This is a genomic window from Leeia oryzae DSM 17879 (assembly GCF_000376945.1).
GTDB classification, from domain to species: Bacteria; Pseudomonadota; Gammaproteobacteria; order Burkholderiales; family Leeiaceae; genus Leeia; species Leeia oryzae.
The window spans coordinates 1-57,141 of the sequence record NZ_AQXU01000022.1; the positions used below are offsets into that span (position 1 = coordinate 1).

The 57,141-nt window shown below is 54.0% G+C and carries 55 protein-coding genes (1 of these 55 only partly in view); 36 read left to right on the forward strand and 19 right to left on the reverse strand.

Translation table 11 applies throughout. The features are described 5' to 3' along the window. The 4 genes from pstS to F552_RS20040 all read left to right on the forward strand — a co-directional run. A partial coding sequence (pstS, locus tag F552_RS0108725) for a phosphate ABC transporter substrate-binding protein PstS (RefSeq protein ID WP_018149754.1) occupies positions 1–841 on the forward strand: 841 nt, incomplete at its 5' end. Between the two features lie 271 nt (positions 842–1,112). After that, positions 1,113–1,334, forward strand: coding sequence for a hypothetical protein (locus F552_RS0108730; protein WP_026182542.1), 222 nt, complete (start codon positions 1,113–1,115; stop codon positions 1,332–1,334). A gap of 60 nt (positions 1,335–1,394) precedes the next feature. After that, complete coding sequence (locus F552_RS0108735; protein ID WP_018151356.1) at positions 1,395–1,697, forward strand: hypothetical protein; 303 nt, start codon at positions 1,395–1,397, stop codon at positions 1,695–1,697. Between the two features lie 235 nt (positions 1,698–1,932). After that, positions 1,933–4,071 (forward strand): sensor domain-containing diguanylate cyclase, encoded by a 2,139-nt coding sequence (locus F552_RS20040; protein WP_051078285.1) that lies wholly within the window; start codon positions 1,933–1,935, stop codon positions 4,069–4,071. Positions 4,072–4,151: 80 nt separating this feature from the next. On the opposite strand, the gene F552_RS0108745 is transcribed toward F552_RS20040, so the two are convergent. The 3 genes from F552_RS0108745 to F552_RS0108755 all read right to left on the reverse strand — a co-directional run bounded on the left by F552_RS0108745 (position 4,152) and on the right by F552_RS0108755 (position 6,840). Next, positions 4,152–4,760 (reverse strand): glutathione S-transferase family protein, encoded by a 609-nt coding sequence (locus tag F552_RS0108745; protein WP_018151358.1) that lies wholly within the window; start codon positions 4,758–4,760, stop codon positions 4,152–4,154. A gap of 41 nt (positions 4,761–4,801) precedes the next feature. Next, positions 4,802–5,908, reverse strand: a complete 1,107-nt coding sequence (locus F552_RS0108750) for an S-(hydroxymethyl)glutathione dehydrogenase/class III alcohol dehydrogenase (protein WP_018151359.1) — start codon at positions 5,906–5,908, stop codon at positions 4,802–4,804. 140 nt (positions 5,909–6,048) lie between these two features. Then, positions 6,049–6,840 (reverse strand): HalD/BesD family halogenase, encoded by a 792-nt coding sequence (locus F552_RS0108755; RefSeq protein WP_018151360.1) that lies wholly within the window; start codon positions 6,838–6,840, stop codon positions 6,049–6,051. A gap of 14 nt (positions 6,841–6,854) precedes the next feature. On the opposite strand from F552_RS0108755, the gene F552_RS0108760 reads away from it, so the two are divergent. Further along, entirely contained in the window at positions 6,855–7,061 is a 207-nt protein-coding gene (locus F552_RS0108760; RefSeq protein ID WP_018151361.1) for a hypothetical protein, read from the forward strand. Positions 7,062–7,332: 271 nt separating this feature from the next. Here F552_RS0108760 and F552_RS0108770 read toward each other — a convergent pair whose 3' ends face one another. Next, positions 7,333–8,241 (reverse strand): LysR substrate-binding domain-containing protein, encoded by a 909-nt coding sequence (locus F552_RS0108770; RefSeq protein WP_018151363.1) that lies wholly within the window; start codon positions 8,239–8,241, stop codon positions 7,333–7,335. A gap of 47 nt (positions 8,242–8,288) precedes the next feature. Here F552_RS0108770 and F552_RS20725 point away from each other — a divergent pair, with 47 nt between their 5' ends. The 6 genes from F552_RS20725 to F552_RS0108800 all read left to right on the forward strand — a co-directional run bounded on the left by F552_RS20725 (position 8,289) and on the right by F552_RS0108800 (position 13,467). Next, a complete protein-coding gene (locus F552_RS20725) occupies positions 8,289–8,510 on the forward strand; it encodes a hypothetical protein (RefSeq protein WP_018151364.1) in 222 nt (73 codons plus the stop codon). A 136-nt stretch (positions 8,511–8,646) separates the two neighbouring features. Continuing rightward, complete coding sequence (locus F552_RS0108780; protein ID WP_018151365.1) at positions 8,647–9,504, forward strand: transporter substrate-binding domain-containing protein; 858 nt, start codon at positions 8,647–8,649, stop codon at positions 9,502–9,504. 95 nt (positions 9,505–9,599) lie between these two features. Continuing rightward, positions 9,600–10,316 (forward strand): ABC transporter permease, encoded by a 717-nt coding sequence (locus tag F552_RS0108785; RefSeq protein ID WP_018151366.1) that lies wholly within the window; start codon positions 9,600–9,602, stop codon positions 10,314–10,316. An 8-nt stretch (positions 10,317–10,324) separates the two neighbouring features. Then, positions 10,325–11,047, forward strand: coding sequence for an ABC transporter permease (locus F552_RS0108790; RefSeq protein WP_211208253.1), 723 nt, complete (start codon positions 10,325–10,327; stop codon positions 11,045–11,047). 9 nt (positions 11,048–11,056) lie between these two features. Continuing rightward, positions 11,057–11,848 (forward strand): ABC transporter ATP-binding protein, encoded by a 792-nt coding sequence (locus tag F552_RS0108795; protein ID WP_018151368.1) that lies wholly within the window; start codon positions 11,057–11,059, stop codon positions 11,846–11,848. Between the two features lie 95 nt (positions 11,849–11,943). Further along, positions 11,944–13,467, forward strand: coding sequence for an HAL/PAL/TAL family ammonia-lyase (locus tag F552_RS0108800; RefSeq protein ID WP_018151369.1), 1,524 nt, complete (start codon positions 11,944–11,946; stop codon positions 13,465–13,467). 49 nt (positions 13,468–13,516) lie between these two features. Here F552_RS0108800 and F552_RS0108805 read toward each other — a convergent pair whose 3' ends face one another. Beyond that, positions 13,517–14,173, reverse strand: a complete 657-nt coding sequence (locus F552_RS0108805; protein WP_018151370.1) for a cupin domain-containing protein — start codon at positions 14,171–14,173, stop codon at positions 13,517–13,519. A 30-nt stretch (positions 14,174–14,203) separates the two neighbouring features. Then, positions 14,204–15,118: a LysR family transcriptional regulator gene (locus F552_RS0108810; RefSeq protein WP_018151371.1), complete on the reverse strand. Its 915-nt coding sequence runs from the start codon at positions 15,116–15,118 to the stop codon at positions 14,204–14,206. A gap of 144 nt (positions 15,119–15,262) precedes the next feature. Here F552_RS0108810 and F552_RS0108815 point away from each other — a divergent pair, with 144 nt between their 5' ends. The 3 genes from F552_RS0108815 to ygiD all read left to right on the forward strand — a co-directional run bounded on the left by F552_RS0108815 (position 15,263) and on the right by ygiD (position 17,589). Continuing rightward, positions 15,263–15,901, forward strand: a complete 639-nt coding sequence (locus F552_RS0108815) for an NAD(P)-dependent oxidoreductase (protein ID WP_018151372.1) — start codon at positions 15,263–15,265, stop codon at positions 15,899–15,901. Between the two features lie 82 nt (positions 15,902–15,983). After that, a complete protein-coding gene (locus F552_RS0108820; RefSeq protein WP_018151373.1) occupies positions 15,984–16,700 on the forward strand; it encodes a DsbA family protein in 717 nt (238 codons plus the stop codon). 7 nt (positions 16,701–16,707) lie between these two features. Beyond that, entirely contained in the window at positions 16,708–17,589 is an 882-nt protein-coding gene (gene ygiD / locus F552_RS0108825; RefSeq protein ID WP_018151374.1) for a 4,5-DOPA-extradiol-dioxygenase, read from the forward strand. A gap of 23 nt (positions 17,590–17,612) precedes the next feature. Here the strand turns inward: ygiD and F552_RS0108830 are convergent, their stop codons facing one another. The 4 genes from F552_RS0108830 to F552_RS21100 form a co-directional block, all read right to left on the reverse strand. Continuing rightward, positions 17,613–18,377 carry a substrate-binding periplasmic protein gene (locus F552_RS0108830; protein ID WP_018151375.1) on the reverse strand — a complete coding sequence of 255 codons (765 nt, stop codon included), beginning with the start codon at positions 18,375–18,377 and terminating at the stop codon, positions 17,613–17,615. A 369-nt stretch (positions 18,378–18,746) separates the two neighbouring features. Continuing rightward, positions 18,747–20,084, reverse strand: coding sequence for an argininosuccinate synthase (gene argG / locus F552_RS0108835; RefSeq protein ID WP_018151376.1), 1,338 nt, complete (start codon positions 20,082–20,084; stop codon positions 18,747–18,749). A gap of 569 nt (positions 20,085–20,653) precedes the next feature. Then, positions 20,654–21,409 carry a hypothetical protein gene (locus tag F552_RS0108840; protein WP_051078286.1) on the reverse strand — a complete coding sequence of 252 codons (756 nt, stop codon included), beginning with the start codon at positions 21,407–21,409 and terminating at the stop codon, positions 20,654–20,656. Positions 21,410–21,616: 207 nt separating this feature from the next. Then, positions 21,617–21,901: a GNAT family N-acetyltransferase gene (locus tag F552_RS21100; protein ID WP_018151378.1), complete on the reverse strand. Its 285-nt coding sequence runs from the start codon at positions 21,899–21,901 to the stop codon at positions 21,617–21,619. A 720-nt stretch (positions 21,902–22,621) separates the two neighbouring features. Here F552_RS21100 and F552_RS20045 point away from each other — a divergent pair. Then, positions 22,622–26,812, forward strand: a complete 4,191-nt coding sequence (locus tag F552_RS20045; RefSeq protein WP_083917460.1) for an ATP-binding protein — start codon at positions 22,622–22,624, stop codon at positions 26,810–26,812. Continuing rightward, positions 26,799–27,932, forward strand: coding sequence for a response regulator (locus F552_RS18915; RefSeq protein ID WP_018151380.1), 1,134 nt, complete (start codon positions 26,799–26,801; stop codon positions 27,930–27,932). Before F552_RS20045 ends, F552_RS18915 begins: the two co-directional genes overlap by 14 nt. A 156-nt stretch (positions 27,933–28,088) precedes the next feature. On the opposite strand, the gene F552_RS0108860 is transcribed toward F552_RS18915, so the two are convergent. From F552_RS0108860 to F552_RS0108885, 6 genes are all read right to left on the reverse strand, one after another. Continuing rightward, on the reverse strand, positions 28,089–29,150 hold the full coding sequence (locus F552_RS0108860; protein ID WP_018151381.1) for an NADH:ubiquinone reductase (Na(+)-transporting) subunit F: 1,062 nt from the start codon (positions 29,148–29,150) through the stop codon (positions 28,089–28,091). A gap of 61 nt (positions 29,151–29,211) precedes the next feature. After that, positions 29,212–29,571, reverse strand: a complete 360-nt coding sequence (locus F552_RS0108865) for a phenol hydroxylase subunit P4 (protein ID WP_018151382.1) — start codon at positions 29,569–29,571, stop codon at positions 29,212–29,214. A gap of 10 nt (positions 29,572–29,581) precedes the next feature. Further along, a complete protein-coding gene (locus F552_RS0108870) occupies positions 29,582–31,126 on the reverse strand; it encodes a YHS domain-containing protein (protein WP_018151383.1) in 1,545 nt (514 codons plus the stop codon). Between the two features lie 26 nt (positions 31,127–31,152). Beyond that, complete coding sequence (locus F552_RS0108875; protein WP_018151384.1) at positions 31,153–31,425, reverse strand: MmoB/DmpM family protein; 273 nt, start codon at positions 31,423–31,425, stop codon at positions 31,153–31,155. Between the two features lie 10 nt (positions 31,426–31,435). Continuing rightward, positions 31,436–32,428, reverse strand: a complete 993-nt coding sequence (locus tag F552_RS0108880; RefSeq protein ID WP_018151385.1) for a ferritin family protein — start codon at positions 32,426–32,428, stop codon at positions 31,436–31,438. Between the two features lie 87 nt (positions 32,429–32,515). Then, positions 32,516–32,782: a phenol hydroxylase subunit gene (locus tag F552_RS0108885; RefSeq protein ID WP_018151386.1), complete on the reverse strand. Its 267-nt coding sequence runs from the start codon at positions 32,780–32,782 to the stop codon at positions 32,516–32,518. A 402-nt stretch (positions 32,783–33,184) separates the two neighbouring features. Here F552_RS0108885 and F552_RS0108895 point away from each other — a divergent pair, with 402 nt between their 5' ends. The 8 genes from F552_RS0108895 (at position 33,185) to F552_RS0108930 (ending at position 41,221) form a co-directional block, all read left to right on the forward strand. Then, positions 33,185–34,324, forward strand: a complete 1,140-nt coding sequence (locus tag F552_RS0108895; protein WP_018151387.1) for a succinylglutamate desuccinylase/aspartoacylase domain-containing protein — start codon at positions 33,185–33,187, stop codon at positions 34,322–34,324. A gap of 51 nt (positions 34,325–34,375) precedes the next feature. After that, on the forward strand, positions 34,376–35,146 hold the full coding sequence (locus tag F552_RS0108900; RefSeq protein WP_026182546.1) for an ABC transporter substrate-binding protein: 771 nt from the start codon (positions 34,376–34,378) through the stop codon (positions 35,144–35,146). A 110-nt stretch (positions 35,147–35,256) separates the two neighbouring features. Next, a complete protein-coding gene (locus F552_RS0108905) occupies positions 35,257–36,222 on the forward strand; it encodes an ornithine cyclodeaminase family protein (RefSeq protein WP_018151389.1) in 966 nt (321 codons plus the stop codon). 52 nt (positions 36,223–36,274) lie between these two features. Further along, a complete protein-coding gene (locus F552_RS0108910) occupies positions 36,275–37,402 on the forward strand; it encodes an aminotransferase (RefSeq protein ID WP_018151390.1) in 1,128 nt (375 codons plus the stop codon). 46 nt (positions 37,403–37,448) lie between these two features. Next, entirely contained in the window at positions 37,449–38,066 is a 618-nt protein-coding gene (locus F552_RS0108915; RefSeq protein ID WP_018151391.1) for a helix-turn-helix transcriptional regulator, read from the forward strand. 292 nt (positions 38,067–38,358) lie between these two features. Next, positions 38,359–38,823 (forward strand): MarR family winged helix-turn-helix transcriptional regulator, encoded by a 465-nt coding sequence (locus F552_RS18920; protein ID WP_083917461.1) that lies wholly within the window; start codon positions 38,359–38,361, stop codon positions 38,821–38,823. 122 nt (positions 38,824–38,945) lie between these two features. Beyond that, entirely contained in the window at positions 38,946–40,349 is a 1,404-nt protein-coding gene (locus tag F552_RS20050; RefSeq protein WP_018151393.1) for an HAD-IB family phosphatase, read from the forward strand. Positions 40,350–40,372: 23 nt separating this feature from the next. Continuing rightward, a complete protein-coding gene (locus F552_RS0108930; RefSeq protein ID WP_051078295.1) occupies positions 40,373–41,221 on the forward strand; it encodes a mechanosensitive ion channel family protein in 849 nt (282 codons plus the stop codon). Positions 41,222–41,243: 22 nt separating this feature from the next. Here F552_RS0108930 and F552_RS0108935 read toward each other — a convergent pair whose 3' ends face one another. Next, complete coding sequence (locus F552_RS0108935; RefSeq protein WP_018151395.1) at positions 41,244–42,569, reverse strand: chloride channel protein; 1,326 nt, start codon at positions 42,567–42,569, stop codon at positions 41,244–41,246. A gap of 244 nt (positions 42,570–42,813) precedes the next feature. On the opposite strand from F552_RS0108935, the gene F552_RS0108940 reads away from it, so the two are divergent. The 4 genes from F552_RS0108940 to F552_RS0108955 all read left to right on the forward strand — a co-directional run bounded on the left by F552_RS0108940 (position 42,814) and on the right by F552_RS0108955 (position 46,596). Next, a complete protein-coding gene (locus tag F552_RS0108940; RefSeq protein ID WP_018151396.1) occupies positions 42,814–43,242 on the forward strand; it encodes an ACT domain-containing protein in 429 nt (142 codons plus the stop codon). 453 nt (positions 43,243–43,695) lie between these two features. Further along, positions 43,696–44,289 carry a DUF4360 domain-containing protein gene (locus tag F552_RS0108945; RefSeq protein ID WP_018151397.1) on the forward strand — a complete coding sequence of 198 codons (594 nt, stop codon included), beginning with the start codon at positions 43,696–43,698 and terminating at the stop codon, positions 44,287–44,289. Positions 44,290–44,345: 56 nt separating this feature from the next. Continuing rightward, the gene (locus F552_RS20055) at positions 44,346–44,933 is read left to right on the forward strand and encodes a DUF4360 domain-containing protein (RefSeq protein WP_018151398.1); all 588 of its coding nucleotides are present in this window, start codon (positions 44,346–44,348) and stop codon (positions 44,931–44,933) included. 265 nt (positions 44,934–45,198) lie between these two features. Continuing rightward, positions 45,199–46,596: an MFS transporter gene (locus F552_RS0108955; protein ID WP_018151399.1), complete on the forward strand. Its 1,398-nt coding sequence runs from the start codon at positions 45,199–45,201 to the stop codon at positions 46,594–46,596. A 4-nt stretch (positions 46,597–46,600) separates the two neighbouring features. On the opposite strand, the gene F552_RS0108960 is transcribed toward F552_RS0108955, so the two are convergent. After that, entirely contained in the window at positions 46,601–47,512 is a 912-nt protein-coding gene (locus tag F552_RS0108960) for a LysR family transcriptional regulator (protein WP_018151400.1), read from the reverse strand. A gap of 150 nt (positions 47,513–47,662) precedes the next feature. On the opposite strand from F552_RS0108960, the gene F552_RS0108965 reads away from it, so the two are divergent. From F552_RS0108965 to rarD, 6 genes are all read left to right on the forward strand, one after another. Beyond that, a complete protein-coding gene (locus tag F552_RS0108965) occupies positions 47,663–48,421 on the forward strand; it encodes an SDR family NAD(P)-dependent oxidoreductase (RefSeq protein ID WP_018151401.1) in 759 nt (252 codons plus the stop codon). Positions 48,422–48,565: 144 nt separating this feature from the next. Further along, complete coding sequence (locus F552_RS0108970; protein ID WP_018151402.1) at positions 48,566–49,360, forward strand: SDR family NAD(P)-dependent oxidoreductase; 795 nt, start codon at positions 48,566–48,568, stop codon at positions 49,358–49,360. A gap of 66 nt (positions 49,361–49,426) precedes the next feature. After that, on the forward strand, positions 49,427–50,266 hold the full coding sequence (locus F552_RS0108975; RefSeq protein WP_018151403.1) for a molybdenum cofactor biosynthesis F family protein: 840 nt from the start codon (positions 49,427–49,429) through the stop codon (positions 50,264–50,266). Positions 50,267–50,290: 24 nt separating this feature from the next. Next, the gene (locus F552_RS0108980; RefSeq protein WP_018151404.1) at positions 50,291–51,061 is read left to right on the forward strand and encodes an SDR family oxidoreductase; all 771 of its coding nucleotides are present in this window, start codon (positions 50,291–50,293) and stop codon (positions 51,059–51,061) included. 203 nt (positions 51,062–51,264) lie between these two features. After that, complete coding sequence (locus tag F552_RS0108985; protein ID WP_018151405.1) at positions 51,265–52,020, forward strand: gamma-glutamyl-gamma-aminobutyrate hydrolase family protein; 756 nt, start codon at positions 51,265–51,267, stop codon at positions 52,018–52,020. 201 nt (positions 52,021–52,221) lie between these two features. Then, positions 52,222–53,136 carry an EamA family transporter RarD gene (gene rarD / locus F552_RS18935; RefSeq protein WP_051078289.1) on the forward strand — a complete coding sequence of 305 codons (915 nt, stop codon included), beginning with the start codon at positions 52,222–52,224 and terminating at the stop codon, positions 53,134–53,136. Positions 53,137–53,191: 55 nt separating this feature from the next. On the opposite strand, the gene F552_RS0108995 is transcribed toward rarD, so the two are convergent. Further along, entirely contained in the window at positions 53,192–54,358 is a 1,167-nt protein-coding gene (locus F552_RS0108995; RefSeq protein ID WP_018151407.1) for a phytanoyl-CoA dioxygenase family protein, read from the reverse strand. A gap of 155 nt (positions 54,359–54,513) precedes the next feature. On the opposite strand from F552_RS0108995, the gene F552_RS0109000 reads away from it, so the two are divergent. Beyond that, complete coding sequence (locus F552_RS0109000) at positions 54,514–55,539, forward strand: LacI family DNA-binding transcriptional regulator (RefSeq protein ID WP_018151408.1); 1,026 nt, start codon at positions 54,514–54,516, stop codon at positions 55,537–55,539. A gap of 22 nt (positions 55,540–55,561) precedes the next feature. Further along, positions 55,562–57,141, forward strand: the 5' portion of a protein-coding gene (locus tag F552_RS18940; RefSeq protein WP_018151409.1) for a CHASE domain-containing hybrid sensor histidine kinase/response regulator. 3,352 nt of this gene lie beyond the right edge of the window; only the first 1,580 of its 4,932 coding nucleotides appear in the window; the start codon lies at positions 55,562–55,564; its stop codon lies off the right edge, out of view.

Here is a 57,141-nt window from a genome sequence, read left to right on the forward strand (position 1 = left end):
TACGGCTAAAACCGTGGACTTTGGCGCATCCGACATGCCAATGACCCTGGAAGAACAAACCAAGAACGGCCTGACCCAGTTCCCGGCCATCATCGGTGGCGTGGTACCGGTTGCAAACCTGGACGGCGTGGTCGGTGGTCAATTGAGACTGTCTGGCGCTGTACTGGCTGATATCTACCTGGGCAAGATCAAGACCTGGAACGACAAAGCGATTGTGGCCCTGAACCCGGGCGTGAAACTGCCAGACAGCAATATCGTCGTGGTACGCCGTTCAGATGGTTCTGGTACCTCTTTCATCTTCACGAACTACCTGTCCAAAGTCAGCGAAGAATGGAAAACCAAGGTAGGTGCCGGTACTGCCGTGGCCTGGCCGGAAGGTGTAGGCGGCAAGGGTAACGAAGGCGTTGCCTCTTACGTGCAGCGTATCAAGGGTGCCATTGGCTACGTGGAATACGCTTATGCCAAGAAGACCAAGATGGATTACGTGTCCATGCAGAACAAGGAAGGCCAGTTTGTGCAGCCGGATGACACCACATTCCAGGCCGCTGCTTCTTACGCCGACTGGTCTAAAGCCCCAGGTTTCTATGAAATCCTGACCAACGAGCCAGGCAAGAACAGCTGGCCAATCACGGGTGCCAGTTTCATCCTGATGCAGAAAGTGCAAGCCAACCCTGAAAACGGCCTGCAAGTGCTGAAGTTCTATGACTGGGCACTGAAAAACGGTGGTGCAGCAGCTCGCGAGCTGGACTATGTACCGCTGCCAGCTGCACTGGTGACCCAGTTGCAAGAAAGCTGGAAAGCCAACATCAAGGATGCCGCTGGCAAGCCAATCTGGAAGTAATTTTTCCGGGGTGTTGACCACTACGAAAAAGGCCGCAACGGATGTTGTGGCCTTTTTTTCTGCCCGCACAAGCAACCTCTGGGGTGAACCTGGCGATACCAAAGGTGTTTTGCAACGATTAAGAAATGTTTACACAAATGACTTGCCATCACGCCGGCGGTCAGTATGATCTTTCCATCCCCCAATACAATCATCATGACCAAGCGCAGGTTTGGTTACCCGTTTTTACCGCATGGCAAACCGGCCAAGGTTTTCCAGGGGAAAGTGATTCATGTTAGTGAAAGTGTTTGAACAGGCAAATAACTCGCAGATTGTCCTGTTAATGAGAGAAGAGTTCGAGTTCCGGGATGTCGGTTTGCAGGATATTCCGCCACCGGAAGACTGGGTGCTTCAAGGTACCTATCCGGAAGAGTCGCTCTTTTATGCTGGCGTAGATGTCAGCCTGGCCTTGCCTGACTTGATACAGTTCGGCTATCACTTGTGCCAAGGCTGATCCATCAGGGATATGCACTTTTTGAGTGCCAGTTTGTAAACCCTCACCAGGGAGTTTGCCATGCTGAGCTGGGTGCTGTTGATTGGCGGTTTACTGATACTGGCAAAAATTGTCCATGGCCTGTCTCGCATGTGGCGTTATGCCCGTTTGCTTGAAGCCCGCCGTTTAAGGCAAATGAAACACGCCGGGGATGACGAAGAAAATCTGGCCGCACTTTTGCACGAGACACACAGCCATTTGATCAGCGAAGTCCTGATTGCCGAAGAACTCCGCCACAAACCGTACCTGACCCGTACACAGGCTACCCGATTGGCCGTCTACCACCTGCATCATCCCAACCACCACCATTTCCATCATTTCTGAGGCATGCCATCTGACGGTAAAGGCATAACAGACTTCAGGCTATACGATTGCACGCGCTTAAGTGTGCTCGACTGGTGTGGCGGCGTTATATTCCGTTCAAGCAGTGGTGTCCGCTTATGCCTATACTCAGGAGACACCAAAGCCGGTTTGTCTTTTCAAAGCCTGCATGCTGTGTTTAACTGCAAAACATGCTTGTTTATCAGATGGTACCCGTGCGGACATTGTTTAGAAGATCATGAAACTAGCCAGACTTTTCGCGATATCCCTGTTCTTTCTGATGGTGCTGATTGCGCTGTTGCTCTCGCACATCATGATTGGCGACTGGCATCGCTATGCCACCGCGCGTGAAGGGCTGGATGCGATGCAGCTGGTTACCAAAGCCATGGTAGCAGCAGAGAAGGTGTCGTTTGAGCGCGGACCTTCCAACGGGCTGATGGGGGATGATATTCCCCATAATCCGGAAAGAAGCCGGCGTTTGTTCAGCGCCCGCCGCGCCAGTGACCAGGCGCTGGCCGATTTGCTGGCGACAGTATCACATTCTGCCAACCCGCGCGTGCGTGCGACCGCTGGCCTGATCCAGCAGGCACAACGCCAGTTGGCTATTGGCCGCAACGCCGTAGAAAAGGTCGCAACCTTGCCGCGGGATCAACGGCAGCCGGGTGCGATCCATGCCGCCATCCAGCAAATGTTTGACGTGGTGCCCCCGGTACTGACATCGGTTAACACACTCACCCATAATGCCGTAGACATATATCCGGAGTTTGCTGATGTACTTAATAGTGCGCAGTTTTCTGTGTATTTGCGCGAGTACGCCGGCCGGCTTGGCTCCCAGTTTACAGTTGCACTCACACGCAACGTTGCGCTTAGCAAAATGGAGCTGACCAATATCAACCAGCTCCGGGGCCGCATTGAACAAATCCGCCAATTGATCGAGTTGCCAACCACCAAGCCGGATATGGACAAACGGGTGCGCGATGCCGTGCAAAACATGGAGCAGCACTACTTTGGCAAAGGGCTGGCCTTTGTCAATTCCGTAGAGGACAACAGCGAAGCGCATCGGCCCTATGGCATGGATGCGGCGATCTTTGCCCAGCACTACGTTCCAGAAATGGCATCAATTGTCCGCTTGCGTAATACCTTGTTGGCGGTGGCGGTAGAAGGTGCCCGCCATACGCATACGCTGGCCAAGCGGGATTTGATCATCAGCTGCATTGTGGGGACGGGGGTGTTGCTGACCCTGATCCTGTTGCTGATCCTGCTGCGCCAGCGCATTGTGCAACCCGTGCTGTACGCCACCCAGGCCCTGATCGACATTGCCAACGGCAAGCCGGGTGACAAAGTACCGTACTCGCCGCGTCGTGATGAAGTCGGCAAGATGCTGAATGCGGTTGAGGTGGTGCGGGTTAATAGCATCGAAAAATTGCGGCTGGAAGCAGAGCGGAATCGTCTGACCGAAGCGTTGCACCAAAGCCATGAGCTGTACCGGCTAGTGGCAGAGAACACGAATGACGTGATCTGGCTGATGGACCTGACAACGCAGCGGCTGAAATTTGTCAGCCCGTCGGTCAAGCACCTGCGCGGCTGGACGGCAGAAGAGATGCTAAATCTGCCAGCCGAACAATATTACACGCCAGACGTTCGCAGCAAGCTCGATGCCATCTTGCACGATGCGATAGACCGCTACAACCATGGCGAACTGCCGGCCCGCTTTCTGACCATGGAGGTCGAAGTCCCCCATAAGGATGGCCATCTGGTGCCGGTAGAAATAACCGGCACACTGATGTTTGATGAGCCGGACCACCCGCAATTGCTGGGCGTGACGCGCAACATCAGTGAGCGGAAAGCAGCCGAGCAAGAAATCAAGCACATGGCTTTCTACGACAAGCTCACCAGCCTGCCCAACCGGCGCCTGCTGGAAGACCGCCTGAACCGGGCCATTGCCAGTGCAAAGCGCAATCGCCACCTGCTGGCATTGATGTTTATCGATCTGGACAAATTCAAGCCCATCAACGATGAAATGGGTCATGACACCGGCGACTGGTTGCTTCAGCGCGTGGCAGAGCGTATGCAGCAATGCTTGCGTAACAACGATACCGTTGCCCGTGTGGGCGGGGATGAGTTTGTGGTGCTGTTGCCTGATATCAACGATATTGAAAGTGCCGCCAATGTGGGGAACAAGATTCTGGAGGCGATGAATACACCCTTTGTGACCGAGCTTGGCAAATCCTTGCACATTTCATCCAGCATCGGCATCGTGCTGTACCCGGAACACGCAGACAATGCCCGTGATCTGCTACGGCAGGGGGATGTGGCCATGTACCGCGCCAAACAAAATGGCCGGAACGCGGTGTGCATTTTTTCCCCGGATGACTAGCCACAGAGGTGGCAAGCCATCTGCAGACAGGAGGAGAAGTCACTGTCTGGCGAGATGACTTGCCGTGAAGCGTACGACTATCAGGCTAGCGCCGGGATGCCCGGCATCGGGATAAAGCCTTGCAACTGCTTGATGCGGTCAATCCATGTGAGAATGTTCGGATACGCAGACAGATCAATCCCGCCTTCACCGGCCATGGCGGTATACGGGAAGCAGGCGATGTCGGCAATGGTGGGATGATCCAGCTCCAGCCAGTTACGGTTGGCCAGATGCGCATCCATGATCTTGAACACGCGATGGGCACCTGCCTGCAGTTTGTCCAGATCCAGCGGGTAGTTCAGAATCTTGACCAGCCGTGCACCGGCAGAATTCATGATCTCGCCACCGCCGGTGGCCAGCCACTGGCTGACCTTGGCAGCGGACACGGCATCGGTCGGGTACCATTGGTGGGTCTGGTCATATTGCCGGGCCAGATACACCAGAATCGCCTGGGCATCGCGCAGGCGCAGCGTACCGTCTTCAAACACCGGAATCTCGCCAAACGGATTCAGGGCCAGAAAAGCCTCGGTTTTGTGCTCCTTGTTGATAAAGTCAACGCTGACCTTTTCGTAAGGCAGGCCGAGGATGTTCAGCAGCAGACGGATTTTGTAGCAGCTGCCAGAGAGTTCAAAGTCATACAGTTTCAACATGGGGGGATTCCTTGAGTAGGGGTGTGCCATGTGGCACAGGGTTAATACACAACCACAGAGCGGATCGATTCGCCCCGTTTCATCAGGTCAAAACCATCGTTGATCTGATCCAGGGTCAGCCGATGGGTAATCATGTCATCGATGCTGATCCGGTTTTCCATATACCAGTCGACAATCCGCGGGACATCGGTACGGCCGCGCGCGCCACCAAAGGCAGAGCCTTTCCAGACGCGTCCGGTCACCAGCTGGAAAGGACGGGTGCTGATTTCCTGACCGGCGGCGGCCACCCCGATCAGGATGGATTGTCCCCAGCCTTTGTGGCAGCATTCTAGCGACTGACGCATGGTGTGGACGTTGCCAATGCACTCGAAGGCATAGTCGGCCCCGCCATCGGTCAGCTGGATAATGGCATCCACCACATTGTCGACTTCGTTCGGGTTGATGAAGTCGGTCATGCCGTATTGGCGGGCCATGGCTTCGCGGGCCGGGTTGATATCTACGCCGATGATTTTGCCGGCACCGACCAGCCGGGCGCCCTGAATCACGTTCAGGCCTATCCCGCCCAGACCGAACACCACCACAGTGGCGCCAGCCTCGACCTTGGCGGTGAAGATCACGGCACCCAGGCCGGTGGTCACCCCGCAGCCGATGTAGCACACCGTATCAAAGGGGGCATCTTCACGGATTTTGGCCAACGCAATTTCCGGTACCACGGTGTAATTGGAGAAGGTGGACGTCCCCATGTAATGAAACAGGGGTTGGCCATCCAGGCTAAAGCGGCTGGAGCCATCCGGCATCAGCCCTTTGCCCTGGGTGGTACGGATGGCCTGGCACAGGTTGGTTTTGCGCGACAGGCAGAACTTGCACTCCCGGCATTCCGGGGTATACAGCGGGATAACGTGGTCGCCCTTTTTGAGGGATTTGACCCCCGGTCCGACATCGACCACCACGCCAGCGCCTTCATGGCCGAGAATGGCGGGGAAGATGCCTTCCGGATCCGCACCCGACAGGGTGTAGTAATCGGTGTGGCAAATGCCGGTCGCTTTCAGTTCGACCAGTACTTCGCCGGCCTTGGGACCGGCCAGGTCGACCGTTTCGATGGTGAGCGGAGCACCCGCTTTCCATGCGATGGCTGCTTTGGTTTTCATGCGGTATTTCTTTCTGATGGGAACAAGACAAGATGTTTGGCCGGCTACATGAACGACGTCATGGAATGGCTACCGCAGGTACCCGGGGAGGTACCTGCAGCAGTCACGCATCACATGGCGCGATTCAAGCCTGGGCAAAACTATGCTGCTGTACGTCCATAAAAGCCGAGCTGTTCCTCGGCGCTGAACATGACGCCGGGTTTTTCGTAGTAGGAGAACACCGCAATCATGCGATCCAGCTTTCCTTCTACCGGGGTTACCCGGTGTGCGGTGTTTTTGCCACGGAAAACGTTCAGGTTGCCCGGTCTCACATTCAATTGCTGGACTTCTGGGTCCTGACCTTCCAGCACTTTGGCGACCCCGTCATAGTTCGGGTTGTCATCCGATCTGAGGTTGGTCCGATATTCAAAGACACCGCCTTGTTCCGGGGCTTGCAGTAGCAAGGTGGTCGTGAATTCCGAGCGGTCGAAATGCCAGTTAAGGGCTTCGCCATCCCGATAAGACATGACGTTGACCCGTGCCAGCGGGTCTTGCATGACATGCAGTGCCGCTTTGTTCATGGTGGCTGCCAGAAAGCGGATCAGCGGTTCGTATTCATAGATTTGCCGTACGATGCTGTCTTGTAGCTGGTCGGCGCACACCGTATGGTTGATGGTTTCTACCTTGCGCAGCGCAGGATGTCCGGCACCCAGTTCAGGGATGTCCGGTTTGAAGTAAATATTATGTACCCGCTTGTGGGTATAGGAGTTGGTATCCATGATGGGACGAATTTCTGCCACGGCTTGCTGGACAAACGCCGGCCGCAAGAAACCCTCCAGATTGTACATGCCGTTTTTTTCCAGTTCTGCTACGGACTGGTCAACAAGTGCATGCCATTCGGCACTGCCTTCCCGGTCCAACGGATAACGGTCCAGATCAAGAATATTACGCATGGTGGTCGCCTCACATGATGGTGATTAAAAATTGGGGTATCGTCTTTGTTGCCGCATCTGTTGGGGATGGACAGATCAACGGGTCTTTTCAGCAAAGCAATCCTGAAGGCCATCCAGGCAAGGCTTTGACGACGATAACTGCGTTGAACCAGTGGTTGCTGGTCATCGTTTTTGTCGTAGGCAAACGATACATAAAGAAAAATTTAATATCAACGGCATAAAATCTTGCTCTTGCCATATAAAATCTTTCGGAATGACAAATGAGGGAGCGAGCACTTCAAATACGTGGATGACGAAAGATCGGAGAAGGCCTCAAGACGGCGCTTGCAGGGGGGCGAAGACGCAGACAGCGACGAACGCACACGGGGGGGTACTATCGGACAAAGAAAGTGGCGGAAAGCCAAAAGGGACTAACAAAAGGGAAGCGCCCCCGACCAAACACGGTGGCATGGCGGATCGTGGGGCGGGGATACTGGAGGGGGTATGCTACGGTTAACCCGGTGATTCACCCTCGGCAAGAATGCTGATCAGCCGTTTGATTTCTGGACGGTTGGCTTTGGCAGGCAATGAAAACGCACAATATGGGTGCCCAAGTTTCACCGAGGTGGCAGACAGGGAGATTAACCGGCCGGCATCCAGCTCTGCTTTGGCCATGATTTTCTGACCCAATGCAATGCCAAGTCCCATACGCGCCATGGTAATGCTTAAACTGGACAAACCGGAACGCCGCCCTAGAGATGGATCGGGGTGCCGGTGATAGTCGGTCAAGGCAAACCAGTCCCGCCAGGCAGGGTGGGACGCATAGTTTGGTCCCCAGTTGGTATGGATAAACATGCTTTCATGGATTTCAGACAGGCTAAAGTCATTGTTTCCGTAGCGGTTCCAGAAATCCGGTGCGCAAACCGGAATCACTTCATCATGCACCAGTGGCACGATATTGAGCGCCGGATAATGATAATCCCCATAACTGATGCGCAAATCAATGTTCTGGCGTAGCAAATCGACCGGGTCATCTTCTACGCGGATATCAATGGCCATCTGGGGATAGACCTCCAGCAACTCTGCCAGTTTGGGCGCCAACCATTTCTCTGCCAGCGAGAAAGGGACGCTCACCACCAGGCGAGTTTGTAACTCGCCCTCCAGAATGCGTTCTGTCATAGCCGCAATATCGCCCAAGGCTCTGGATGTCTGCGGATAAATCACCAGCCCTGCATCCGTCAGGGTGATCCGGTTGCCATTACGCACAAACAGTTGCTTGCCCAGATAGGCTTCCAGATTACGTACCTGCTGGCTCACAGCCGCCGAAGATACGCCCAGTTCTGACGCTGCAAGCACAAAACTGCCGGTTCTGGCTGCAACTTCAAATGCCCTGACAGCATTTAATGGCGGGAGTTCTTGCATCTCGTCCATACCTTTCAAAAGATTTTCTAATGAAAGGGTAACAATTTATGTCGTTGATGCAAAGGTTTTTTTTCTGTATCGTCGTTGACATAAATCAACAAACAGCGATGCCAGCTGTTGTTTCGATCAATGTTTGTGGTTTTGACGAGTTGCAAGAATTGTACATGCATGAGGGTTTTGGGAGGAGATTGCAGGTTAATCGCCTTCGTGAGCAAAAACCGGCTGCAGGCGCATTTCCAGTTGTTGAATGTACTAAAGACACCCATTAGCACGCACTGGTACAACTGATACCAGGTTTAAAAAAGCATCCAGCCCGATACCGGACACCGCGTCGGAAAAGGTTAATAGTCGTCAGGCCCCTGTGTCTGGCGATCATAGCGTAATAGCCAAAGGAGAGTACTTAGCATGAAAGCATTCAAACTATCCGTAAAACCAATGGTGCTATCAAGCACCATTGCCCTCGCAGCGCTCTCTGGTCTTGCAGAAGCAAAAGACTGGCAGAATGTCACCATTGCACTGGAAGGTGCTTATGAACCCTGGAACCTGACCAACGCAGACGGGTCTCTCGGTGGCTTCGAACCCGAGCTGGCCGCCAATCTCTGCTCACGCATGAAGGTAAAGTGCAAGCTGATTGCCCAAGACTGGGATGGCATGATTGCCGGGCTTAAAGTCGGCAAGTTTGACGTGATCATGGATGGCCTGGCGATTACCGAAGACCGCAAAAAAGAAATCGCGTTTTCTGTCCCTTATGCCAGTACACCGGCCTCTTTTGCCGCCATCAAAACCAGCCCGATGGGCAAACTGCCCGGTACCGGCAAATCTGCCAGCCTGACAGGCAACGCCGCAACAGATAAGCCAACGCTTGATATGTTGCGTAAAGCCCTGAAAGGCAAAACGATTGGTATCCAGACAGGCACCGCGTTTACCGCTTTCATCTATAAGAACTTCAAGGATGTCTCGGAGATCCGTGAATACAAAACCGCCGCGGAGCATGATCTGGATCTGAGCTCTGGCCGTATTGATGTTGCCTTTGATGATGCGACGTACTTTACCTCTGCGTTTTCCAAGCCGGACAACAGTAATCTGGGCTTTACCGGCCCCAAAATTGGCGGCCCTATCTGGGGTGCCGGAGAAGCGCTTGGCTTGCGGCTGGAAGACAAAGACCTGAAAGCCAAATTTGATGTGGCCATCAAGGCGGCACTGGCAGACGGCACCGTCAAGAAGCTCAGCATGAAATGGTTCAAAATGAATGTTGCGCCTTAAACCCGCAATCATGTCATTTCTTGATTTTATCTAAGCAGCCTGGCTGGCAGACGGGGTAATCCGCTGCCAGCCGCTAAAGACAAAAAGGCATTGCGATGGACGTGTTTGAACTGTTTGGCTTTGGGGCCAAAGGCTGGGGCGGGGCGCTTTTAGAAGCCGCCTTGATGACCCTGCTGGTGACATTGAGTGCATTACTGATCGGTGCGGTTTTTGGCTCGCTGGTCGCATGGGGGAAACTCTCCAAGAGCGTCCCTGCAAAAGTGGCTGGCGACTTGTACACCACCTTGTTCAGGTGCATCCCCGAATTGCTGGTGATTTACCTGATCTACTTTGGTGGCTCCAGCCTGATGACTGCGATGCACCATTCTCTGGGGGGAGAAGGCTTTTTCGGCATGCCCCCCTTCTTGTCCGGCGCTTTTGCGGTGGGTGTGATTTCCGGCTCTTATCAGGCAGAAGTCTATCGAGGGGCATTTCACGCGGTTTCGCGTGGGGAGATAGAAGCTGCGCGTGCCATGGGCATGCCGCGCCTGAAACTGTTTTTCCGCATCATCATGCCACAGGTCATGCGTTTTGCTTTGCCTGGTCTGGGCAATGTATGGCAGATGACGCTGAAAGACTCTGCCCTGATCTCCGTGACAGGGCTGGCCGAGATCTTGCGAACCAGCCAGGTGGGTGCAAGTTCAACCCATCAGTATTTCCAGTTTTTCATCATTGGCGGGGTGCTCTACCTGGTGATGACAAGTATTTCTAACCGGTTTTTCAACGCAGCCGAAGCACGGGTAGGTAAGAGCTTCCGGCGAGCGATCGGCTAAAGGGGATCATGATGGATTTTGCTTTCCTGATGGATACCATCAAGCAGCTGCTGGCTGCACTTCCGACAACCCTGGGCCTGTTTTCTGCCTCTATTGCACTGGGCGGCCTGATGGCCATGGGGCTGACCTGGATGCGGTTTAGCCGTATCCGCGTGCTGGTGCAATTCTCAAAGGCATATGTCTTTGTGTTCCGCGGTACCCCGTTGTTGATCCAGCTGTTTCTGATCTATTACGGCGTGAGCCAGTTCAAGATCGTGCAACAGGGGTTTATGTGGCCCTTGCTGCGTGACCCGTATTATTGCGCGGTCATTACCCTTGCCTTGTGTACCGCGGGCTATTCTACCGAGATATTCCGTGGTGGCGTGCTGGCAGTGCCGGTGCAGCAACTGGAAGCCGGGCGCTCATTGGGTTTGTCGGGGTTCATGCTGTTTCGCCGGGTGATTGCCCCGATTGCACTCCGTCAGGCACTGCCTGCGTATTCCACCGAGATTGTTCTCATGATGAAAGCAACATCGCTGGCCAGCCTGGTCACGGTGTGGGAAATCACTGGTGTGGCGCAGCGCATCATTGCGCATACCTACCGGACCATGGAGGTGTTTCTGTGCGCCACACTGATTTACCTTGTGCTGAATTTTCTGATTGTGCGCATGATTGCTTTACTGGAGCACCGGTTATCTCCGCATCTTCGCCCTGTCAAAGTACCCGCTAATCTTCGTATCCGTACACAGTGAGACATGATCATGAAACCTGTTGATATTCCTGCTCCCCTGGCGTTGTCCGTCAAAGACCTGCACAAGAAATTTGGCGAGAACGAGATTCTAAAAGGCATTTCTCTGGATGCACATGTAGGGGATGTCATCTCCATTCTGGGGGCCAGCGGATCGGGTAAAAGCACCTTCCTGCGCTGTATCAATTTGCTGGAAACACCTGATGCCGGAGAAGTAACGGTGGCTGGCGAGAAAATCCTCATGCGGCGCAACCGCGCAGGCCACCCGGAGCCGGCTGACCGCCGGCAGGTGGACCGGATACGCTCAGAGCTGGGCATGGTTTTCCAGAGCTTTAACCTGTTCTCGCACATGACCATTCTGGATAATCTGCTGGAAGGCCCGGTACATGTCCAGAAGCGCTCACGCGGCGAATGTATTGATGAAGCAGAGGCCCTGCTCGAAAAAGTAGGCATTGCCGACAAGCGAAACCACTATCCGGCCCATTTGTCTGGCGGGCAGCAGCAGCGTGCTGCCATAGCGCGTGCGCTGGCCATGAAGCCGAAAGTCATGCTGTTTGACGAGCCGACATCGGCATTAGACCCGGAGCTGGTAGGGGAAGTCCTGAAAGTGATGCGTGCACTGGCCGAAGAGGGCCGTACCATGCTGGTCGTCACGCATGAAATGGGTTTTGCTCGCAATGTGTCTAATCGGGTGGTGTTTATGCACAAAGGCCTGATCGAGGCACAAGGGTCGCCATTGGACATGTTCAAGCAGGAAAAATCCGAACGGTTCCGCCAGTTCATTTCCAGCCACGCCCATGCGTGATCCCGAAACAGGCAAGCCGCTGACGGATTGCCTGTTTATCCCCCGCCACCGCCCAATGTGTCGGGGCGGGGTGTTACCAAGTAGCGGAGTCTGACATGTCTGATGTAGTTATTCTGGATAGCGAGCCGCTAGGCTGGCATGCGCTGGCACAAGTTGCGTATGGCAGCCCGCTGCAATTGGGTAAAACGGCCAACAAGCGCATACACGATGCCCGGCAGATCGTCGATTTGATCGTAGAACGGAAAGAGCGGGCTTACGGCATCAATACCGGTCTTGGGGCGTTATGCAATGTGGTACTGGCCGGAGACCAGCTTTCTGCATTGTCTCGCAATACCTTGCAAAGTCATGCGTGTGGCGTGGGCGACCCGTTGAGCATTCCGCAAACGCGCGCCATTCTGGCTGCCCAGCTGCAGAATTATGCCCATGGGCACGCCGGCATTTCCCCCGCGGTGGTGGATGGTCTGCTGGCCATGCTCAACCTTGGGATAACGCCCGTGGTGCCTGCGGGCGGCTCCGTCGGTTATCTGACCCATATGGCACATGCGGCCTTGCCGTTGATTGGCCTGGGAGAAGCCTGGGTAGATGGAGAGCGCCTGCCGGGCGCCAGTGCGCTGGCGCGTAGAGGGTTGTCTCCCCTGGTGCTCAATGCCAAAGACGGCCTGTCTTTGGTGAACGGGCTACCGTGCGCGACTGGCCTGCTAAGCGTTGCCATGGCGCGCGCAACGCGCTTGGCAAAATGGGCCGACATCATTGCCGCCATGAGTTTTGAGGCATTGAAAGGGCAGATCACGGCGTTTGATGAAGAAGCCTTGCGTGCCAAGCCGCATCCGGGTGCCCAGCAAGTTGGTAAAAATCTGCGTGCGCTGCTGTCAGACAGCGCCATTCTGGCGGTATCCAGAGGAATCCGCACTCAGGACGCACTCAGTATCCGTTCCATTCCGCAGATTCATGGCAGCACGCGGGACCAGTTGACGCACATCGGTGACCAGCTGAACATCGAGCTCGCCTCGTCAAACGATAACCCGCAAGTGTTCGGCACGCCTGAAGACTACCGGGTTATTTCCCAGGCAAACCCGCACGGGCAATCCATGGCCATGGCGGCGGATCTGCTGGCTATTGCGCTGGCTGAACTGGCCGGCGTTGCCGAGCGCCGGGTAGATCGGCTGGTGAATCCGCTGGTCAGCGGGCTGCCGCCGTTTCTGGTCGAAAGCAGTGGTGTCAATTCCGGCTTGATGATCATCCAGTATGTTGCAGTGTCTCTGGTGGCGGAAAACAAGGTGCTGGCCCACCCGATGGTGGTGGATAACTTTGTGACATCTGCCCTGCAGGAAGATCACCTGAGCCTGGCCACGCCATCGGTACTGAAAGCGTTCAAGGTGCTGGATAATGTCGAAACCGTACTGGCCATTGAATACCTGGTCGCCGCCCAGGCGCTGCATTTTTATAATGCACGTGATCTGGCACAGGGTACGCGCACGGCATTGACCCTCTTGCGCGAGCATGTGCCGCCATATATAGAAGACCGGATTGTCTCGACGGATATCACGACCGTTCTTGGCTTGCTGCGCGACCCGGGTACCTTGGCCCGGATAGAAACCGGTATCGGCTTGACGCTTTGAGAAGACGGCAAGTACATGCAACGTGTGCTTGCCGCCACCAGTGTCAGGGTCACTCCGGCAAATGCCCCACCTTCACCAGAATCGTACAGCCTTCGCGGCTAAAGGGTTGATGCTGGCTGAGGTGCGGGCTTCTCAGCCAGGTGCCAGCCGGGTAATCGCCAAATTCATCTGAAAATACCCCGTCAATCACCAGTATTTCTTCTCCGCCATAGTGGCGGTGCGGGGAGAAGTGTGTACCGGGGGCCCAGCGCACCAGTGCGGTGTGCTCGGTTTTGTATGTAGAGAGCGGCAATACAGATAATCCCGGCACCAGACCCGGCAGCCAGCTGGCTGTGGTGGTATCGATGACCACTTGCTCGGTATCGTCCGGCTGCATATGGCGCAGTTTCACAAAAATGGTGCAGCCGTTTTCTGAATAAGGGGCGTGGGTCGAGCCGGGCGGGTTTTTAAGGTAAGTACCCGGTCCATAATGGCCCGTCTCGTCAGAGAAAATGCCTTGCAGCACAAAAATCTCTTCCCCCAGATCATGCACGTGTGCCGGAAAACCCGCACCCGGACCGTAACGGACGATAGACGTGGCCCGTGCTTTTTCTTCACCATCGCGTTCGATCATTTTCCGGTCTACCAGCCTGGCAGGCGACGCTACCCATGGCAGGGTGCTGGTATCTACAACAACACGTTCGGCAAAATCGGCATTCAGTTGCATGTGGCATCCAAGAAGGGAGTCGGGGCGGCGTTAGCGGATGTGCGGCACAACCGTTTTTTCCAGATGTTCATCAAAATAACTGGCCAGAAAATCCAGCAGGGTTCTCATCGAGGCCGGCATGAACTGTCTGGACGTGTACACGCCATAGATACCCATTTCATACGGTCTGTAGTCCGGCAATAGTTGCACCAGTGTACCGTTTTTAAGATACGGCGCAACCAGATACAACGGCTGCATGGCAATGCCCAAGCCCTGCAGGCTGGCCTCCATGAGTACGGCGGCTTCGTTGGCACTCAGATTACCGCTAACCTGTACGCTGTGCATGTCATCGCTACGCTTGAAGCGCCACTCGCTTTTCCCGACAAACGAATGCGTCAGACAATTATGGCCGGACAGGTCTTGCAGTTGCGCAGGTGTACCAGCGCGTTGCAGGTAGGCGGGGGAGGCGCAGATCACGGATTCGCAAACGCCCAGTTTCCTGGCAATCAGACTGGGATCCAGATCATTGGTGATGCGGATGGCCAGATCAATGCGCTCTTCTACCAGGTTGACGCGCCTATCCACCAGCAGCAAGTCGATCTTTACACTCGGATAACGCTGCAGATAGGCCGCCACGGCCGCGGCCAGATGCTTTTGGCCGAACGACATGGCGGTGGTGATACGGATCAGCCCGCTGGGTTCGGTTTCATCCTTGCGGGTGTCGGCCTCCAGCGACTCGATTTGTTGCAGTACCTGCTGGCAGTGCTGCAAACAGGCTTCTCCGGCCGGTGTCAGGCTAAAGCGACGGGTGGAACGGTGCATCAACCGGGCGCCTAGCCAGGTTTCCAGCTCGGCCAGATAACGGGTGACCATGGCGCGCGACATATCCAGCCGGTCTGCGGCAGCCGTCTGGCTTTTGTGTGTGACCACTTCCACAAACACCTTCATGGCGGTAATTCTGTCCATATGCTCAGCCTATATGATCGATTTATGCAACAAACAAGCTATTTATATGATGTTTTTCCGATCAATACAAGCGGGTAGACTGCCATTCATCCGCTGCAGACATCAACAGAGGCAGCATCTGACAACTTAGATAAAGGAAACATCATGAAAATCGCACTTGTTGCCCCTACCGGTAAAATCGGTTCAGAAATTGCAAAAGAAGCCCTGCGCCAAGGTCACGAAGTTATCGGCATTGTTCGTTCAGACCGTGCTGCACCAGAAGGGCTGGAAAGCGTAAACTTCAAGGCAGTGGATATTGCCGACACCGCTGCGTTTGCAGACGCAATCAAAGGCGCTGATGTTCTGGCTAGCGCGTATGGCCCGCAACATGACAATATTGATACCGTTGCCGCCGCTGCAGAAGCCATTGTGGCTGCCGCACGCGCTGCCGGCATCAAGCGGGTGGTGGTGATTGGCGGCGCGGGCAGCCTGGAAGTGGCCCCCGGCCTGCAACTGGTAGATGTACCGGATTTTCCGGAAGCCTACAAAGCGTATGCCCTGGCGCACCGCAAAGCGTTTAATGTATTCAAGACCGTGGACGACCTCGACTGGACCTTTTTCTCGCCAGCCGCAGAAATCGGCCCGGGCGACAAGGTAGGTAACTACAAGGTGGTGGCCAAGACATTCCTGGCAAATGCCGACGGCCACAGCAAGATTTCTTACCCGGATTACGCCGAAGCTTTTGTGGCAGAGATCGAGCAGGGCAAATTTTTGAAAGACATCATCACCGTTGCGTATCAGTAATCGGATGATGCAGTGATGCCAGCAGGAGAGTCGGTGGCAAGCCGTCTCTCCTGCCGGCTTTGGAAACAGACAGGACACATCCATGGCTAACGTTAAGCTGATTTATGTTCATGACCCCGTGTGCGGCTGGTGTTATGCCGCTGCGCCTTTGTTGCAAGCCGCCTCCACGGTGCCAAATCTGCAGATAGAGCTGCATGCGGGCGGCCTCTTTGTGGGCGACAACCGTCAGAAAGTCACCCCCCAGCTGCGGGACTATGTCATGCCGCATGACCGGCGCATAGCAGAAATGACCGGGCAACCCTTCAGTGAAGACGCCTATTTCAACGGTCTGCTGAAAGACAGTAGCGTGGTGTTCGATTCTGCACCGCCGATAGCGGCTGTGGTGGTGGCCGGGCAACTGCAAGACAAGGCGCTGGCCATGCATCAGCGCATCCAGCACGCCCACTATGCCGAAGGTCGCAAGGTGGCCGACCCTGAGGTACTACTATCTCTGGCGATTGAACTTGGCTTGCCGGAAGAAGCCTTCAAGACAGCCTTTGCCGCCTTTGGGCATGCCGAGCTTAAGGCAGAAATGCAGCATGCCAGAGAGTGGCTGCAGCGCTTGGGCGGGCGTGGGTATCCCACCATTGGGCTTGTTAGTGGTGACGAAGTACAGACAGTGAATATCAGCCAGTTTCTGGGACAAACCGAGGCTTGGCGCGAGGCACTGCAAGCGTATGTAGATTCGCGACAGGTGGCCCCGGCTACTGCCGCAAACGATGGCCCAGTATGTACACCAGACGGCTGTGACCCGGTTTAAGGACTGTATGCAACGTCGTAATTTTATAACCGCCAGCCTGGCCAGTGCACTTGCTGTACTGCTGGGCGATGCGGAAGCCAAAGAGATCGTGAACCCGGTAAAGGGTAGCGTGAATGCCCGCATGCCGGTACTGTTTGTCGGGCACGGGTCACCCATGAATGCGATTCAGGACAACCCCTTTACCCGCCATTTGCAGCAGCTGGGGCAAACCCTGCCAAAACCGCGCGCCATTGTGGTGGTTTCTGCCCATTGGGTGCGGGACAGCACGCTGGTGATGGCCTCTCCCAAGCCGCAAACCATTCATGACTTTGGCGGGTTCCCCAAAGCCTTGTCAGACATGCAATATCCTTGCCCGGGTCACCCTGCGCTGGCAGCCCAGATCAAGCAGCAACTGGTGCCTTTGCAGGTAGGGGCGGATATGCAATGGGGGCTGGACCATGGGGCATGGACGGTGCTGCATCACCTGTACCCCAAAGCGGATATTCCGGTCATCCAGCTGAGCATGAATGGCCACATGACGCTAACACAGCATATGCAGGTGGGTATCATGCTACGGTCTTTGCGCCAGAATGGCGTGCTGATACTGGGCAGCGGCAATATCGTGCATAGCCTGCCCATGTCGGCAGATGACATCAATGCCAAACCCTATGACTGGGCTGTCGAGTTTGATGCGCTGACCAAAGCGGCTTTACTGCAGCGGAATCTGGACCATTTACTGGCTAAAGACAAGCGGCAGTACCCGCTTTGGCAACAGGCGCACCCGACCATTGAGCATTATCTGCCCTTGCTGTACACGCTGGGCGCCAGCGATGAACTCGACAAGATCAGTTTCCCGTTTGAAGGCTTCCAGGAAGCCGCCTTTTCGATGCGGTCGGTGCGGTTTGGCTAACAAGCTGTGGATTAGCGGCAGGGTTAGTACAAATCCCGGTAGCTAAGCAGGGTGGGCTTCTTGCCCGGATGCTTGGCTTTGTACTTTTGTTCCAGTTTCAGTTTTTGCAGGCCTTCGTTAAAGGCTTTTTGCAGCTGGAGATGCTTCGGGTTGGCTTTGGGGAACGCAACCCCGCGAGACAAAGTACTCAGGGTGATATCGGTCTGGTACACCTTGTCGAAGAAAGACTGGCCACTATAACCGGCCAGATAATTGGTGGTTTCAATGGTGCTGATCACGTAATCAACCCGCCCCATGACCAGTTTCTGGAAGTTGTTGGTATCTGCCAGCGAGGCATCCAGCTGGTTTTTCAGCGGCTGCATTTCTTGCGGGTAGGCGTAACCGTTGACGATGCCGATGCGTTTGCCGCGCAGGTCATTTAGCGAGCGCGGCCGCTCCTTGCTGGAAAGCCGCCCGTAAATGGCAAAATGCATGTCAGATACCGGTTTAGACCCCACAAAATATGCGGCACGTTCGGGAGTCATCCAGAAGTCGTAAATACCGTCTACGCGGCCGGTTTTGGCCAGCTCGTAAGCGCGCGCCCAAGGGTAATAGGTGACATTGACCTTGTAGCCGGCCAACTCAAAGGCACGCTTGACCTGACGGTCCATGACGCCACCGCCGGGCATGCTCTCAGAAGTATCGGGCGGGTATTCAGAGGCAACAAGGTTAACAACCGGTTGCACGGTGGCAGAACTATACATGGCCGTACAGGCCAGTAATAGCCCGCATGCGAACCGACGTTTCATAAAGCGTTTTAACACGTGATGCCTTTGATGCGATTGCCAAACTGACAGTGAATGAGTGTTTAAAGATATCACATCATTGTCATAAAAGGGGTGTGGCATGAATGCCCAAATGTCATAAATTAAATATTTTCGTGTTAAAAAGTGTTACATCCGCCTAAACAGGGGGCTGCACCCCTGTTGCGCATCTGTTGAAGAAACGCATGCCCCGTGACGATGCTCACTTTCAAACAGCCATACCCGCTGCCAGACAAATAGCGCTTGCCAGTATCCGCCATCCAGGATGCCCATTCGCGAGTATAGGCCAATAAAAAACCCGCTTCAGAGAAGCGGGTTTTTTACGTTCTGCTAACGGCGGATAACCACCAAGGCTTATTTGCCTTCGTCGTTTTTCAGGTTAGGCAGGGACGATGCGCTAGAAGCCGACAACAGACCCGCGTTGGTGTAGGTGATCAGCTTTTCACGGGTATCTGCAATATCGTGGTTACGCATGGTCAGCTGGCCGATACGATCTAGCGGCGTGAACGAAGACTCGTTCTTCTCCATGGTCAGACGCTCTGGCTTGTAAGTCAGGTTGTCTGAGCGGGTATCCAGAATCGAGTAATCATTGCCGCGGCGCAGTTCCAGTGTCACTTCACCGGTAATGGCACGGGCAACCCAGCGCTGTGCGGTTTCGCGCAGCATCAGGGCTTGAGAATCAAACCAGCGCCCCTGGTACAGTAAACGACCCAAGCGACGGCCGTTTTCACGGTATTGCTCGATGGTGTCTTCGTTGTGGATACCGGTGACCAGACGCTCGTAAGCGATAAACAGCAGCGCCATGCCAGGGGCTTCGTAAATGCCGCGGCTCTTGGCTTCGATAATACGGTTTTCAATCTGGTCGCTCATGCCCAGACCGTGACGGCCACCAATGCGGTTGGCTTCCAGCATCAGTTCAACCGGGTCGCTGTATTCCACGCCGTTCAGGGCAACCGGACGGCCTTCTACAAAGCGCACGGTTACTTCTTCTGCCTTGATCGCAACATCATCACGCCAGAAAGCCACACCCATGATCGGTTTTACGATCTTCAGGCTGGTGCTCAAAAACTCCAGGTCTTTGGCTTCGTGGGTTGCGCCCAGCAGGTTAGAGTCAGTTGAGTACGCTTTCTCTGCACTCATCTTGTACTCAAAACCATACTGCGCCATGTACTGAGACATCTCGGAACGGCCACCCAGTTCGTCGATGAACGTCTGGTCAAGCCAAGGCTTGTAGATTTTCAGTTCAGGGTTGGTCAACAGGCCGTAACGGTAGAAACGCTCGATGTCGTTACCTTTGTAAGTACTACCATCACCCCAGATGTTGACGTCGTCTTCCTTCATGGCAGCCACCAGCATGGTGCCGGTGACGGCGCGGCCGATTGGCGTGGTGTTGAAGTAAGTAGAGCCAGCGGTGGTGATATGGAAAGCACCAGCTTGCAGGGCAGCAATGCCTTCTGCCACCAGTTGTGCACGGCAGTCGATCAGACGGGCATTCTCTGCACCGTATTCTTTGGCACGGCGCGGGATAGAGTCGTAATCGGTCTCGTCCGGCTGGCCAAGGTTTGCTGTGTAGGCGTAAGGAATCGCGCCTTTGTTGCGCATCCACAATAGGGCTGCGCTGGTATCTAGACCGCCAGAAAATGCGATGCCGACTTTCTGACCTGAAGGAATATTCTGAAGAATGGTTGCCATGTCGTGATGTCTGGCCACTTGCGTGGCACGAAATTAAGTGAACAGAAAACCGGTAGCTACCGGGGCGCCTTGCTGCCGATTTACCCGCTGGCAGTCATGCGAAGGTGCAGGCGAGTTGCTTGCACCTATAACCTTGCAAGTATCGGGCTTTACCCTAGGCTAGGTCAAGTATCCGGTTGTTATTTCAGCGCTTTTTCTGGGGTATGGTGGTTACCACTGAGCAATAAATTGCCTGTTATGGGTGTGAGGTGGGAATGCTTGCTTTATGGTGAGTCAACATGAGGGTAAAACGTGCCATTTGATTTGAGATATTGGATATGCAATAACGCTGGCATTTTTACCCGCAGCTGTGTCGAGAGGACGGATAGTGAAAAGAACGACCATCTATGTGGTCAGCGTGTTCGACAGCAAATCGGCCAAAGCCGACGCTCATGTGTGACAGTCGGCCTTCCAATGATTGACTATTTTGTCTTGTCCGTCGACGGATTGCTTTAGATACCATCTATTCTCAGAAGAATAGAGCAGGCGGTCGGCGCTGCCACCTATTTAGCAGCGCCTCAATGAATTGCCTAAGACAAGCACTTGGCATTCTTGGGCAAATTCTCCGGCTTGCCCCAGTCGTTACTCGGCACGGCCTCGTAGGGTGACGAAAACACCTGTTTCTGTTGGGTGAATTTGGTCGGGATAGCCGAGCCCGGATTGCCGTAATCGACGATCCAGAAATAATCGTAATTGCTGCCAGGCCAGTCCTTCGGCACTTCTGCTAGCTGGTCGAGATTGAGCAGCTGGCGCAATGTCACTTTCTCATTCGGAAACTGCGCTTCCAATTTTTTCTTAGCGATATGGTCGTGCTCCCACACCATCACCACGGTCTTGCCGTCCCAGCGGGGATCGCTGAATAAGGCATTCACTGCCTGCTGCGTGCGCTGGTTCAGTTGCAGCGCGGTGGCCTTCTTGCTCATGCCATGTAGCGGTACCACAGAATAGAGCTGCAACGGCAGGCCCCAGCTTTGCGCCATCGGGCTCGCCAGTTCCAGCGTGTGCAAGGTGATAGCAAAGATGCCGTCTGGGCCTGTGCCGTTGGGGAATAGGCTGTCGGCAGCTCCCTTACCGAGGTATTTCGTCTGCAAAGCCAGCGAGCGCTGCTGGCCGACAGTACAGAGCTTATAGGCATCCTGTTTCTCGCCATGGCGCAGGATGATGATCTGCTTTGGCACCGCTTCGGCCGCTGGCGCAACAGCTAGGCTGAGCAGAGATGCACTCAACAGGGGCGCTCCTAGCTGACGCATGATGCCGCGCCGCCCGGTTTTATGCTTTGTGCTCATGGCTCCCGCCCCCAAGAATCGAGGTGTAATCATACGCATTGCTTACTCCTTTTCTATTATTTCTTGTGCGAACGCTCTAACGCCAAGTTCAGTGGGCCGGAATGGCGCAAAAAAGAGCGGAGTGTCGGACCCCACTGCAAAGCCTTGTTATGTTTTGAACTCAGATTTGAGTAAACCAAAGCATTTAAGATCGTGAAACTGACCTTTCTAAAAGCCAGCCTCACACCGCAAACTCTCGTCTTTGAAGGCTAATCTTCGAAGTACTGCTTCAGAGGTTTTATTGCCCGGGACTGTGTCTGCTTGAATTCTATTTAGCGCACCACAAGCCAGTTGACCTTCAAATGCAGCCAAGATGATTTTCGCTACCGCTTCGACGGCATACCCTTTACCCCAAAATGCAGGTGTTAGGTCGTAGCCAATTACTGCGTTCTGCATCTTATAGGGAAAGTCTGAACAAGTCACTACGACAGACCATCCCGCTAAAAAATGCATCAGTAACCGGTAAATAGGGCCTTTTCAGGTCGATATTGGCCTTTTTTCACCAGCATGCACCAGTATCTCCATTTTATGGGCGGATGGTTTTACCCCGATTTGACAGACAGTCAGTTAAGAGCAGCGGACTGTCCCGATATTCAAGAGAATGATTTCGTCTCTAAGTTTGCAAAGCGCGCAGGAAGTAACTGGCTGCATCGTTCATTTTTTTCAATGAGTTGGAGTTGGTTCGCTGAGCTGCAACTAAGCTGTAAGTGAATTGTGTTCGCATGATTTGCCATTACTATGAATAGCTTTGTGAATAGAATAAATGAATAGATATTGGTAACTTACCAAGCCTAGGCACACGCGTTCGTGTACGGTGAATGGGCTTTTGTTGAGGCAGAAACAGCTGGGTATTGAACCCTTGCATCTATGCAAGTGCACACCTGCACGGGGTTTTCATGACAAAGGCTAACGGCCTACACCCGCTTCCTCATGGTATTGATGCTGTGCCGTCAGGGATGGCATTTAATGCAACGTGGTATTTGAAAACGGGGGCGGGGGCTTTAAGCATGGGTGCATTTGTTATTTTTTTTTAAATATAAAAGATAAATACTCAGAGAAAACAAAAGCATCTGGCGTAATGATGCTGGTTGCAGTATGTTGGGAGCATTTTGCAGCCAACCAATTTTTTCTATTTAGTGTCTGTTTTTTTTAAGTCTTGGAGATGCTGGCGACATGTCAATACCCACTCCCGAAAAAACGCCACGGCAGTACAACCGCTGGGTGGCCAATGAGTCTATTGAAGATTATGCGTTAAGATATTCTCCCTCCAGTTTCCGCAAGTGGTCGCCATCTGTACTTGGCAATACCATGATTGGCACTAACTCTGCACTTTCTTATGAGGCAATTGGTGCGTTGCTGTTGTTGGACTTTGGTTTTGGCAATGCGATGTGGGCGGTGATTTTTGCCGGGTTGATTATTTTCCTTGCGGGATTACCCATCTGCCAGTACTCGGCAAAGTACAATATTGATATGGACCTGCTCACCCGTGCTGCGGGTTTTGGGTATGTCGGTTCTACTTTTACCTCGCTGATTTACGCCTCGTTTACCTTTATTTTTCTCGCCGTCGAAACGGCCATCATGGCACAAGCCATCAAGCTGGGTTTTGGTATCCCCATATGGTTGGGCTATATCCTTTGCACTGTGGTTGTGATTCCGATTGTTTATTATGGGGTGACCGCCATTAACCGTTTTCATCAGTGGACCCAGCCTTTGTGGCTGATTTTGCTGGTCATCCCCTTTTATTATGTGCTGACGCGTGAGCCAGGTGCACTTGAGGCGATGACGCATTTTGTCGGTGAGACATCCAAGAGTAGTACGTTTGATCTTTATCATTTCGGGATTGCTGCCGGCATTTCATTTTCGCTGATTGCACAAATTGGCGAGCAGGTTGACTATTTGCGCTTTATGCCAGAGCACCAAAAACATAGCCGGTTTTCCTGGTGGTTTAATATGCTGGCAGGCGGGCCTGGCTGGATTGTCATTGCATTTATTAAGCAACTGGGGGGGATGCTGCTGGCCGCTGTGGCCGTTGTATCCGGTATCGCCATTGTTGATGCCAAGGAACCCATACAGATTTTTAATACGGCTTACCGTTATGCGATTGGCAACCCTGATGCTGCCTTGCTGGTCGGTGTCATTTTTGTCTGTGTTTCAGAGCTTAAAGTCAATGTCACGAATGCTTATGCGGGTTCTTTGGCATGGTCAAACTTTTTCTCCCGGGTGACCCATTCGCATCCCGGGCGCGTCGTTTGGCTGGTATTTAACAGCGCGATTGCCTTGCTGTTGATGGAGCTGAATTTGTTCGAGGCGATGAACAGCGTTCTCGGATTGTACTCGAACATCGCTGTGGCCTGGATTTGCGCCGTGGTGGCCGATCTGGCCATCAATAAGCCTCTGGGTTTGAGCCCGCCATTAATCGAGTTTAAACGTGCGCACCTCTTTAACGTCAACCCTGTAGGCGTTGTCAGTATGGTGGTTGCCTCGGTTATTTCTACAATTGCATTTAGTGGATTGCTTGGGAGCTATGCACAAGCGTATTCATGGCTGATTGCCGCGGCCATAGCAACGGTCTTGGCACCCATCATGGCGTGGGTCACAAAAGGAAAATATTACATTGCCCGATCCAGCCATTATCAGGCTCGTTCGAATGCACTGGTCACGTGTGGTATCTGTGATCATCACTACGTAGAAGCCGATGCGGCTTATTGCCCCTACCATAAGGTCACCATTTGCTCCTTGTGCTGTACGCTGGAGCCAAACTGTAAAGATGTCTGTAAACCAACAACCCATTCTTTAAAAGAGATGTGCAGCAATGCGGTGCAGGCCGTGTTAATTGCACTTTGGCCTAGACCGGTATCCAGGTCGATAAGTGATCGCATTGCGAGCATTTCTTTGCTATGGGTTTTCATGGTCAGCCTGATCGCGCTCACCATGTGGGTGACGCTACCAGGTGGCACGAAGACATTGTCTCTCGAGGTGATTGAAAAGATTGGTGCGTATCAGTATCGGGTATTTTTTGGGCTCATTGTACTGGCCAGCATTGCATCATGGTGGATATCCCTGTCGAACGAAAGTCAAAATCGTGCGGAAGAAGAGTTGCGTCAAGCCAAGGAGCATGCAGAGCATGCTAGTCAGGAACTGGCATTGGCGGCTGAGCGGACGCGTAATTTATTGGAGACTGCGAATGATGCCGTCGTAACGATTGATGCTGATAGCGTCATCATTGACTGGAATCCTGCGGCAGAGCAAATATTTGGCTGGCGTCGAGAAGAGGCGCTAGGCCAGCGTCTGCATTATCTGATTGTGCCCGAGCCTTACCGGATGATGCATGAAACGGGCTTGCGAAGATTTATCGAGACGGGTGAAAGTACGCTGATTAATCGGCGAATTGAGACGTCGGCACTTACACGGCATGCGGGTGAAATTGACGTTGAATTGTCTATTTGGCCAGTCAAGATAGGTGACAATTTTACCTTTAGCTCATTTGTGCGTGATATTACGCAACGCAAGCATGCAGAAGCGGAATTGGCGCAGGCGCGTGATATGGCGCTAGAGGCGACTAAACTAAAATCCGATTTTCTTGCAAACATGAGTCATGAAATACGGACACCCATGAATGCGATTATTGGCATGTCGTATCTTGCTTTGAAAACAGATCTGGATGCTCGTCAGAGGGACTATATTTCCAAAGCCAACCTGGCTGCTAATTCTTTGCTGAGAATCATTAACGATATTCTGGATTTCTCCAAGATTGAAGCAGGAAAACTGGAATTGGAAAATATTGCTTTTGCACTACAAGAGGTATTTGAATCGGTAGATACCGTTGTGGGTGGACGTGCGCAAGAAAAAAACTTGGTGTTTAGCATAAATATCGCCCCCGATGTACCCACTCACTTTTTGGGCGACCCACTGCGTTTAGGCCAGGTTTTGATCAATCTGACCAATAATGCGGTGAAATTTACTGAGCGGGGCAGGGTAGAAGTCAGTGCCACATTACTGAGCTTGTCTCAGGATACGGCCGAATTGCGTTTTTCCGTACGTGATACGGGCATCGGTATGACGCCCGTCCAATGCGACAAGCTGTTTCAGCCGTTTTCTCAGGCAGATGGTTCGACCACCAGAAAGTATGGTGGTACAGGACTGGGGCTGAGTATTAGCAAGTGCATTGTCGAAGCAATGGGTGGTGATGTAGCGGTCGAAAGTGAACCTGGTGTTGGTTCGGAATTCAGTTTTATCGTGAAGCTCCCTGTGGCGGATGCTAATCAGTATGCGGCAGCCAAAGAAGAAATGCTGGATGGTCGTTCCCTGTTATCTCGTCCACTGAACGGAATACATATCTTGTTGGCTGAAGATAATCTGATCAATCAGCAGATTGCGGTTGAACTGTTACAGGATGCAGGTGCGACAGTGGATGTCGCGATTGATGGTCAACAGGCTATGGAGAAGCTCATGGCCGCATCCGACGGGACATATCAAGTCGTATTAATGGATTTGCAAATGCCGGGAATGGATGGTTTTGAGGCTACTCGTCGACTTCGTCAGGATACTAGATTTGCTACGCTTCCTATTATCGCAATGACAGCACATGCCATGGTTGAGGAACGCCAACGGTGTATAGAGGCTGGCATGGTCGATCATGTCAGCAAACCGATTGATCCGGTGAGTTTCCTGCAGACGGTGGCTCGCTGGGGAGGACTGACGCCTCAAAGGCCATTGCAGCAAACACTGAGGACGGATAATGCCAATGAGGTGCATGTTGCGACGGTCTTTCCTGCTGTTGCGGGGCTAGATGTAGAAGCCGGCTTGTTGCGTGTTAATCAAAAGCAGGCGATTTATCGGCAGATATTGCAGCAGTTTGTGCAACACCACGAAGAATACGATCATAAATTGCGTGCTGCGTTAGCAACAAATGATCAGAGGCAATTAGCGGCGCTGCTTCATTCCCTCAAAGGGGTGGCTGGCAATATTGGTGCAGACACGCTGTCTGCACATGCACGTACATTAGAAATGGCTTTGCAACAAGGCTCGTTCATGACAGAGGATGCATCTGCGTTCTTGGAGGCGTTGTCAGTACAGGTCGCTGCTATTCGCCAGGCCGTGCCAGGCGCCCCGCGCGTGGCGGCTGGCACGGGGGGGGAGTTTTCTGCAGAAATATTAACAGTTCTTAAACAATTATCCGTGTATCTTGCTGATCAAGATGGAGAGGCGATTGATTACTGGATTGACCATGCCGATCACCTTTGCAACTTCTTATCTCAAGATGATTATGAGTCGCTAGAAAAGAATATTTACCAGTATGAGTTTCGGGCGGCGCTAGATGTACTCTCCTCCGTTATTGAAGGACTACGTGATGACCAACACTGAACCTGTTAAAGCGAGCATTCTGGTTGTAGATGACACCCCGGAAAACTTGCGTCTTGTCAGTTCTTTGCTTAAGGACAGTTACAAGGTGCGAGTTGCAACCAATGGCATGCTTGCCCTGGAAATGGCCGCACAGGAGCCACAACCCGCACTGATTCTGCTGGATATCATGATGCCGGAAATGGATGGGTATGAAGTGTGTATGCGCTTGAAGCAACAGCCCAATACTGCGGATATTCCCATTATTTTTCTGACGGCCCGGAGCGAGAGTGAAGATGAGCGGAAAGGGTTTGATCTTGGGGCGGTAGATTACATCACCAAACCGATCAATCCGATGGTGCTGACGGCGCGTGTGCAAACGCATGTGGCACTTAAGCAAAGTCGGGATGTGTTAGCGCATCACAATGTCTGGCTGGAGCAAGAGGTACAAAAACGTACGCGGCAGGTGCAGCAAATTCAGGATGTCACCATTTTTGCCATGGCCTCTTTGGCTGAAACGCGTGACAACGAAACGGGTAACCATATTCTGCGTACACAACGCTATGTCAAAGCACTCGCGCTGCAACTGCGGAAAAATCCAAAGTTTGCGCCGATGCTGGACGATATGACCATCGACCTGCTCTACAAGTCTGCTCCTCTGCACGATATCGGGAAAGTGGGTATTCCGGATAGCATTTTGCTTAAGCCAGGCAAACTGGACGACGATGAATTTGAAATTATGAAAACCCACACGACACTGGGTTTGGAGGCGATTCGTCGAGCGGAAAAACATCTGGATGGCGAGGAGCGTTTTCTTAAAATTGCAGGTGAAATTGCATACTCTCACCAGGAAAAGTGGGATGGCAGCGGTTACCCGCAAGGCTTGGCAGGGACGGACATACCACTCTCAGCCCGATTGATGGCCGTTGCGGATGTATATGATGCACTGATCAGCAAGCGTGTTTATAAACCTGCATTTAGCCACGAAAAAGCAGTGAGCATTATTCGCGAAGGCAATGGCAAACATTTCGACCCAGAGTTGGTTGCTGTATTTCTGGACATTGAGGAAGATTTCCGACGTATTGCCGAAGCGTATCAAGATCATGACGAGGTATTGGAAACGCTACTGCCAGAAACAGTGTGATCAGGTTCTGGGTGTAGAGGCACCTGCAGTTGTGGCCAGGCTTTTGCCCGAGATGTTCCCGATCCATCTGACTACCGGAGTTTTCCGGAGCATGCTCCCTTAAACCCCATGCAGGTATGCACCTGCATGGGGTTTTTCATTGCAACAACTAACGACCTACACCCGCTTGAACAACGGGCTGCGCACCTGCTGCGCATCTGCAGCGGAGAAGAATTTCTCGGTATAGATGTCGCGTTCGAACAGCCGGCCCTGCATGAGGGTGGTGATGCAGGATTCGATCATGATGGGCGGGCCGCACAGGTAGGCTTTCTGGCCGCGGAAGTCGTTGTCGAAGTGGGCTTTGGCGGCGTCGTGTACATAGCCGCGGAAGCCGGTCCAGTTGCTGTCTGCCGGCTCGTCGGATAGGGCAGGTACATAGGTGAACTGGGGGTGTTTCTCTGCCAGTGCCAGGAATTCCTGATGGTAGTAGAGCTCTGTCTGGTTGCGGGCGCCGTAGACGAGGGTGATGGGTTGCGTTGAGCCTTCATCCAGCAGGTCGAGGATCATCGAGCGCGGGCTGGAGAGACCGGAGCCGCCGGCCATGAAGAGGGACGGCACATTGGCGGATTTGTGCACAAAGAAGCGGCCGTAGGGGCCGGTAAAGTGCAGTGTATCGCCCACCTTGAGTTCTTTGTGAATCCAGGTGGTGCCTGCACCGCCGGGCACGATGCGGATGTTGAGTTCGATCTCGTTGCCGGTGCTGGGCGGGTTGGCCAGCGAGAAGGCGCGGATGCCGATATCGTTGGGCAGTGGCAGGTTGATGTACTGGCCGGCCTGAAAATCCAGCACCTCTCCGTCATCCAGTTTGATCCAGATGCCCTTGATGGTCGGGGTGAGGTTTTCGATGCGGCTGACGGTACCCTGGTAGTCTTTGACGGGCAGGTTGCGGGCATCTTCGTCGATGTCAATGTCGACTTCGATGACGGTATCGGCCTCTAGCCGGGCGCAGCAGGCCAGTGTTTTGCCTTCTTCACGCTCGTAGTCCATCAGTGCAAAGTTCGATGCATTGGCGTGGTCGACCTCGCCATCCGTGATGGATATCTTGCAAGTGGCGCAGTAGCCCTGGCCGCAGGCGTGGGGCAGGTAGATGCCGGCGCGCAGGCTGGCATCCAGAATGGTCTGGCCGTCTTCTACCTCGATGGTGCGGCCAAGCGGTTCTATGGTGAGTTCATAACTCATGGTGTGTTCTCCGCCAGACCGGCAGGTGCTGAAAACCCGCCGGCCGGTGTGTGTTGCAGACTTAGTAACCCGTGCCGGCAATGCCGTCCAGCCCCGGGGTGGTGAAGCGGATCAGGTCTTTGTGGCCGATACCGTTCTCTTGCAGGCTTTTGGTCATGTCCGGGTGAAACACGGTGTCCGAGTTCTGCCAGACGACTTGGGTCCAGTCGATATGGGCAAAGTCCGGGTGGTAGCTGTAACAGTTGGTGATGTACTGGTCGACGATGACCGAGAACGGTGTATCCGGAGTCAGTGCCAGTACAAACGGGCGGGAGAACATGCGGTGCCGCTCCCAGTTGATATACAGCAACTGTTTGCCCTTGTAGTTTTCCAGCGCATCGCTGGAGGGGAAGTCGTAATCTGCCAGTGCCTTGATCGCCATGTCTGTCTCCTTAGTTCTTGGTGGCCTGGTCACGCCAGGCGGCAAAGTTCTTCTGGTCTTCTGACCCGTTGAAGTCGCCGGTGGCGCGCTTGTCCAGTTTCCAGTAGTCGGCAATGTGATCGCCCGGGTTAAAGTCTGGTGCGTTCACATCTACGCCTTCCGGGGCGCAATTGCCTTGCAGACCCTGGTGTGACGAGATATAGGTCTGGACGTATTTCTCCGGCTCGTGCTCGAAGATGTCTTTGCAGTGGTCCGAACAGAAGTGGAACTTCTCGCCTTTGTATCTGGTTTCGCGGAAGCAGGTCGACATCGGGTCGCCCGGTTCGTTGAACTTGATGGTGCTGACGCACACCTGGCAGTTCATCGGCTGAGTCTTGTTGTTAAAGCGATTGCCGGTTTTTTCCTGCTGGTCCAGAAACTCGTAGACCGGGCGGTAGTATTTGTCGAAGGTGTTCGGGTATTTTTCTGACAGCCAGTCGAGTTCTTCCTTGCCCGGAATCCAGGTGTGGAAAGGGGTGGCATCCGGCTTCATGTAAAAGCCGATCCAGGACTGGTGCGTGACATGCTCTTTTTCTTCGATGGTCTGGCTGAAACACTTGGGTACGGTGATGCCGTAGCGGGCCAGATCGGTAAAGAGGGCGGCGCCGTTCTGTTCGAAGTAGATTTCCCAGGCTTCTTTAAAGCTCATGATGCGTTTGGGCAGCATGTAATCCATCATCATGCCAACAGAGGCCAGCTTGCGGGTGCCGCGCCAGGTCCATTTGTCGATCCAGCGCTGCACGATGGGCAGGTTGTCCGGGTCTTGTTCTAGCATGAACTTGATGCATTCCAGGCCCAGGGTCATGTGGCGGGCTTCGTCTGACTGGGCAGAGAAGCCGACGGTCATGGCGGCCATATCGCCGTTGTAGGCGGCGCCGGAGATGAACGGTACAAACAGGATGTTGGTCAGCACGTATTCAAAGGCAAAGCCGATGGCGACCATGAATTCGAACGGCCCGGCGGTGATGGCATCGTCAAAGAACGATTTGCCGTCAGACAGGTACCACATGCGCGACTGCTGGTGCGCGAACTCGTCCATGCCGTTGTAGAACTTGTTGTAGTTGGAAATGGAGTGGATCTGGGTCTGGAAGTGGCGGTATTCGTCCACCGCCTGCATCTGGCAGGCCACGCGCGGGCCGGCGCCTACCATCTGGCGACCCACCATGCTAAAGCCGCGGGCGGCCATCAGTTCCAGCGGCGGGGTAGAGCCCAGAAACAGTTTCAGCACGTTCATGTAGCGGGCATCGGTCACGGACAGGTGGCCGTTGTTCTGGTTAAAGGCATCCAGAATCGCGTACAGCTTGCGTTCTTTTTCTGCCTGGTATTTCCAGTAGGCATCCATGGTCAGGCGGAAGGGGTCTTCCCATTTGTCCCAGTCGTGAATCTTGATGCCCTCAAAAGTTACTTGCGGGAATACTTTGTCCATTGGCTGGTAGGTGGTATCCCAGGCCAGGTCGCGGGTCATCAGGGTGTAGCGCTCTTTCAGGCCGAGCTTTTTAGCCACTTTCATATCCATGTGCGTGTCTCCTTGGGGGCTGGCTATCAGCTGTTCCAGCTCAGGGTGAATTCGTCGTCGGTTTCGTCCAGATGCCCGGAAATGGTGATCAGGTGCAATTGCAGTTCTTGCAGGTCAAAATCACGGCCCATTTTTTCTTCTACGGTGGCGCGCTTGATGACCAGCCGCCCGGGGACGTCCACTTTCACCATGGCGGGTTGTTCGTTGACGATGGCCTCCGGGTTGTCCTCGACAATGGCTTCGACGATGCAGCGGGTTTCTTCGTTTTTCTGAAAAGCGATAAATGCGTTGGATGCCATGGGGTGTCCTTTACAGCGCAATGCCGGCTTTGGCAGCGCGGGCATGAAGTTGTTGTACGGCGTCGTCCAGCTCGCTGCCGGCGGTGTCGCCAAAGGCGATCTCAGCGATCGGGATCAGTGCATTGACGGCGCGTTCGCGGAAGGTATTGATCCAGCCGGCCAGCACGGCTTTGTTTTCCGGGCTTTCTGCTGCAGCCACTTTCAGGATGCTGTCCATCCACTTGGCGGTTTCACCAAACCATTCGCGCTGGAAGCGGGTCAGCATGGAGAACACCGGGCCATAGGTGTCGTTGAGCTTGTCGTTGAAACGGTCGTAGATCAGCGGGTAGAGCAGGCCGTCCAGCACAAAATCCTGTGCCACCATCAAGGCAAACCAGTCTTTCTCTACCATCAGGTCTTCTACCCAGTGGCGCAGGGCTTGCCATTCCTGGCCATTCAGCCAGGCATTTTTGGCGCTGGCCAGTGCGTCCAGGTCATTGAAGGCCATGCCAAGGCGGGTGACATACTGCGCCACGCCCAGTTGGTCCATGCTGGCGTAACAGGCGGCCTGGGTAATGGCGATGCCATAGCCGTAGGCAGAGACATAACCGTTGTTGAGGTTGGATGCCCAAGCCACATGCCGGAGCGGCAGAAACACACTCAGCGCATGGTCTTTGCCGGCGTCCGGGTAGGCCGCAGCCAGCCCCAGTTCATCGACCAGATCAAAGTCGCCCTCGGCGGTTTCCTGCATGCGACCCCGGGCCAGTGTCCAGGTGCCGTAGTAGTACTGGCGCGGGTCTTTCAGCGCGTACCAGTCTTTCATCACGATCTTGGTGCGGGTGGCATCAAAGATGTCGTATTGCGGCTCCCAGGTCGGGCGGTAATGAAAGTTCTCCACTGGTTGCAGGTCCATGGTGGCTTCCATGTAACGGCTGGCCGGTTTGTCTGCCCCCATGCGGCGGGCCAGGTGGCCAAACGTCTGGCGCAGCGGGGTAATGCTGACAGTGCGCAAATCGATTTGCATCTCGGGTTCTCCTCTTTTGGATGCAGGCAGCCGCCGTGTCGGGCTGCCGGGTATTCTGTTGCGGGAAATCGGTTACACGTGAAGGGTTTAGCGGAAGCGTTGATGGGTGGCGTCTCTCAGGCGCCAGTCCCAGTCATTATCGCGGCGCTCATCGGGCTGTGCTGGCGGGGTATCCGTCAGGTAGATCACCTGATTGCTATCGCAAAACCGGGTAAATGCCTCTTTTGGCATGACCAGCTCCACCATCATTTCTGGTTCTCCAACCGAGAACTCGAACATCACCAGACCGTTAACTTGTTCTTCCATGATCCGGACAAACTTCTTGCTGGTATCAAACACGGTAGGGGTAGTCATGATGGTTTTGCTCCTTGTTTGTTGCCATGCCCATGCAGCAGTGCATGTCTAGGCGCTATTTGACCAAAGCAGGGAGGGCGAGAGAATGGACGATTGATGTGAAAAATTGTACTTTTCATGGCCAATGGCGGCATGGCGGCAGAGGCCCAGCATCTGCGCCATTTGCTGTTGGTTAATGTGTTATCAATTCTGCATAACTGCTGAATTTATCAATACATTTTGCCGATTTTGGATACTCGCCCCTGTTGGTCTGTCTTTGGCATGGATGATGCACGTCCTGTCCGTCTTGTTATCTGTTAGCACGCTAATTGTATTTAAGCCTGCGATGGCGTCCGGAAATTATTCGTTGACTTTGTAGATAAAAAGTACATAAGATACTAAAAAGTTTACATCGAGATCGACATGGCTTATCAAAAACACCAGCAGGCATTGCCAGCATTAGGACCCGGGAACCAGAGCTTTCTGGTCTTCCATGCATTTGATGGCGGCAAGGTGGCGCGTAGCGCCTATATCCATGCCGGTATCCATGCGGATGAGCATCCGGGCTTGCTGGTCATGCATCACCTGGGGCATCTGCTGAATGCGCTGGATAAAGAAGGGCGGGTACTTGGCAAGGTCACGCTGGCGCCGTATGCCAATCCGGTCGGCATGGCGCAAAAGACATTTGGCCATGTGACGGGGCGCTTTTATCTGGAAAGCGGAGAAAACTTTAACCGTCACTATCCGTGCATCCAGCAGGACTTTGCCGCAGCGCTTGCTGGTTTCCGGTTTCAAAAGAATGACATTACGGCCTTCAAAGCGGCGTTTCAGTCACTGCTGGCCCGCCATACCCCGCTCGATCCGGTGGCCTGCAACAAGCAGCATTTGCTGGCAGAGGCGTTTCGGCATGATCTGGTGCTGGATCTGCATTGCGATACGTCCAGCATCTTGCATATTTACAGCGCCACCGATCAGGCCGACCGGGCCAGGCGGCTGGCACGGGCCACCGGCGTGAAAACCGTGTTTCTGGAAGAAGAAGCCGGCGGCAAGCCGTTTGACGAAAGCTATGCCAAACCCTGGAAGCACTTGCGCCAGGCGGGGCTGGTAGATGAAGCATTGCAGGGCTTCTCTGCGACGCTGGAGCTTAGAGGTCAGGCCGATGTAGACGATGCCGTTGCGCTGGATGACGCCAGGGGAATTTTGCGGTTTCTGGCTGCGGAAGGCCTGGTGCAGCTAGAGACGCCACATGAGGTGATGCCGGACGAGGAGATTTGCATCTACCCGCTTGAAGGAGTGGCCCCCGTTTATAGCCCGGCAACCGGCATCATTGTGTACAAAAAACAGGTAGGTGACTCGATCCGCCAGGGTGAGTTGCTAGCCGAAGTAGTGGTCATGGATGCCGGCCTGGATACGCCCCGGGTGCCGCTCTATAGCGGGGTGGATGGTGTGGTGGTGGTCCGGCATCACATCAAGCTGGTAAGAGCAGGGCAGCGGGTTGCCCTGCTGGCCGGGATGACGCCGCTGGCAGACCGTTTACCCGGTGGGTTGTTAAAAGATTTTTGAATGTTAACCGGCGCCATGCGCTACGAAGGAGTCAGAATGGAAAGGCAGAAAATGAAACGCGCACTATGGATTGGCCTGGGGCTGGCGGCAAGTACGCTGGGGGCACAGGCCGCTGAGATCAAAGTGATCCGCTTTGGGGTGGAAGCCGCATACCCGCCGTTTGAATATAAAGATGCTAAAGGGGCACTGACCGGCTTTGACGTGGACCTTGGCAACGCGCTGTGCGCGCAGCTAAAGGCCAAATGCGAATGGGTGGAAACGCCGTTTGACGGATTGATCCCGGCGCTGCAAGCCAAGAAGTTTGACGTGATCAACTCGGCCATCAGCATTACCGAAAAGCGCAAGCAAGCCGTGAACTTTACCGTGCCGTTGTATCAGGTACCTACACGGCTGATTGCCAAGTCGGGTACTGCGCTGGCGCCAACGGTTGCGGCGCTGAAAGGCAAGACGGTCGGGGTGTTGCGCGGGTCGATCCAGGAGGATTTTGCCAATCAGCGTCTGAAACCGAATGGCGTGGATGTGCAATCTTATGAAGACCAGAACCTGGCCTATGCGGATCTGGTTGCGCAACGCATCCAGGGCACGCTGGTGGATGCCACTTCTGGCCAGGAAGGCTTTCTGAAGAAGCCGGAAGGCAAGGGCTATACCTTTGCCGGCCCGGCCGTGAAAGATACGCTGCTGGGCGCAGGTATTGGCATGGCGATCCGTAAAGAAGATACGCAACTGCAAAAAGCACTGAACGACGCGTTTATGAAGGTGAAGGCCAACGGCACCTACACCAAGATCATGAAGAAATATTTTGACTTTGATATTTCGATTTAAGCCGATTCAAGGTGTGTGCTTGTCCGGTGTGTTAGCCCTGAAGGTTAATGCACCGGATTGCCTACCCCTATAAAAACCACAAGATAGAAAGACCCTGCAAGGGGATAACCATGCAAACCATGACGACGATTCCCGTACTGGATGCTACTACCGTCCAGCACTTTTTACCTGGCTTGCCGACGCAAGGCATTCTGGCGGACATGTTCCGTGCGCTGGCCAAAGGCACTGCAACCCAGCCGGCACAAACGCTGTCTTTGTTCCCGGCAGGCAAGGGTGACTTTATCTGTTACCCGGGCGTGATGGCCGATGAGCACGTTTTTGGGGTAAAGCTGTCCCCTTACATTCCGACGGGTGGGCGGCCCATTGTTACCGCTTGGTCGTTGCTGATGTCCATGCAAACCGGGCAACCGCTACTGTTGTGCGATGCCGGGTTGCTGACCATCGAGCGAACTGCCGCGACGACGGCGCTGGCCGTGGATGCGCTGGCCAGGCGCGAATCCCGCATCCTGACGCTGGTCGGGCTGGGCGCAGTGGGGCAGGCGCATTTGCGGCACGTCGCCGGTTTGCGGGCCTGGACAGAAATCCGCCTGTTTGCGGCAGACCTGGCCCAACTGCCAGAAGACGTCAGACATCGGCTGCAAGCGCTGGATAGCCGGGTGGTCATGTGCGATACGCTGGCAGAAGCAAGCCGGGCGGCGGATGTCGTCATGCTGTGTACATCCTCTGCCGGGCCGGTGCTGGACCCAACTATCCTGACTAAAACCTGCCTGATCACATCGATCAGCACCAATGCCCCCAAGGCCCATGAAATACCGCCTGCCAGCCTGCCCGGCATGGATGTGTACTGCGACTACCGTCAGACCACACCACAGAGCGCCGGCGAGATGCAGATTGCCACAGAGCTGCATGGCTGGCATGCCGGGCAGATTGTGGGCGACTTGCCAGAGTTGCTCTCGGGCCAGGCTGCTTTGCCGGACCATGAGCGCCATGTGTTCTTCCGCTCTATCGGCCTGGGGCTGGAAGACGTGGCTATTGCCACGGCATTGTTCAAAGCTTATACGGCACAAACCCGCTAACCGTCATATCATTCTTATTAATGCAGCAAGCAAGACACCTGGAGAACACAAGATGAAAATCAGAACCTTTGGCGTAGAACAATGGATGAACGAATTCGAGACTAAATGCGAATTCAACCTGGCAGAAACCTGTGTCGAATCCATTACCTTTGGCGAGCTGCTGGCACTGACCGGCAAAACCGACACCATCCTGTCTGACATCACCCCGATCAAGATGACCTATGGTGCCATTGAAGGCTCGCAGCGGTTGCGTACCGTGATTGCCTCTTTGTATGCGCGACAGACACCCGCCAATGTGCTCACCACCCACGGTGCCATCGGGGCCAATGCGCTGGTGTACGAGACACTGGTGGAGCCGGGTGACCGCGTTATCTCTGTGCTGCCCACCTACCAGCAGCATTACTCCATCCCGGAAAGCTATGGCGCGGATGTACAGATTCTGAAACTGCGCGAAGAAAACGCCTTCTTGCCGGATCTGGCGGAACTGAAGTCGCTGGTCAACGACAAGACCCGGCTGATTGCCATCAATAACCCGAATAACCCGACTGGCTCGCTGATGGATCAGGCCTTTTTGCTGGAGATTGTAGAGATTGCCCGTTCGGTTGGCGCTTATGTGCTGTGTGACGAAGTGTATCGGGGTACCGACCAGGCGGGGACGGGTTATACGGCCTCTATCGCTGACCTGTACGAGAAAGGCATCAGCACCGCCAGCATGTCCAAGGCGTATTCACTGGCCGGTTTGCGGCTAGGCTGGATTGCCGGGCCGGTCGAATTACTGAAGCAGGTCGAAATCCACCGCGACTACAACACCATCAGCATCGGTGTGCTGGATGACTACTTTGCCGCGCTGGCACTGGAGCACCGTGACAAGCTGCTGGCGCGTAACCACGCGCTGCTGCGCGAAAACCTGGCGATTCTGGACGCCTGGGTGGCCGGCGAACCGGATATCAGTTACATCAAGCCCAAGTCTGGCACTACTGCCTTGCTGAAATACACCCATAACATGTCTTCGCGGGATTTCTGCATGGCCCTGCTGGCCGCCAAAGGGGTGATGTTTACCCCGGGTAGCGCGCTGGATATGGAAGGTTATCTGCGCATTGGCTACGCCAATAACCAGGCGGTGCTGAAAAAAGGGTTGGCGCTGGTGTCCGAGTTCCTGAGAGAATTGCCAAAACAGTAACCTGACCACACTACGGAGAACAAGGTTGAAAGAAGCAACAGATACAATGCTGAAAGACACATTGTTTACCTCATATGCCGCCATGGCGGACGGGATTTCTTCCTTGTTCTTTCCCAATGTGGAAGTCGTGATTCATGATCTGGCCACCCAGCAGGTGGTGTACATTGCCAATAATCTGTCCAAGCGCCAGTTGGGTGACCCGTCCGGTCTGGAAGAGATCGGCTTTAACGAAGATGCAGAAGTCATCGGCCCCTATGAGAAGCTCAACTGGGATGGCCGGAAAATCCGCTCGGTCAGCGTACTGGTCAGAAACACCAATAAACAAGCGGTGTTTGTGGTGTGCATTAACATGAATATCTCGGTCTTTGAAGACGCTCGCAATGCGCTAGACCTGTTTTTGTCCGTGACCCGCCTGCAACCGCAACCCGAGCAGCTCTTTAAGGATGACTGGCAGGAGAAGATCAATACCTTCTTGCATCACTGGCTAAACCAGCATCAGACATCGCTATCTGCCATCAGCCAGGCCCAGAAAAAAGCACTGGTCACCGCGCTGTACCATGAGGGTGCTTTTAACGCCAAAAGTGCGGCGGACTATATCGCCAACGTACTCTCCATGGGGCGGGCAACGGTCTTCAAGTACCTGCGGGAACTGAAGGGTAAATAAAGTGTTATTTTACTGGTGTAAAAAAGCCCCTGCCAGTTTCCTGGCAAGGGCTATGAGTTGCTAAGTTGACTAAACTCTGCTCTTCAACGGCTGCTAATATGTTTGTCCAATCACATCATAGCCTTTTTTAAACATAGCACAGCAAATTACATTTATACAAATGTATTGTGAGTGCCAACTTGTTAAATCTGCATGGTTACAACACCGTGGAAGTCTGCCTAGACAAAAGCATCGGCCTGATTACTGCAAAATCAGCTAAAATCACATCTCCTTTATTTTTGACGTTTCAGTCATGACCACTCCGCTTGATGTCGAAGTTCTACAGCAGTTTCGAATGGTATTTCGGGCTGTCCGGACACATTTTCATGAAATCGAGAAAAAATGTGATATCAGTGGTTCCCAGCTTTGGGTGTTGTCATGTATTAACGTGGCGGGGTCACTGCGTGTCACAGAAATTGCAGAGAAACTTTCCATACATCAATCCACCGCTAGCAACCTGATTGAACGAATGGTGAAGGACGGATTGGTAAAAAAAATAAAATCATCTACAGATCAAAGGGTTACCAATATTTTTCTGACAGAAGCTGGCAAGGCGATTTTGCATAAGGCGCCAGGCCCGGCAGAAGGTCTGTTGCCAGCAACCTTGAAGCAATTATCCACCGATGAATTGCGTCAAATTCAAGGCGCGCTTGACATGCTGTTAGGAAAAATGGACGTTGACCCTGCTGCAAAACATACCCCGCTGGCGGACCTTTAACTAGCCTCTTATCTCCCTTCGTCGACTTTTTGCGTTGTTAAACCTGTATTTGGTGTTACACTTTAATAAAATATATTTGTACAAATGTATTTGTTTGAAACTACCAAAGCAGGAGAAACCGCATGCTTGTATCTGTCATTATTCCGGCACTCAATGAAGAAAAACGGATTGCAGATGTTGTCCGGTTTGCGACGGACAGCAAAGTCGTCGGCGAGGTCATTGTCATTGATGATGGTTCTACAGACGCAACGGCACAATTGGCCCGTGAAGCTGGGGCCTATGTCATCACCAGTTCCTTGCTGGGCAAAGGGGCGTCCATGAAGGACGGACTGGAACATGCCCATTTCGATCTGCTTGTATATCTGGATGGTGATTTGAACGGCCTGGAAACCGGCATGATAGAGCGATTAATTCACCCTCTTGTGGTTGGGAGCACTGACTTTGTGAAAGCTTCGTTTGGACGCGCTGGTGGCAGGGTCACTGAGCTAACCGCTAAACCGTTGCTGAAAACATTTTTCCCGGAAGTGGCACATTTCAAGCAACCGCTGGGCGGCATTATTGCAGCCAGAAAGTCACTATTGAATCAGCTTGAGTTTGAGGATGATTACGGTGTCGACATTGGTCTTTTGCTGGATGCTGCTCAAAAAGGCGCGAAAATTTCCGAGGTCAATATTGGCAAACTGGAACATGACAGTCAGTCGCTGGAGAACTTGTCCCGCATGGCCGTGCAGGTCAGTAGGACCATCATGAAGTATGCTAGAAACGCCGACAGGTTTCATGCGGATCAGGTTGATGAAGTCATAGAAGCGGAACGGCAGCTAGAGGCTGAAATCGATATGGCTTCCAGTGCGACCCATAAAGCAAACAAGCTGGCTATCTTTGATATGGACGGAACGCTGACCTTTGGCCGCTACATAGAGAAGCTCGCTGAGTTGACTCAACTGCAAGATCAACTTTCTAGATTGCTGGATAGTCCGGATAGCGACGATAGTACCCGAAGCCATGCGATAGCGAGACTATTCAAGGATGTACCCAAGTCGACTTTTGTTGAAGCAGCCAAGGCGATGCCATTGCAAAAAGATGCGATGGATACGATCAAGGTCTTGAAGCAGAACGGCTATGTCGTCGGGATTGTCAGTGATAGTTATTATATTGCCGCTGAAATCATTCGAAAGCGAGTATTTGCAGATTTTGCTTTAGCCCATTTACTGCAATTCAAGAAAGAAGTGTGCACTGGCGGATTCAGGATCAATCCGGTATTTGAGCTAGAAACAGAGGGTTGCCAAATGCATAAATGTTGCAAAAGCAATGCACTTCATCAGTTGAATATTTTGCGGGAAGAGCCTTTTGAATATGTCATTGCAATTGGCGATAACCTGAATGATGGATGCCTTCTAACCGCAAGTGATCTTGGTTTCGCGTTTCAGCCTAAACATCCGGTAGTGAGCACCCTAGCCGATCATACTATTCATCGGTTAAGTTCATTGCTGGATTTCGTGTCCCTTTCGGATTCTGTTGCAAATTAATGAGTGTAGCGGAAGGCCATAGCATGGATGTGTTGCTGTCATACTTGTCTGAGGCATTGCTAGGTGTCTCTCACATTTCTTCTGCCGCAATACGCATATTGTTCATCATGATAGTGGCCTGGCTTGCCATTTCTACTACCCAGAAAAGCATCATCGCGCTTAGGGTGCGTATTGCATCTTCAATGGATGATGCAGAAACCATCAAGAGAACCGAAACAATTGGTCGAGTGCTTCGCTACTTGATCGCCGTGATTATTTCGCTGATTGCCGCAATGCTCATTCTCTCTGAGCTGGGTGTCTCTGTGGCGCCTATACTTGGGGCTGCCGGCGTGGTGGGACTTGCTGTCGGTTTTGGTGCACAAAGCTTGGTGAAAGACTATTTCAACGGGTTCTTTATATTGATCGAGAATCAGATTCGTCAGGGTGACGTGATTGGCGTCGATGGGCATGAAGGTTTTGTCGAGGAGGTGACATTACGCTATGTGCAACTGCGAGATTATGACGGCAATGTGCATTTCTTACCCAATAGCACGATTTCAACGGTTGTTAACAAGACCCGTGGTTTTGCTTATGCCGTTGTGACAGTCTGTATCGGTTATGAAGAGGACATCGATAGAGCCATGTCTGTCATGAATGATGTCGCAAGCGTGCTTCAGAAAGACGAACTATTGGGCCCCAAAATACTAGAGAACTTTGAGATGGCTGGTGTAGACCAGCTGGGTGAGTCCGGTATTGTATTGAAAGGCCGGTTTAAGGTACTGCCGTTGCAACAATGGGCGATTAAACGCGAGTACCTGAAAAGGATAAAGTATGCGTTTGATCAGCAGCATATCACCTTCCCATTCCCGCAATTGACCGTCCACCAGGCTTGAAACCTGTGCATGTTCGCTTAGCTCAGGTTTTATGCGTGTCTGCCTTGCCTAAATATTTACCCGCCAAGGTATGGTAGAGCGGCGGGCATAGCAATTTAGAGATGAAATTTGCGATGAACGCAACCGCAATCAGGCTGATCACCATGGCATGACCGTCAATCATCTCCATGACAATGACAAAAGAGGTGATAGGGGCTTGTGTTACCGCCGCCAGAAACCCCGCCATACACAAGGCCATCCAGGCTGTACCACTGATATGCCCGAGGCCCAGATGAAACAGATCTTGTCCAAGGCCTGCGCCTACAGCCAGACTGGGCGCAAATATGCCGCCCGGAATGGCTGCAAAGTAAGACACAAGGGTGGCCAGCATTTTCTCGAAAGCAAACAGAAAGGGAAGGGCCGTGTCACCTTCCAGCGCTTGTTGGGTGGCTGTATAACCGCTGCCATGCACCAGGCCATTTGATGCCAGGCCCAGTAATGCGACGATCAATCCACAAATGCCTGCAAAAATGATCGGATGGCGACTTTTTATAAAACCGGCAAAGCCCGGCCAGGGTTTGCTTGCCATGACCATCACCCGGCTAAATAGCCCACCACTCAATCCACAAATCAAACCTGCCATCAAAATCGGTAAAAACAGGTCACGACTCACCTTGTCTACAGCCAGGCGACCAAAGTAGGTGTAGTTGCCTTGTACTGATATCGCAATTACCCCAGCCAGGATAATCGCCGTTAACAAGACACCGTTGGTGCGTTCTTCAAATTTCTTGCCCAGTTCCTCAATGGCAAATACGATCCCGGCAAGTGGGGTGTTAAAAGCTGCAGCAATCCCTGCCGCACCGCCCGCAAGCAGCAAATGATGGGCGGTGACCGGGAATCGCTTGGGGAGAAAACGCCTGAATTCATACATGATGCTTGCCCCAACCTGCACAGAGGGGCCTTCTCTACCGGAAGAAAAGCCTGCCAGCAATGCGGCTGCACCTAGAAAAATTTTGCCAATCGCTATCCTGATAGAAACCAGTGCAGATTTGTCAGATTCTGACTCTGACATTTGAAGTGCAGCGATGACCTGAGGAATACCGCTTCCTTCGCTACCTGCAAACCATTTTCTGGTAAGGTAGGCAATTACCATGCCGCCAAATGTCGTCAGGATTAACGGGCTCCACCAGTAGAGTCGGCGTAAGCTGTTGAATTCATTAATGACACCATCTACCAGTTTGGCAAACAGGACAATCGTAATTGCTGCTGCTATGGCTGCGCACCATACGACTATCCGGCCATGCCATACCTTCCAGTCAATGTGACGTATGATGCGATTGATGGTTGTACGTAGTTGGATGAGTTGCACGGTGTCACATTTCTGAGGGATTGGAAATTCCAGAAGGCGTCTGGCGGGTTGAGTGATATCGAAAAGTTTATCATAAATTACATTTGTACAAAACCATATGGATGGTTTTGCTGAGCTTACATAAGAATGTAAGCTTGCATAGTGTGTTGAAAATTATTTAGCCTCCCGATAAAAAATAGCAACTGAATAACAGGTCTTAAAACGTGGTCTATGATGGTGCATTGTTCTTGATTGAGTATATGCCATGAAAAACTCCGTTTCCGATCTGGATGTGTTGCTAAGTACCATGGCGCCCGAGCTGCATGAAGGCGTCTATGTGTTTACCTCGGTAGAGATGATGCCGGATATACCGGCGCAAGACATCATCGCCAGCATGAAAGAAGCAGAAGGGCTCTCGCTGATTCTCTCTGAAGAACATGCCCTCCGGCTGGGGCTGCCGGTGATGTTCCGTGCGGCGTGGATTTCTCTTACGGTACATTCGGACCTGCAGGCCGTAGGGCTGACGGCAGCCTTTGCCGCGGCGTTGGGGGCGGAGGGGATTAGCTGCAATGTTGTCGCCGGTGCGTTTCATGATCATATCTTTGTGCAGATTGCACGTGCGCAAGATGCCATGAATGCACTGGTCAAACTGCAGCGGGATTCTCTGGCAAAGTCACGTTCTGCCACTGCCTGACAAGCTTTTCTGATGCCTGAGTCCAGCGGGGTGTTGCTTGCCCGCTGGGCGGGTTTTTCTGTATTCACGGTTTTCAATCGTCCATACGACGTTCGGCGTATCCCTCCTGCTTACCAACCAGCTGATGCGCTGGTTGTGTATGTCTTCCGTTTTCTTCTGTACGCCAGCAGACAGATGCCAACACGGGTTCAAGGTAGTCTTCATTCTGTTGTATCTGCGTGCCTGCATGAGGTAAGCGCATGCAATGTCGGATGCTGTCACCCGTACCTGTGACGCAACACCTTTCTGTCACACGTCATTGCATCTTTTTGTCTCCGCACCGTGCAGCGTCCGGGGTCCCGTTATTCCATGGAACATGTTCTGGCCGGTTTGGGTTGTGCACGCTGTCTTTAGCGTGCCCGTCACACGCATGCGGGTGGCCTTGCCAGGACGATCAAGCACAGGAGATTCATCATGAAGAAAAACATTCTATTTTTACTGGCAGCAACCCTATTTGGTGCTGCCGCCTGGGCAGATGATATCCGGCTGGGTGACCCAGGCTACGGCGGCACAGGTTGCCCAAGCGGGACAGTCTCCGCAACGTTAAGCCCCGATGCCAAATCATTGAGTCTGTTATTCGACCAATATCAGGTGGCGGCAGGGGGAAATACAGGCAAGAGCTTTGACCGCAAGAGCTGTAATATCGCGATCCCGGTGCATGTGCCACAAGGGTTGAGTGTATCGGTACTGAAAGTCGACTTCCGCGGGTTTAACCATCTTCCGCAATCTGCAACCTCACAGTTCAATGTGGAGTATTTCTTTGCCGGTACCAGAGGCCCGGCGTTTCAGCGGCAGTTTCGTGGCCCGCTGGAAGAAGATTATCTGATCAACAATGTACTGACGGTTCAGGCGATTGTCTGGTCAGGCTGTGGTGTGGACGTGAACCTGCGTACCAATTCGAGCTTGAGAGTGAACACGGTTTACAACCGGGAAGCCATGTCGTCTATCGACTCTGAGGATGTCAATGCAGGGATTATCTACCAGCTGCAATGGCGTCAGTGTCATTAAACACCAAACGGATGGTACTTGCAGATGTGTACCATCCGGTTTTAAGGGGAAAGACGATGAAATGGATATTACATTGCCTGCTTGTGTTGGCCGGGCTGGCCGCATTGCCGACCTGGGCGCAGGATATCAATGGCTGTCCGGCAGGCAGCTATTCGGTAGTGCTGTCTCCGGACGGAACATCACTGAGTATTTTATTTGACCAGTTCACACTGGAGAGCAGTGCAGCGGCCAATGGCGGCAAGCAGATGAAAATGTGCCGTATTGCCGCTCCTTTGCTATTGCCGGCCAATCGCTCCATTGGTGTGTACAAAGTGGACTATCGGGGGTTTGCAAAACTGGCGGCAAAGCAGGTGACAGAACTGAATGTCCAGTATTTTTTGGGACCGCACGATAACGATCATGGTCGGGTATTCAAACGCCAAATCCGGGGACCGCAAGAAAGTGACTACACATTTACAGAAACCATCGGGGCAGGGCAGATGAAACGGGTGGGATGTGGCAAAGCGGCCATCCTGAATGTGAATCTATCGTTAACGCTGGAAGGCAATCTGCAGGCGGGGGATGCGATGTCCTCTCTGGATACGGCAGATGGCGCACCAGGCGGAGCACTGGTCTATCACTTTGATTTAAAACCTTGTAACTGATGCGTGCCAGCATCATGTATCGGGCCAGCGGCAGCATTGGCAGCACCTGATGCTGGCCTGCATGTTTGGCCTGATACATGGCGGCATCTGCACCCTTGAAGAGGGTGCTTTTGATATCCGGTGAGCGGTTTGTGATTTCTTTTATTGCCAGCCAAAATGGGCTGGCCGCGGCAATGTACACATGGTTAGCGCGCTAATATATATACTTGCCAGATAAATCGCTATCATGATGACCATCTAGGTAATACAAGATAAACCTGCTGCCATGAACCCCGCTTTGCAACCATTATCCCGCCAACAAATTCTTCAGTTGATCGCCATCATGTTGCTGGTGGCGACAGAGTTCATGCAGAACGTCATGGTGTCGTTCTCTGCCTTGCATATTTCGGAAGGTATTGGCGCCACGCCAGAGCAGTTCAGCTTGTCTGCCGCGGTCTATGCGGGCACGGCTATCGTGATGATTGCGTTGCATAAATGGTTTGTTCAGCATTGGGGTTACCGCCGGTTGATCCAGCTATCGCTGGTGTTGTTTACCGTGGGTGCGCTGGTGTGTTTTTCGGCAGATAGCGTGGCTGTCTTTATTGCCGGGCGCTTTGTGCAGGCCTTGGGTGGTGCCACCTTCTTTACCGCATCCCGGGTGCAGATCAATACCTTTGCCGGCAGACGGCGCCTGACAGCCACCCGCTACATGGTGACCGGCATTATCGGGTTTAGCGCGATTGGCATGTTCACAGCCACCTGGCTACTGACGCACTACAGCTGGCGCTGGGTATTTATCGCCCCATTAGTGATTGTGGCTGCACTGACCTGGTTGTGCCACTTTGTCAAAGACCCGGATGGCATGTTCCGCAAATCGACCTTGCACCCGGGCGGGGCGATGACCCTGGCGTTTGCCGCCTTTGCCCTGCAGTACGTGCTGGAGCGCATGCCGTACGATTTTGTGCGGCGGAAAACCGGCCTGATCCTGCTTGGCCTCTTGGCGCTGACCGGGCTGGTGCTGTTCATCCGTCATGAGTACCAGCGCAAACATGCCCTGTTGCCGTTTGACCGTTTCAAGGGCGACCGCTTTATCGCCGGCATGGTGTTGTATGGATCTTGCTATCTGATTTTGTCCAGCTGCTATTATTTGCTACCCATTTTTCTGGCCAGGGGGTTGGGGCTGCCAATGGCCGGGACCGGCCTGATTCTGGGCATGACGTCCGTGACGGCGCTGTGCATTGCCCATGCGCACATTTATCTATCCGGCAAGTATCCATCCCAGCGCAAATATCTGGTGGCGGCTTTTGTGGTGCTGATTACCTTTGGTAGCGGAATGAGCCTGATTGCTGCCGGGGTATGGCCTGCCGGCTGGCTGGTGCTGACCCTGGGGTGCCTGGCCGCATTTGCATCTCTGGCGCAGGGGACGGCCGCCTCCAATACCTTTGTCGGTATTGAGGAAGACGTGTTTTCCCAGGCGTATCAAACCAAGAACATGATGCGCGAGCTGTTGAACTCTACGGGGATTTCGGTGGCCAGTATCGTACTGCACCGCTATGGTGTGACCCACCAGACCCTGGGCAATGCGACCGACGTGATGGGGGCTTGTACCGATTTCTTTATCTTTGTCGCTGGCCTTGGCGCACTGGGGCTGGTGGTTGGTCTCTGGCAGCGCAAGATTGTCTGATGGGTCAGATATCCGTCAAATAGGGCTTGATGATGGATTCTACCCAGTTCATGAACATCTGCACCCGCCTTGGCTGCTGGCGTCGGTTGGCATACACCAGTGATACCGGCATGGGTGCCGCCCGGTGCGCTGGCAGAATTTCGACCAACTGACCCGTGTTCAGGTAAGACCGTATTCCATGTGACGGTACCTGAATGATGCCCAGCCCGGCCAGGCAAGCGGCCAGATAGGCTTCGGTATTATTGACGGTGAGGTTGCCTGCGCACGGCATGAAAGCAACCGTGCCAGTATCTGGCTGCCAGTATTCAAATCCGGAAGACTTTGCGCCCAGCGACGGCAGGTAATGAATGATCTGGTGCGTTTCCAGCGCCGCCAGTGTGGTGGGCGTGCCATGCCTTTCCAGATAGGCCTTGCTGGCACAATTTACCTGCGACAAAAATCCAAGCGGTCTGGCAATCAGGCTAGAGTCTTGCAATGCCCCTACGCGAATCACGCAATCAAACCCTTCCCGCACCAAATCCACACGCCTGTCGGTACTGCTGACCTCGATCTGCAAGGCCGGGTGCTGCTGCATGAAGGCAGGCAGGGCCGGCAGCAGAATGTTTTTGGCGAGCCCGATGGACATATCCACCCTTAGCCTGCCAGTCAGCGCGGTCTGCGTAGAGGCGAACAACTGCTGAAGGTCATCCATGTCGGCCAGGATGTCTTTGCAGCGTTCGTAATACACCATGCCATCCTGAGTCATTTGCACCCGGCGTGTGGTCCGGTGTAGCAGCCGTGTCCCCAGCTGCGCCTCCAGATGCCGGATGGCGTTGGAGACACTGGCTTTCGGCAGGTTCATCTGATCGGCCACCTGGGTAAAGCTGGAGAGATCCGCCACCTTGGTAAAAATGTGCATCATGGTGAGTTGATCCATACCAAGCCCCGTTAGTCTGATTATTCAAATATGGATAACAGTATATTCAAATACGCCTGATTTATGGCGGTAAATTAAATCAATAAACTTGTTTCATCGATCGAACATTGCCGGGCATCCGGTGAGTAAACCCACAAATAGGAGCAGATCATGAGCAAGAAAATAGCCATTGTGACAGGCGGTAGCCGCGGACTGGGGCGTAATATGGCCCTGAAACTTGCCGCCAGCGGTGTAGACGTTATCCTGACTTACCAACATCAACGCGACAGCGCCGAGGCGGTGGTGGCTGAGATAGAGACCTTGGGCGGCCGTGCTGCCGCGATGGCGCTGGATGTTGGCGATAGCCAGCAGTTTCCGGCCTTTGCCGCGGCGGTCAAGGAAGTGCTGGCGGGGCAATGGCAACGGCAGACGTTTGATTTTCTGGTGAATAATGCCGGTGCAGGCGTGCATGCTGCCTTTGCCGATACTACCGAGGATCAGTTTGACCAGCTGATGCGCATTCATCTCAAAGGGCCGTTCTTCCTGACCCAAAACCTGCTGCCGCTGATGGCAGACCATGGGCGGATCCTAAACGTGTCGTCAGGGCTAACCCGGTTTGCCTTGCCTGGTTATTCCGCTTATGCCGCTATGAAAGGTGCGGTGGAAGTGCTGACCCGCTATCAGGCTAAAGAACTGGGCAGCCGGGGGATTACCGTCAACACCCTGGCACCGGGCGCTATCGAAACAGACTTTGGCGGCGGAGCCGTACGGGATAACCCGGCGCTAAACCAGTTTGTCGCTGCTCAAACAGCCTTGGGGCGCGCCGGCTTGCCAGATGACATTGGCCAGGTGGTTGCCGCGCTATTGTCGGATGGCTGCGGCTGGGTGAATGCCCAGCGTATCGAGGCCTCTGGCGGGATGTTCCTGTAATACAGCAGTCCGAACGCTCTTTTTGTATCTCATCCGAGGCAATGCCGTGATTCTTTTTCTGCATTGCCTCATCCATCTGGCTGATACCCGCCCGTTGTCTCCCTTCCTATACTGACCTCCATTACAGCATGACCTGGAGGTTATATGTCTTACCCCACACAGAAAGTGGTTGTCATTACCGGTGGCGGTAGCGGGATTGGCGCGGCGGTGGCCGCACGCTATGCCGCCCAAGGCGATCAGGTGGTTCTGGTTGGCCGCCGGCTGGCCCCCCTGCAACAGGTTGCCGCCTCTACCGGTGCACTGGTCCTGACGGGTGACGCAGCCAGTGCGGAGGACTGGGCGGGCATTGTGTTCCGCATTCTGGAAGCTTTTGGCCGTATCGACGTACTGGTAACCAGTGCCGGCAGCATGACGCTGGGCAAGGTCACGGACACCCGCGATGAAGACTGGCACAGCGCCATACAGGGCAATCTGAATACCGCTTTTGCCTCTGCCCGTGCCTGCCTGCCGGAGCTGATCAAGACCCAAGGGAACATCGTGTTTATTGCCTCGATTGCCTCACTGGCCGCCGGGCCGGAGGTGTGCGGTTACGTCACCGCCAAGCATGCACTGATCGGGCTGATGCGGTCGATTGCGCGAGACTACGGCCCCCTGGGCGTGCGCGCCAATGCGATCTGCCCCGGCTGGGTCACCACCCCGATGGCCGATGAAGAAATGCAACCCGTCATGGATGCCTGGGGGCTGGATCTGGCAGGCGCATATGCCAAAGTCACCCGGGATGTGCCCCTGCGCCGCGCCGCCTCGCCGGATGAAATTGCCCGCGTCTGCCTGTTTCTTGCGTCTGATGCGGCGTCTATTGTCACGGGCGCCACGCTGGTGGCCGATGGTGGTTCCACCATTGTGGATGTACCCACGCTGGCATTTGCCGACCTCCCGTAATTGTTTTGCCGGTTTACCAACCGGCCTTATCCAACCCTGTTTGTGTTTTGATTAAAGGAAACTCTCATGACAACATCTAACCCTGTCTTTATCCAGGTCGGCGATCTGGCCGACGGTTTTGCGCCAGACAACAATATTCTGCCAACCATCAATGACTTTGCCGGCAAGTCGCACAGCATCCACTTTGCCAACGGAGACGTGATCCGTCACGAATTTGCCAGCGCAGAGACTCTGCATTGGCATATCGTCTCCGGTCCGAATCAGGGGGCAAACGGGGTAGAGCACTACCGCGCAACAACGGTGCGTGACGGCATCTATTTTGTCGACTTCATCAAGCAAAGCGAAACCTCCACCACGGTGAGCCTGGTACTGGACTTCAACCAGATGAGCTTTACCGCCGTTATCGGCAAACTGCCTAGTGAAGCCGATACCCGCATCGACATGTTTGCCCGGGTGGAAAAAGGCTTGGAGCTGACCCCGGTCACCGCGGATATCCAGTTTGGTACGCTGGACCGGGACTACGTGGCAGATGCACGTCTGCACCACGTGACCCGCGAGCTGATCGGCCGCCGCGTGATGTACACCTACAGCCTGACCGAGCGCTACGAGCACGTGTACCTGAACGACAATTTCTACGCCTGGCAGTGTCTGGACGGGGTCGAAAAAGGCCTGGCAGACGTAGACCGCTGCCACTACATCAAGATTGCAGACAATCTGTACCTGTTTGTCTGGCGCGAAAAAATCATCCCGACCCTGGGTGTCGTCATGGTGGATTTGAACCGCCTGAAAACCGACGGCAAGATTGTCGGCTACAAAGGCAATGACTTTGGTGCGCTGTCCAACTTCCCGGTGGGTGCCAAGGCCACACCACTGAATGTGACCGTGCATCCGGCAGCGGGTGCGTGAAGCACTATCTTTCAGGAGGTTGAGATGTCTGGATTTCATCACAAAGTAGTGCTGGTGACCGGTGGTGCGCAAGGGATCGGGCTGGGCATTACCCGCGCCTTTGCCAGCGCCGGGGCAACCGTGGTCATTGCCGACTTGCAGGCGGAGAGGGCGACACAGTCGGCAGAAGATTGCCGGCAACAAGGCTGGGATGTGCATGTACTGCAAGCGGATGTTTCCACACAGCCCGCCGTGAATGCGCTGATCCACACGGTAGTGGAACAGCATCAGCGGCTGGATGTGGTGATTCACAATGCCGCGTATTTTCCGCTGACACCATTTGCCGACATTACCCCGGAAATATTGTCTCGCACGCTGCAAGTCAACCTGTGTGCGCCGTTTTGGCTGGCGCAAGCCGTGACGCCCGTCATGACGGCGCAGGGGCGTGGCCGCATCCTGGTGACGTCATCCGTCACCGGGCCGCGGGTTGCCTACCCCGGGTTGGCGCACTATGCGGCCTCCAAAGCCGGGGTGAATGGCTTTATCCGCGCCGCAGCGCTGGAGCTGGCCAAAACCGGGATCACGGTCAACGGGGTAGAACCGGGCATGATCCGTACCCCCGCCATGGCCAATCTGGGCGACGACGCACTAAACGCCAGCATCGCCAAAGGTGTACCCATGGGCAGACTTGGCGAGCCGGAAGATATTGCGGCCGCCATGCTGTTTCTGGCATCCGATGCCGCAGGCTACATTACCGGCCAGACCCTCATCGTGGATGGCGGCGCGACGCTACCGGAGTCGACGGCGGTGTTGTAGCAGCTGATGCAACATGGAGAACTACAGTACAGGTACAGGTAGGGGTATGACTGAGGGCCGTGCCCCTGTTGTGCTTTTGGTGCCGGATGGTGTTGTCAGACCTGACAGTCTATGCGATTGTACGGATTGCCAGGAATGAGAATTTGTTTCATTCTTTAGCCTATCTATAATTCGGTCTTGTTCTGCAAGTAACAGGTGTCATGATGGCTTTCAAACCGCTGGTGGGTATTTTCTGTGATCGCAAGATGCTGGGCGAGCATCCGTTTCATGCTGTGGGCGAGAAGTACATCACGGCCGTGGTTGGCGGGGCCGATGTCTATGCGGTACTGGTTCCGGTACTGGAACACCCGCAATCCCAGGCGCAAACCCTGGCGATGTTTGATGGCATTGTGTTTACCGGCAGCCGGTCCAATCTGGAGCCGCATCATTACGGCGGCGAGCCGAGCGAACCCGGTACCCTGCATGATCCGCACCGGGACGCTACCAACCTGCCACTGATGAAGGCCGCCGTGGAGGCCGGTATTCCGGTGCTGGGCATCTGCCGTGGTTTTCAGGAAATGAACGTGGTGTTTGGCGGCACCTTGCATCAAAAGGTGCATGAGCAGCCCGGACACGACGACCATCGCGAGAAAGGCGAATCTGCCGAGTCTCATTACGCCCCCTCACACCCTGTCCATCTGGTGGAAGGCGGCAAATTGCACCAATGGTTCGGCAAGCCGGAGGCCATGGTGAATTCCGTACACAGCCAGGGCATTAAACAGATGGGCCATTTGCTGACCGCTGAGGCGCATGCGCCGGACGGGCTGGTAGAGGCCATTAGCGTGACCGATGCGACAACCTTTGCATTTGCCGTGCAGTGGCATCCGGAATGGCAATACGATACCAATCCGTTGTCGCTGGCCATCTTCAACGCGTTTGGCAACGCCTGCCGGCAGCGGTTTGCCGGTCGTCAGGGCTAAGCCAGACCCGACATCCCATTTACTTTTAATCCCGCCCTGCGGAAGGCTGTCACGGTCCGCAGACCAAACACCCATGCCGTTATGCACCAGACCTGTGCATGGCGATGCGCATGTTGTCTGTGCTAGATTACACGTTCACATCATAACCTCGTCGATGGTTTGCCTGACCTGTTTGGCAACCATCGGCCCATAAGACAATTTATGACACACGACCCCCATCACACCGTTCTGAAAGGAATGGGTTTATCGCTGTTTGCCTCCTTTGTGTTTACCACCATTGCTGGCGTCACCATCAAGCTAAAACCGCTGACCGGTATGGAGATATTTGCTTGGCGCATTATCTGGACACTGCCTTGTGTGCTGCTGTTTATCCGTTTTTCCGGCAAGTGGGATTCCTTGCTGGCATTCTGGAAAAAACTGCTTCGGCAACCTAAGCTGATGGCCATCATCACGCTGGATGCGGCCCTGCTGGGGTATCAGCTCTGGATTTTTGTGTGGGCCCCACAAGCCGGCAGGCTGCTGGATGTCTCCATGGGGTATTTTCTGTTACCGCTGATGATGGTGATGCTGGGCCGGCTCTTGTACAAAGAGCACGTGGGGCCTGGCGAGCTTGTCGCGGTGGCACTGGCGTGTGCGGGTTGCGTGCATGAACTGTGGGTCACGCATGCGTTTTCCTGGGTGACACTCACGGTGCAGGCGTATGTGCCTTATTTCATTATCCGCAAGCGCTACCATCTGGACGGCATTGAGGCATTTGCCACCGAGCTGGCCCTGATGCTGCCGGTAATGCTGGGGTATATGTACTTCAACCAGCAGATGTGGGGCACATTCCAGCACTTTCATCATCTCTGGTTCTGGCTGCCCATTTTTGGTCTGATCAGCTCGATTGCGCTGGTCACCTACCTGATGGCCCTGCGTCTGTTGCCCCTGGGGCTGGCCGGCATGCTTGGCTATGTGGAACCTGCGCTGCTGTTCCTGTTTGCGGTGCTGTATCTGAACGAGCCTTTCAGCACCACGTCGCTGGGAACGTATGTGCCTATCTGGACGGCCATTGCCCTGATGCTGGTGGTGAACGGCTACCGTTACCGCAATAGCTTCCGCTCCCTGATGAACTAAGCCCCTAAAGCGGGTAGCAATAGTAAACGGCGCTCGGCAAGAGCGCCGTTTTTTCTTATGCCAGACGTTTGCTGACGATACGTGCGACTTCGGCGTCAAACTGTTCGACCGGCCAGTGTTCTGCCAACGCCTTGCGGAGCAGGTCCTGGCCGGTTTGTGGCGCCAGGCCACCCAGTGGCGGGTCAGTATCCAGATTGGTAGGGAAGGCGTACCCGTCTGCCGACATCAGAATGGCCAGTTCGGCCGTTTCCATGGAGATCTTCTGTTCACTCAGCTGCTGTTTCAATACCGGATAAATCTTGCGCATGATCAGCGGACGGTTGATGGTTTCCATCGGTTTGCCAAACGCACACGAGGATTGCAACAGGTTGGCCATGCGGTGCTGATCTTGCGTATGGTTGGTACCCGCGGCATGAAAGAGTGCCGGGCTGAAGAACAGCATGTCGCCTTTTTCCAGCGGCAGCTGGATGGCATGCTGGGTAAAGTAGTCGATAAACGCCGACTGACGCCAGGCCAGATACCCGGCTTCATATTGCTGCGAATAGGGCAGTAACAGGGTTGGCCCGGTTTCCAGCGGCATGTCGGTATGGGCCACCGCACCTTGCAAGGTCATGTATTGCGACATATGTTGCAGCGCCAGCGGGTATCTGGCGACTTCGTCTTCTACCTGAAAACCCAGGTGATAATCCCGGTGCGGTTGCTGGGCCTGCCCGCCGGGGCGAACCACATTGACCTGCGCCGTCATCTGATACGCAGGGCCCAGCCAGGCTTCATTGACCAGATCCATCAGCGGGTTGGCATAGTATTCGATAAAGGCAGCGGGATTGCGTTCTGCCACCTTTTGCAGTGAGTTCCAGATGCGGCCGTTTGCGCCTGCTTTGGCAAAATGGTCTGCGGCTACTCCCGTCATGGCCTCTGCCGCAAAAATCTCCTCGAAGACAGCCGATTGCCGGTCTACCACGCCCAGATCTGCATAGGCGTGCCGGATGACCAATACCCCCGGGCCGTGACTCAGCGCATGGTGCATTTCGTTCATGATTGCCTGGCGTTGTATCTTGATCTGCCGGGCAAGCGTCGGGCCATCGTAAATCAGGACATTTTTGCGGGTTTCGCTGGCAAACGGGTAATCCGCCAGGCGGGTTTGCTGCTGGCAAATGCTGGCAAATACCGATATGTCCGTTTGCCGGGGCGAGATAAAGTGCTGGTAGTCTGGCTGGTTCATGGTGTCTTCCTCGTGTGATGCGTTGTCTGCCTTTGGTGGCACGTCTGTGCAGGTTAGGCATGGCGTTAACGAGATTCATCCTAGCACCGAATGATCTGGATAATTACTCAGAAAAACCTCAAAATGACCTCAGTCTGGTGTGCAAAGGGTCAGCGATGGATGATGTAAAGAAGATGTTTTCGGTCAAGCGGATTGCCGCACAAGCCGGCGTGAGCAAAGCCACGGTAGACCGCGTGTTGCACCAGCGGGGGAGCGTGCACTACCAGACCGCACGACGGGTACAGCAGGCTATCGAAGAACTGGCCGCGCAAGAAAAAGCCAACCTGGCGTCTGGGCGCACGTTTTACATCGACCTCATCATGCACGCGCCCAAGCGCTTCACCCATGAGGTGGCTGAGGCGTTTTTGCAGCAGGTGGGCAGTGTGGCACCGTTCCGTATCAGCCCGCGCTTGCACCTGTTTGAAGAAACCACCACCGGGGCGCTGTACAAGCTGATGCAGCACTGTAAAGACCATGGCTCGCAAGGTGTGGTGCTGAAGGTGCCGGACGAGATGCTGATGAATCAAGGCGTAAACGAGCTGCAGCAAGCCGGTATCCCGGTGGTGACGCTGGTGACCGATTTGCCCAAAAGCCAGCGTATTGCTTACGTGGGGATGGATAACCGCTCTGCCGGAGAAACGGCCGCGTATCTGTTGAGCCAATGGCTGGATACCGCCCCGAGAGCGGTCGGGGTGGTGGTCAGTAGTCAGCGGTTTCGCGGTGAGGAAGAGCGCGAAATGGGGTTCCGGTACTGGCTGCGGGAGCATGCCCCGTATTTGCAGGTGGTAGAAATCAGCGGCGGGCTGGGCATCCACGACAAAACGCAAGCGCTGGTGGAAGAGGCGATTCGACTGCATCCAGGTTTATCTGCCGTCTATAGTGCCGGTGGCGGCAACCGGGCCATTATCGATGCTTTTGTGCAGACGGGGCGCCCGTTGGCGGCGTTCATCGGCCACGATCTGGACGAAGAAAACCGGCAACTGTTAATGACCCGCCAACTGAACGCCATCATTGATCATGATCTGCACACCGATGCCCGGCACGCCTACCAGCATCTGCTGCAATACCATCGCCAGATACCAACCGTACAGATTCCTTTGTCCAGAGTGCAGATCATTACCCCGTTCAATATGCCTTTATAACATGGGCTGCTACACTGAAAACATGAAACCATTTCCAACATCCTTTAAACCGGTGAACTGGGTGCTGATTACCCTGGTATTCGGGCTGATACTGACCAGCCTTTATGCCCGCTATCAGGTGCATCGCAATAATGAAGAGATAGAAACGGCTATTACCCAGTCTACCCGGCATGCCGTTGATGTGGTCAAAGAGCGCCTGCGCATTTATGAGTTTGGCCTGAAAGGCTTGCGCGGGGTCATTCTGGCGCTTGGGGAGCATCGCCTGAGCCGGGGGGAAATCCGACGCTACCATATGAGCCGGGATATCTCTGTTGAATTCCCCGGTGCAAGAGGCATGGGGTTTATCCGCAGGGTATCCCCCGGGGATGAAGCCAGCTTTGTGGCCGAGGCACGCAAGGATGGCTCGCCGACATTCACCGTGCATCAGTTTGCCCCTCATGATGGCGACAGGGCCATTATTCAGTACCTTGAACCGGTCGAGCTCAATTATCCGGCGATCGGCCTGGATATCGCCTCGGAGAAGACCCGGCGCGATGCCGCATTTGAGTCCATCAGAACCGGCAAGGCCACGTTGACTGCCCCGATTACGCTGGTTCAGGGTGGGGGTAAGTCCCAGTCTGTCCTGTTGTTGCTGCCAATCTACCGCAGCGGTGTGCTGCCTCAGTCGCTGTACATACGCGAGCAAGAGGCCTTTGGCTGGAGTTATGCGCCAATGATCATGCAGGATGTGCTGTCCAACCTGCCCAGCATTGAGCATTCCTCGCATATTGCCATTCGTGATGTCACCGAACCTGGCAACCCGATGCTGTTCTATCAGACATCCTGGGCGACCGAAAAATTACCCAGGCTGTTTCCGCATTATCAGCTTTTGCAGGTTTATGGCCGAACCTGGCAGTTGGAGTTCAGTGCACACCCCGCATTCATTGAGCATCTGAACCTGCTGCAGCCACAAACCGTTTTCATGCTGGGGGGCATTGCCAGCGTACTGGCAGCGGCACTGGTAGGGGTATTGCTGTTGAGTTACCTGCGCAAGCAGGAAATCGTGACGGACAAAGCCATGCTGGCCACCATTGTGGAGAATTCCAGCGATGCCATTGTCGGTGAGGCGCTGGATGGTACGGTCATCGCCTGGAACCAGGCAGCGTCGGCCTTGTTCGGGTATAGCGAATCGGAAGTGCTTGGCAAGCCGGTAGCGGATTTGCTGATGCCAGAAGGGCTGCAAAATGAGGAACAAGAGGCAGGGCCGGCGCAAACACCAGAAGATATTGCCGGCAGGGATGCCAACAGCCTGGATACGGTGCGTCGCCACAAAGACGGTACGCTAATCGACGTAGCCATTACAACCAGCGAGATTCTGGATACCAAAGGGCATCTGATCGGCTCTGCCAAACTCATGCACGATATCCGCCCCCGCAAAGAGGCACTGCGGCAGCTGACCGAGTTTAACCAGCGTCTTGAAGAGCAGGTGACCAGTCGTACGCTGGAACTGGAGGGGGCACGCCGTAACCTGCAAACGGTACTGGATACCGTGCCCGCCATGATCGGGTATTGGGATAAAGACCTGAGAAACGGTTTTGCAAACAAAGCCTACCACGACTGGTT

Excerpts from the sequence above, each read along its gene's own strand:
- F552_RS0108755 (WP_018151360.1), bottom strand. The coding sequence starts at position 6,840 with ATGCGTAATATTCTTGATCTGGACCGTTATCCGTTGGACCGGGAAGGC.
- F552_RS0108885 (WP_018151386.1), bottom strand. The coding sequence starts at position 32,782 with ATGACTACCCCTACCGTGTTTGATACCAGCAAGAAGTTTGTCCGGATC.
- F552_RS0109000 (WP_018151408.1), top strand. The coding sequence starts at position 54,514 with ATGGATGATGTAAAGAAGATGTTTTCGGTCAAGCGGATTGCCGCACAA.
- F552_RS0108735 (WP_018151356.1), top strand. The coding sequence starts at position 1,395 with ATGCTGAGCTGGGTGCTGTTGATTGGCGGTTTACTGATACTGGCAAAA.
- F552_RS0108905 (WP_018151389.1), top strand. The coding sequence starts at position 35,257 with ATGCAAACCATGACGACGATTCCCGTACTGGATGCTACTACCGTCCAG.
- F552_RS0108760 (WP_018151361.1), top strand. The coding sequence starts at position 6,855 with ATGATGGTGATTAAAAATTGGGGTATCGTCTTTGTTGCCGCATCTGTT.
- F552_RS20725 (WP_018151364.1), top strand. The coding sequence starts at position 8,289 with ATGTCGTTGATGCAAAGGTTTTTTTTCTGTATCGTCGTTGACATAAAT.
- F552_RS0108785 (WP_018151366.1), top strand. The coding sequence starts at position 9,600 with ATGGACGTGTTTGAACTGTTTGGCTTTGGGGCCAAAGGCTGGGGCGGG.
- F552_RS0108870 (WP_018151383.1), bottom strand. The coding sequence starts at position 31,126 with ATGGATATGAAAGTGGCTAAAAAGCTCGGCCTGAAAGAGCGCTACACC.
- F552_RS0108940 (WP_018151396.1), top strand. The coding sequence starts at position 42,814 with ATGAAAAACTCCGTTTCCGATCTGGATGTGTTGCTAAGTACCATGGCG.
- F552_RS18915 (WP_018151380.1), top strand. The coding sequence starts at position 26,799 with ATGACCAACACTGAACCTGTTAAAGCGAGCATTCTGGTTGTAGATGAC.
- argG (WP_018151376.1), bottom strand. The coding sequence starts at position 20,084 with ATGGCAACCATTCTTCAGAATATTCCTTCAGGTCAGAAAGTCGGCATC.
- F552_RS0108830 (WP_018151375.1), bottom strand. The coding sequence starts at position 18,377 with ATGAAACGTCGGTTCGCATGCGGGCTATTACTGGCCTGTACGGCCATG.
- F552_RS0108750 (WP_018151359.1), bottom strand. The coding sequence starts at position 5,908 with ATGAAAACCAAAGCAGCCATCGCATGGAAAGCGGGTGCTCCGCTCACC.
- F552_RS0108880 (WP_018151385.1), bottom strand. The coding sequence starts at position 32,428 with ATGCAAATCGATTTGCGCACTGTCAGCATTACCCCGCTGCGCCAGACG.
- F552_RS0108960 (WP_018151400.1), bottom strand. The coding sequence starts at position 47,512 with ATGGATCAACTCACCATGATGCACATTTTTACCAAGGTGGCGGATCTC.
- F552_RS0108915 (WP_018151391.1), top strand. The coding sequence starts at position 37,449 with ATGCTGAAAGACACATTGTTTACCTCATATGCCGCCATGGCGGACGGG.
- F552_RS0108810 (WP_018151371.1), bottom strand. The coding sequence starts at position 15,118 with ATGGACAGAATTACCGCCATGAAGGTGTTTGTGGAAGTGGTCACACAC.
- F552_RS0108745 (WP_018151358.1), bottom strand. The coding sequence starts at position 4,760 with ATGTTGAAACTGTATGACTTTGAACTCTCTGGCAGCTGCTACAAAATC.
- F552_RS0108995 (WP_018151407.1), bottom strand. The coding sequence starts at position 54,358 with ATGAACCAGCCAGACTACCAGCACTTTATCTCGCCCCGGCAAACGGAC.
- F552_RS0108840 (WP_051078286.1), bottom strand. The coding sequence starts at position 21,409 with ATGAGCACAAAGCATAAAACCGGGCGGCGCGGCATCATGCGTCAGCTA.
- rarD (WP_051078289.1), top strand. The coding sequence starts at position 52,222 with ATGACACACGACCCCCATCACACCGTTCTGAAAGGAATGGGTTTATCG.
- F552_RS0108780 (WP_018151365.1), top strand. The coding sequence starts at position 8,647 with ATGAAAGCATTCAAACTATCCGTAAAACCAATGGTGCTATCAAGCACC.
- F552_RS20045 (WP_083917460.1), top strand. The coding sequence starts at position 22,622 with ATGTCAATACCCACTCCCGAAAAAACGCCACGGCAGTACAACCGCTGG.
- ygiD (WP_018151374.1), top strand. The coding sequence starts at position 16,708 with ATGCAACGTCGTAATTTTATAACCGCCAGCCTGGCCAGTGCACTTGCT.
- F552_RS0108795 (WP_018151368.1), top strand. The coding sequence starts at position 11,057 with ATGAAACCTGTTGATATTCCTGCTCCCCTGGCGTTGTCCGTCAAAGAC.
- F552_RS0108805 (WP_018151370.1), bottom strand. The coding sequence starts at position 14,173 with ATGCAACTGAATGCCGATTTTGCCGAACGTGTTGTTGTAGATACCAGC.
- F552_RS21100 (WP_018151378.1), bottom strand. The coding sequence starts at position 21,901 with ATGCATTTTTTAGCGGGATGGTCTGTCGTAGTGACTTGTTCAGACTTT.
- F552_RS0108790 (WP_211208253.1), top strand. The coding sequence starts at position 10,325 with ATGATGGATTTTGCTTTCCTGATGGATACCATCAAGCAGCTGCTGGCT.
- F552_RS0108965 (WP_018151401.1), top strand. The coding sequence starts at position 47,663 with ATGAGCAAGAAAATAGCCATTGTGACAGGCGGTAGCCGCGGACTGGGG.
- F552_RS20055 (WP_018151398.1), top strand. The coding sequence starts at position 44,346 with ATGAAATGGATATTACATTGCCTGCTTGTGTTGGCCGGGCTGGCCGCA.
- F552_RS20050 (WP_018151393.1), top strand. The coding sequence starts at position 38,946 with ATGCTTGTATCTGTCATTATTCCGGCACTCAATGAAGAAAAACGGATT.
- F552_RS0108945 (WP_018151397.1), top strand. The coding sequence starts at position 43,696 with ATGAAGAAAAACATTCTATTTTTACTGGCAGCAACCCTATTTGGTGCT.
- F552_RS0108910 (WP_018151390.1), top strand. The coding sequence starts at position 36,275 with ATGAAAATCAGAACCTTTGGCGTAGAACAATGGATGAACGAATTCGAG.
- F552_RS0108930 (WP_051078295.1), top strand. The coding sequence starts at position 40,373 with ATGGATGTGTTGCTGTCATACTTGTCTGAGGCATTGCTAGGTGTCTCT.
- F552_RS0108895 (WP_018151387.1), top strand. The coding sequence starts at position 33,185 with ATGGCTTATCAAAAACACCAGCAGGCATTGCCAGCATTAGGACCCGGG.
- F552_RS0108970 (WP_018151402.1), top strand. The coding sequence starts at position 48,566 with ATGTCTTACCCCACACAGAAAGTGGTTGTCATTACCGGTGGCGGTAGC.
- F552_RS0108800 (WP_018151369.1), top strand. The coding sequence starts at position 11,944 with ATGTCTGATGTAGTTATTCTGGATAGCGAGCCGCTAGGCTGGCATGCG.
- F552_RS0108875 (WP_018151384.1), bottom strand. The coding sequence starts at position 31,425 with ATGGCATCCAACGCATTTATCGCTTTTCAGAAAAACGAAGAAACCCGC.
- F552_RS0108955 (WP_018151399.1), top strand. The coding sequence starts at position 45,199 with ATGAACCCCGCTTTGCAACCATTATCCCGCCAACAAATTCTTCAGTTG.
- F552_RS0108975 (WP_018151403.1), top strand. The coding sequence starts at position 49,427 with ATGACAACATCTAACCCTGTCTTTATCCAGGTCGGCGATCTGGCCGAC.
- F552_RS0108985 (WP_018151405.1), top strand. The coding sequence starts at position 51,265 with ATGGCTTTCAAACCGCTGGTGGGTATTTTCTGTGATCGCAAGATGCTG.
- F552_RS18920 (WP_083917461.1), top strand. The coding sequence starts at position 38,359 with ATGACCACTCCGCTTGATGTCGAAGTTCTACAGCAGTTTCGAATGGTA.
- F552_RS0108815 (WP_018151372.1), top strand. The coding sequence starts at position 15,263 with ATGAAAATCGCACTTGTTGCCCCTACCGGTAAAATCGGTTCAGAAATT.
- F552_RS0108730 (WP_026182542.1), top strand. The coding sequence starts at position 1,113 with ATGTTAGTGAAAGTGTTTGAACAGGCAAATAACTCGCAGATTGTCCTG.
- F552_RS0108980 (WP_018151404.1), top strand. The coding sequence starts at position 50,291 with ATGTCTGGATTTCATCACAAAGTAGTGCTGGTGACCGGTGGTGCGCAA.
- F552_RS0108860 (WP_018151381.1), bottom strand. The coding sequence starts at position 29,150 with ATGAGTTATGAACTCACCATAGAACCGCTTGGCCGCACCATCGAGGTA.
- F552_RS0108770 (WP_018151363.1), bottom strand. The coding sequence starts at position 8,241 with ATGCAAGAACTCCCGCCATTAAATGCTGTCAGGGCATTTGAAGTTGCA.
- F552_RS20040 (WP_051078285.1), top strand. The coding sequence starts at position 1,933 with ATGAAACTAGCCAGACTTTTCGCGATATCCCTGTTCTTTCTGATGGTG.
- F552_RS0108820 (WP_018151373.1), top strand. The coding sequence starts at position 15,984 with ATGGCTAACGTTAAGCTGATTTATGTTCATGACCCCGTGTGCGGCTGG.
- F552_RS0108900 (WP_026182546.1), top strand. The coding sequence starts at position 34,376 with ATGAAACGCGCACTATGGATTGGCCTGGGGCTGGCGGCAAGTACGCTG.
- F552_RS0108865 (WP_018151382.1), bottom strand. The coding sequence starts at position 29,571 with ATGGCGATCAAGGCACTGGCAGATTACGACTTCCCCTCCAGCGATGCG.